Source organism: Microbacterium resistens NBRC 103078, from assembly GCF_001552355.1.
In the GTDB taxonomy this organism is placed as follows: Bacteria; Actinomycetota; Actinomycetes; order Actinomycetales; family Microbacteriaceae; genus Microbacterium; species Microbacterium resistens.
This window is the reverse complement of the sequence record NZ_BCRA01000002.1, coordinates 1-44,792: the sequence shown is the minus strand read 5'-3', so window position 1 is coordinate 44,792 and position 44,792 is coordinate 1. Positions and strand designations below refer to the sequence as shown.

The 44,792-nt window shown below is 71.3% G+C and carries 43 protein-coding genes and 1 pseudogene; 8 read left to right on the top strand and 36 right to left on the bottom strand.

The genetic code is table 11. The annotated features are described in order from the left end of the window. Window positions 1-10: 10 nt before the first annotated feature. The 4 genes from MR1_RS00380 to guaB form a co-directional block, all read right to left on the bottom strand. Window positions 11-1,507, bottom strand: coding sequence for a pyridoxal phosphate-dependent decarboxylase family protein (locus MR1_RS00380; protein WP_067242230.1), 1,497 nt, complete (start codon window positions 1,505-1,507; stop codon window positions 11-13). Continuing rightward, window positions 1,504-2,880 (bottom strand): MFS transporter, encoded by a 1,377-nt coding sequence (locus tag MR1_RS00375; RefSeq protein WP_067242227.1) that lies wholly within the window; start codon window positions 2,878-2,880, stop codon window positions 1,504-1,506. Before MR1_RS00375 ends, MR1_RS00380 begins: the two co-directional genes overlap by 4 nt. Before the next feature lie 58 nt (window positions 2,881-2,938). Then, window positions 2,939-3,217 (bottom strand): DUF2277 domain-containing protein, encoded by a 279-nt coding sequence (locus MR1_RS00370; RefSeq protein ID WP_067242223.1) that lies wholly within the window; start codon window positions 3,215-3,217, stop codon window positions 2,939-2,941. 99 nt (window positions 3,218-3,316) lie between these two features. Continuing rightward, a complete protein-coding gene (gene guaB, locus MR1_RS00365) occupies window positions 3,317-4,819 on the bottom strand; it encodes an IMP dehydrogenase (protein WP_067242219.1) in 1,503 nt (500 codons plus the stop codon). A 205-nt stretch (window positions 4,820-5,024) separates the two neighbouring features. Between guaB and MR1_RS00360 the strand changes: the two genes are divergently transcribed. Genes MR1_RS00360 through MR1_RS00345 form a run of 4 tightly spaced genes read left to right on the top strand, consistent with a single transcriptional unit; the run spans window position 5,025 to window position 9,126 of the window. Beyond that, a complete protein-coding gene (locus MR1_RS00360; protein ID WP_067242215.1) occupies window positions 5,025-6,368 on the top strand; it encodes a branched-chain amino acid ABC transporter permease in 1,344 nt (447 codons plus the stop codon). Between the two features lies 1 nt (window position 6,369). After that, window positions 6,370-7,347 carry a branched-chain amino acid ABC transporter permease gene (locus tag MR1_RS00355; RefSeq protein WP_067242212.1) on the top strand — a complete coding sequence of 326 codons (978 nt, stop codon included), beginning with the start codon at window positions 6,370-6,372 and terminating at the stop codon, window positions 7,345-7,347. Window positions 7,348-7,369: 22 nt separating this feature from the next. Next, window positions 7,370-8,395 (top strand): ABC transporter ATP-binding protein, encoded by a 1,026-nt coding sequence (locus tag MR1_RS00350; RefSeq protein WP_067242209.1) that lies wholly within the window; start codon window positions 7,370-7,372, stop codon window positions 8,393-8,395. Next, window positions 8,392-9,126, top strand: a complete 735-nt coding sequence (locus tag MR1_RS00345; protein ID WP_067242205.1) for an ABC transporter ATP-binding protein — start codon at window positions 8,392-8,394, stop codon at window positions 9,124-9,126. Before MR1_RS00350 ends, MR1_RS00345 begins: the two co-directional genes overlap by 4 nt. A gap of 61 nt (window positions 9,127-9,187) precedes the next feature. Here the strand turns inward: MR1_RS00345 and MR1_RS00340 are convergent, their stop codons facing one another. From MR1_RS00340 to groES, 3 genes are all read right to left on the bottom strand, one after another. Continuing rightward, window positions 9,188-10,474 (bottom strand): ABC transporter substrate-binding protein, encoded by a 1,287-nt coding sequence (locus MR1_RS00340; protein WP_067242202.1) that lies wholly within the window; start codon window positions 10,472-10,474, stop codon window positions 9,188-9,190. A 139-nt stretch (window positions 10,475-10,613) separates the two neighbouring features. Next, window positions 10,614-11,540 (bottom strand): EamA family transporter RarD, encoded by a 927-nt coding sequence (gene rarD / locus MR1_RS00335; RefSeq protein WP_067242199.1) that lies wholly within the window; start codon window positions 11,538-11,540, stop codon window positions 10,614-10,616. Between the two features lie 191 nt (window positions 11,541-11,731). After that, on the bottom strand, window positions 11,732-12,028 hold the full coding sequence (gene groES / locus MR1_RS00330; RefSeq protein ID WP_067242196.1) for a co-chaperone GroES: 297 nt from the start codon (window positions 12,026-12,028) through the stop codon (window positions 11,732-11,734). A gap of 140 nt (window positions 12,029-12,168) precedes the next feature. Between groES and MR1_RS00325 the strand changes: the two genes are divergently transcribed. After that, window positions 12,169-13,362: a class I SAM-dependent methyltransferase gene (locus tag MR1_RS00325; protein WP_067242193.1), complete on the top strand. Its 1,194-nt coding sequence runs from the start codon at window positions 12,169-12,171 to the stop codon at window positions 13,360-13,362. A 115-nt stretch (window positions 13,363-13,477) separates the two neighbouring features. On the opposite strand, the gene MR1_RS00320 is transcribed toward MR1_RS00325, so the two are convergent. The 16 genes and pseudogenes from MR1_RS00320 to MR1_RS00245 all read right to left on the bottom strand — a co-directional run bounded on the left by MR1_RS00320 (window position 13,478) and on the right by MR1_RS00245 (window position 31,347). Further along, window positions 13,478-14,707, bottom strand: coding sequence for a hypothetical protein (locus tag MR1_RS00320; protein ID WP_067242190.1), 1,230 nt, complete (start codon window positions 14,705-14,707; stop codon window positions 13,478-13,480). Window positions 14,708-14,719: 12 nt separating this feature from the next. Continuing rightward, the gene (locus MR1_RS00315; RefSeq protein ID WP_067242188.1) at window positions 14,720-15,124 is read right to left on the bottom strand and encodes a hypothetical protein; all 405 of its coding nucleotides are present in this window, start codon (window positions 15,122-15,124) and stop codon (window positions 14,720-14,722) included. Then, window positions 15,121-16,245, bottom strand: coding sequence for a tRNA (adenosine(37)-N6)-threonylcarbamoyltransferase complex transferase subunit TsaD (tsaD, locus tag MR1_RS00310; RefSeq protein WP_067242185.1), 1,125 nt, complete (start codon window positions 16,243-16,245; stop codon window positions 15,121-15,123). The genes MR1_RS00315 and tsaD overlap by 4 nt, the downstream gene beginning before the upstream one ends. Further along, the gene (gene rimI / locus MR1_RS00305; RefSeq protein WP_067242182.1) at window positions 16,242-16,757 is read right to left on the bottom strand and encodes a ribosomal protein S18-alanine N-acetyltransferase; all 516 of its coding nucleotides are present in this window, start codon (window positions 16,755-16,757) and stop codon (window positions 16,242-16,244) included. Before rimI ends, tsaD begins: the two co-directional genes overlap by 4 nt. After that, window positions 16,751-17,386 (bottom strand): tRNA (adenosine(37)-N6)-threonylcarbamoyltransferase complex dimerization subunit type 1 TsaB, encoded by a 636-nt coding sequence (gene tsaB, locus MR1_RS00300; RefSeq protein WP_067242179.1) that lies wholly within the window; start codon window positions 17,384-17,386, stop codon window positions 16,751-16,753. The genes rimI and tsaB overlap by 7 nt, the downstream gene beginning before the upstream one ends. 83 nt (window positions 17,387-17,469) lie before the next feature. Beyond that, a complete protein-coding gene (gene tsaE / locus MR1_RS00295; RefSeq protein ID WP_067242237.1) occupies window positions 17,470-17,910 on the bottom strand; it encodes a tRNA (adenosine(37)-N6)-threonylcarbamoyltransferase complex ATPase subunit type 1 TsaE in 441 nt (146 codons plus the stop codon). A 50-nt stretch (window positions 17,911-17,960) separates the two neighbouring features. Then, the gene (gene alr, locus MR1_RS00290; protein ID WP_067242176.1) at window positions 17,961-19,067 is read right to left on the bottom strand and encodes an alanine racemase; all 1,107 of its coding nucleotides are present in this window, start codon (window positions 19,065-19,067) and stop codon (window positions 17,961-17,963) included. Between the two features lie 110 nt (window positions 19,068-19,177). Continuing rightward, a pseudogene (locus tag MR1_RS00285) lies at window positions 19,178-19,534 on the bottom strand (holo-ACP synthase); the annotation flags it as partial. A 176-nt stretch (window positions 19,535-19,710) separates the two neighbouring features. Next, complete coding sequence (gene glmS / locus MR1_RS00280; RefSeq protein WP_067242173.1) at window positions 19,711-21,558, bottom strand: glutamine--fructose-6-phosphate transaminase (isomerizing); 1,848 nt, start codon at window positions 21,556-21,558, stop codon at window positions 19,711-19,713. 231 nt (window positions 21,559-21,789) lie between these two features. Continuing rightward, window positions 21,790-22,740, bottom strand: a complete 951-nt coding sequence (coaA, locus tag MR1_RS00275; RefSeq protein ID WP_067242233.1) for a type I pantothenate kinase — start codon at window positions 22,738-22,740, stop codon at window positions 21,790-21,792. An 80-nt stretch (window positions 22,741-22,820) separates the two neighbouring features. Next, the gene (locus tag MR1_RS00270) at window positions 22,821-24,302 is read right to left on the bottom strand and encodes an ABC transporter substrate-binding protein (protein ID WP_169797629.1); all 1,482 of its coding nucleotides are present in this window, start codon (window positions 24,300-24,302) and stop codon (window positions 22,821-22,823) included. Window positions 24,303-24,345: 43 nt separating this feature from the next. After that, window positions 24,346-25,242: an ATP-binding cassette domain-containing protein gene (locus tag MR1_RS19595; RefSeq protein ID WP_067242166.1), complete on the bottom strand. Its 897-nt coding sequence runs from the start codon at window positions 25,240-25,242 to the stop codon at window positions 24,346-24,348. Between the two features lies 1 nt (window position 25,243). After that, window positions 25,244-27,037, bottom strand: coding sequence for a dipeptide/oligopeptide/nickel ABC transporter permease/ATP-binding protein (locus MR1_RS19590; protein WP_067242163.1), 1,794 nt, complete (start codon window positions 27,035-27,037; stop codon window positions 25,244-25,246). Continuing rightward, a complete protein-coding gene (locus MR1_RS00255) occupies window positions 27,024-28,010 on the bottom strand; it encodes an ABC transporter permease (protein ID WP_067242159.1) in 987 nt (328 codons plus the stop codon). Before MR1_RS00255 ends, MR1_RS19590 begins: the two co-directional genes overlap by 14 nt. A 4-nt stretch (window positions 28,011-28,014) precedes the next feature. After that, the gene (locus MR1_RS00250) at window positions 28,015-29,526 is read right to left on the bottom strand and encodes an ABC transporter substrate-binding protein (protein WP_067242157.1); all 1,512 of its coding nucleotides are present in this window, start codon (window positions 29,524-29,526) and stop codon (window positions 28,015-28,017) included. 99 nt (window positions 29,527-29,625) lie between these two features. Further along, window positions 29,626-31,347: an ABC transporter family substrate-binding protein gene (locus MR1_RS00245; protein WP_067242154.1), complete on the bottom strand. Its 1,722-nt coding sequence runs from the start codon at window positions 31,345-31,347 to the stop codon at window positions 29,626-29,628. A 137-nt stretch (window positions 31,348-31,484) separates the two neighbouring features. Between MR1_RS00245 and MR1_RS00240 the strand changes: the two genes are divergently transcribed. Together MR1_RS00240 and MR1_RS00235 are read left to right on the top strand one after the other, a co-directional pair. Further along, on the top strand, window positions 31,485-32,825 hold the full coding sequence (locus MR1_RS00240; RefSeq protein ID WP_067242151.1) for an aminotransferase class I/II-fold pyridoxal phosphate-dependent enzyme: 1,341 nt from the start codon (window positions 31,485-31,487) through the stop codon (window positions 32,823-32,825). 24 nt (window positions 32,826-32,849) lie between these two features. After that, the gene (locus MR1_RS00235) at window positions 32,850-33,812 is read left to right on the top strand and encodes a Ppx/GppA phosphatase family protein (protein ID WP_067242147.1); all 963 of its coding nucleotides are present in this window, start codon (window positions 32,850-32,852) and stop codon (window positions 33,810-33,812) included. 128 nt (window positions 33,813-33,940) lie between these two features. Here MR1_RS00235 and glmM read toward each other — a convergent pair whose 3' ends face one another. The 6 genes from glmM to truA form a co-directional block, all read right to left on the bottom strand. Then, entirely contained in the window at window positions 33,941-35,296 is a 1,356-nt protein-coding gene (glmM, locus tag MR1_RS00230) for a phosphoglucosamine mutase (protein ID WP_067242144.1), read from the bottom strand. 17 nt (window positions 35,297-35,313) lie between these two features. Continuing rightward, a complete protein-coding gene (gene rpsI / locus MR1_RS00225) occupies window positions 35,314-35,799 on the bottom strand; it encodes a 30S ribosomal protein S9 (RefSeq protein WP_067242140.1) in 486 nt (161 codons plus the stop codon). Window positions 35,800-35,824: 25 nt separating this feature from the next. Then, window positions 35,825-36,271: a 50S ribosomal protein L13 gene (rplM, locus tag MR1_RS00220; RefSeq protein WP_067242136.1), complete on the bottom strand. Its 447-nt coding sequence runs from the start codon at window positions 36,269-36,271 to the stop codon at window positions 35,825-35,827. A gap of 209 nt (window positions 36,272-36,480) precedes the next feature. Further along, the gene (locus tag MR1_RS00215) at window positions 36,481-37,149 is read right to left on the bottom strand and encodes an endonuclease/exonuclease/phosphatase family protein (RefSeq protein ID WP_067242120.1); all 669 of its coding nucleotides are present in this window, start codon (window positions 37,147-37,149) and stop codon (window positions 36,481-36,483) included. A 40-nt stretch (window positions 37,150-37,189) separates the two neighbouring features. Continuing rightward, window positions 37,190-38,074 carry a hypothetical protein gene (locus MR1_RS00210; RefSeq protein WP_067242117.1) on the bottom strand — a complete coding sequence of 295 codons (885 nt, stop codon included), beginning with the start codon at window positions 38,072-38,074 and terminating at the stop codon, window positions 37,190-37,192. A gap of 188 nt (window positions 38,075-38,262) precedes the next feature. Continuing rightward, window positions 38,263-39,117, bottom strand: a complete 855-nt coding sequence (gene truA / locus MR1_RS00205; protein ID WP_067242114.1) for a tRNA pseudouridine(38-40) synthase TruA — start codon at window positions 39,115-39,117, stop codon at window positions 38,263-38,265. 185 nt (window positions 39,118-39,302) lie between these two features. On the opposite strand from truA, the gene MR1_RS00200 reads away from it, so the two are divergent. After that, window positions 39,303-40,874: an AMP-binding protein gene (locus tag MR1_RS00200; protein WP_067242111.1), complete on the top strand. Its 1,572-nt coding sequence runs from the start codon at window positions 39,303-39,305 to the stop codon at window positions 40,872-40,874. Window positions 40,875-40,946: 72 nt separating this feature from the next. Here the strand turns inward: MR1_RS00200 and rplQ are convergent, their stop codons facing one another. The 7 genes from rplQ to MR1_RS19950 all read right to left on the bottom strand — a co-directional run. Continuing rightward, window positions 40,947-41,636 (bottom strand): 50S ribosomal protein L17, sunset domain variant, encoded by a 690-nt coding sequence (rplQ, locus tag MR1_RS00195; RefSeq protein WP_067242108.1) that lies wholly within the window; start codon window positions 41,634-41,636, stop codon window positions 40,947-40,949. Window positions 41,637-41,671: 35 nt separating this feature from the next. Continuing rightward, window positions 41,672-42,661: a DNA-directed RNA polymerase subunit alpha gene (locus MR1_RS00190; protein ID WP_067242104.1), complete on the bottom strand. Its 990-nt coding sequence runs from the start codon at window positions 42,659-42,661 to the stop codon at window positions 41,672-41,674. A 128-nt stretch (window positions 42,662-42,789) separates the two neighbouring features. Beyond that, window positions 42,790-43,188 carry a 30S ribosomal protein S11 gene (gene rpsK, locus MR1_RS00185; RefSeq protein WP_017829189.1) on the bottom strand — a complete coding sequence of 133 codons (399 nt, stop codon included), beginning with the start codon at window positions 43,186-43,188 and terminating at the stop codon, window positions 42,790-42,792. Window positions 43,189-43,215: 27 nt separating this feature from the next. Further along, entirely contained in the window at window positions 43,216-43,590 is a 375-nt protein-coding gene (rpsM, locus tag MR1_RS00180) for a 30S ribosomal protein S13 (protein WP_067242101.1), read from the bottom strand. Window positions 43,591-43,909: 319 nt separating this feature from the next. Further along, the gene (gene rpmJ / locus MR1_RS00175) at window positions 43,910-44,026 is read right to left on the bottom strand and encodes a 50S ribosomal protein L36 (RefSeq protein ID WP_005050492.1); all 117 of its coding nucleotides are present in this window, start codon (window positions 44,024-44,026) and stop codon (window positions 43,910-43,912) included. A gap of 65 nt (window positions 44,027-44,091) precedes the next feature. After that, complete coding sequence (infA, locus tag MR1_RS00170) at window positions 44,092-44,313, bottom strand: translation initiation factor IF-1 (RefSeq protein WP_018171468.1); 222 nt, start codon at window positions 44,311-44,313, stop codon at window positions 44,092-44,094. A 240-nt stretch (window positions 44,314-44,553) separates the two neighbouring features. Beyond that, on the bottom strand, window positions 44,554-44,792 hold a 239-nt coding region (locus MR1_RS19950), incomplete at its 5' end, for a hypothetical protein (RefSeq protein WP_217996155.1).

Here is a 44,792-nt window from a genome sequence, read left to right as displayed (position 1 = left end):
GGGGCGGGGGTCAGGCGGGGGCGGAGAGACGGGCGATCAGCTCGGTGAGCAGGGCCTCGGCGACCGGGGCGGGAAGCTCCTCGATCAGTGCCATCAGCGTCGCCATCGGACGATCCGGACGCACCGTCCCCGCGCCGGCGAGCGTCAGCAGCGTCGAAGCGGCTCGGGGTCCGGGCACGCGCCCGCCGGGACCGTATCCGAGCGCCCGCATCGCACGCGCCAGTCCCCGGGCGTCCGCGGGCGGGCAGCCCCGGACGTCGTCGGCCGCCGCGTTGAGCGCGGACCGGAACTCGCCGATCCGCCGCTCCAGGACGGGCGTGAGGGTGAGGTGCGCGCTGCGCGGGAGCCGCGAGCCGTCCGTCTGCACGAACCCGGGCTGGTGCTGGATCCGCCATCCGCGCCCCGCGAGCGCGTCGGCGAGATGATGCGGATCCACCCGCACCGCCGCGGGGGCGTCGGGATCGGCCACCAGCGTGACCGCGGGGCCGACGGGATCCCCCCACACCTGCAGTCCCGCGATCGACTCGACCTCCGCGCGGACGCCTTCCGCCACGCGCGCGATCGACCGGGCGAGCTCCGCGAAGCCCGCGTCCCCGAGACGGTGGACGATGGCCCACGCCGCCGCCAGCGACGAGGCCGACCGGGAGCCGAGCAGCGTCGGGTTCACCACGGGGTAGCCCGGCCAGCGCGTCGTCGCGAAGAACTGCGCGCGGTGATCGCGGCGGTCCCGGTGCAGGAGCACGGAGACGCCCTTCGGCGCATACCCGAACTTGTGGAGGTCGGCGGAGATGCTCGTGACGCCGTCCACCCGGAAGTCCCACGGCGGCAGCCGGCGGTTCCCGCCGCCGTCCGGCCACCACGGCAGGACCAGACCGCCGAAGCAGGCGTCGACGTGACAGCGGATCCCGCGGGCGCGCGCGGCCTCGGCGACCTCGCGGACCGGATCCAGTGCTCCGCTCGGGTACGCCGGTGCGGACACCACGACCAGAGCCACGTCGGCGTCGAGCCGCGACACGACGTCCTGCGCGCGGACGCTGCCGTCCGCCCCGCACGGCACCGGATCCCACTCCAGGTCGAACAGGCGCGCCGCCTTCTGGAACGCGGCGTGCGCCGTGGCGGGGGCGACCAGCCGGGGCCGCACCGCGGGGATGGCCGCCGAGCGCTCCGACCGCCACCGGTCCCGTGCGGTCTTCACCGCCAGCAGACAGCTCTCGGTGCCGCCGCTCGTGACCGTCCCCACGGCGCCGCCGATCCCCCTCCCCGTCCGGGGACCGCCGCGCAGCGCACGGCGCACGAAGCCGAGCAGCTCCCGCTCCATCACGGCGACGGACGGGAAGACGGTGGGATCGAGCCCGTTCACCGGCCGCGACAGCCGCGCGGCCTCGTCGGCGAGCTCGTCGAGCTCCGGGAGGCCCGCGTCGTACACATAGGCCAGGACGCGGCCGCCGTGCGTGGGCGCGTCCCCGGCGCGCAGACGGCGCAGCCGGTCGAGGATCGCCTCGCTCATGCGGAGGTCCCGAGGATGTCGCGTTCGCGCAGCCGGTAGCGGGACACGGTCACGAGGCTCACCGCCATGAGCGCCGCCGGGAGCAGGCTGAACGAGACCGCGATGCCGACGAGGGCGGCCGCGGGCTGCTGCACCCCGCCCGCGGCCGAGACGGCGGCCGTCGACTCGACGTAGCCGGTGACCGCGAGCACGATCGACAGCACCGTCGCCCCGAGCGCCATGCCGGTGGTCTCGCCGGCGGTCCAGACGCCGCTGAAGACCCCCGACCGGTTCTCGCCCCCGGTCCGTCGGTCGTGCGCGATGACGTCGGGGAGCATCGCTATGGGCAGCGTCTGCATCCCCGCGTAGGCGGCGCCGGCCAGAGCCACGGGCCCGAGGATCCACCAGCCCGGCGCCCAGGCGGACACGGACAGGACCAGCGTGGCGCCCAGGAACACCACGCTGGCGAGGCGGAAGGCGCGCTCCTTCCCCACCCGGTCGGCGATCAGCTTCCACACCGGCGCCATGAGCAGTGCGGGGGCGATCAGAGCCGCGAACAACGGCGTCACGGCCCCCTCGTCGTGCAGCAGCCAGCGCGCCACGAACTGGGCGGCGGCCAGCATGAGGCCGGTGGCGAGCCCCTGCAGCATGAAGGTGACGAGCAGTGCCCGGAAGGGCGCACTCTCCCGGAGCACCGCGATCCCCGCCCGGTAGTGCCCGCCGAGTGCCACGCGGGGCGGGGCCGCGGAGGGCGCGCGACGGGGCGCCACAGTCGAGGCCACGAGCATCCCGATCCCGAGCACCACCCCGGCGACGGCCGCCATGACGAGGTAGCCGAGCAGCGGATCCTCGGGGAACATCCCGCGCAGCTCCGGACCGCCGGCCCCGAACAGCAGGATCGCGAGCGTCAGGACGACGACCCGCCAGCTCAGCAGGCGCGTGCGTTCGCGGTAGTCGTCGGTGAGCTCGGCCGGCAGGGCGATGTAGGGCACCTGGAACAGGCTGAAGCAGGTCGCCGCGGCGAGGAACGCCACGAGCACCCATGCCCCGGCGAGCGGCGGGGCGAGTCCCTCCGGCACGGCGAAGGTCAGCACGAAGGCGACGGGAAGGGCGATCCCGCCGAGCACCATGAACGCGCGACGGGTCCCCGCGCGGGCGAACGATCGATCGCTCAGGCCGCCGATCACCGGATCGATCAGGACGTCCCACACCTTGGCGGCGGTCACGATCGCGCCGGCCGCGAGCGCGGTCACGCCCAGCGAGTCGGTCAGGTAGTAGACGAGGACGAGACCCGGGAGCGTCGCGAATCCGCCGGTCCCCAGAGAGCCGATGGCATAGCGCGACACCTGCCCGCGGGTGAGGCGCACGGCCGCGGAATTCGTCGTCGAACCCATGCGGTCACTCTAGCGATCGGAGCCCCGCATGCCGTATGCGGCGGAGGGGACGACGGAGTCAGGCCGCCGCGTAGCGACCGGACGCGATCGCACGGGCGCGGGCCTTCTCGGCCTCCTCCTCGCGGTTCTTCGGCGGCCGGGTGGCGACGAGGTCGTTCAGCAGATGCTGGGTCGCGTGCGCGATCTCGGCGACGGCCCGGTCGAAGGCCTCCTGATTGGCCTTGGACGGCTTCGTCGTCCCGGCGATCTTGCGCACGTACTGGAGGGCGGCAGCGTGCACCTCCTCCGACGTCGCGGCCGGTTCGAAGTTGTGGAGGGTGTGGATGCTTCGGCACATGCCCGACACGCTACGCCGGGTCATGGACACGGACCAGGCCCGGGCGCCGCGCACCTCAACGACGACGGGGACGACGGACAGGCCGGACCCGGTGCCGTCTCACTTCTTGTAGTTCGGCGCCTCGACCACGATCTGCACGTCGTGCGGGTGGGACTCCTTGAGCCCCGCCGCGGTGATCCGCACGAAACGGCCGCGCTCCTTGAGCTCGCCGATCGTCCGGGCACCGACGTAGAACATCGACTGACGGAGCCCGCCGACGAGCTGATAGGCGACCGCCGAGACCGGCCCGCGATACGGCACCTGACCCTCGATCCCCTCGGGGATGAGCTTGTCGTCGCTGGGCACGTCGGCCTGGAAGTAGCGGTCCTTGGAGTACGAGGTCTGCTTGCCGCGGGTCTGCATCGCCCCGAGCGAGCCCATGCCGCGGTACTGCTTGAACTGCTTGCCGCCCTGGAAGACGATCTCGCCCGGCGACTCGTCCGTGCCGGCGAGGAGCGACCCGAGCATCACGGCGTCGGCACCCGCGACGAGCGCCTTGGCGATGTCGCCGGAGTACTGCAGGCCGCCGTCGGCGATGACCGGGATCCCGGCGGGCCGCGCGGCGAGGGAGGCCTCGTACACCGCGGTCACCTGCGGCACGCCCACGCCGGCGACGACGCGGGTGGTGCAGATCGAGCCGGGGCCGACGCCCACCTTGACCGCGTCCACGCCCGCGTCCACGAGCGCCTGCGCGCCCTCGCGGGTGGCGACGTTGCCGCCGATGACGTCGATGTGGGCGAACGACTCGTCGGCCTTCAGGCGCGTGACGAGGTCGATCACGCCCTGGGACTGCCCGTTCGCGGTGTCCACGACCAGGACGTCCACGCCCGCGTCGCGCAGCGCCTCGGCGCGCTCCCACGCGTCGCCGAAGAAGCCGATGGCCGCGCCGACGCGGAGGCGTCCCTGCTCGTCCTTGGTCGCGAGCGGGTACTTCTCGCTCTTGTCGAAGTCCTTGATCGTGATGAGCCCGGCGAGCCGGCCGTCCTCATCGATGAGCGGGAGCTTCTCCACGCGGTGCTTCGCGAACAGCGCGATGACCTCGCCCGCGGCCACGCCGACCTTCGCGGTGACGAGGTTCTCGCGGGTCATCACGTCCTTGACGAGGGTGGTCTGCCGCTCGAAGCCGGAGACGAAGCGCATGTCGCGGTTGGTGACGATGCCCACCAGCCGGCCGTCCGGGTCGACGACGGGCAGACCCGAGATGCGGTACTTGGCGCAGAGCGCGTCGACCTCCTCGATCGTCGCCTCGGGCGTGGTGGTGATCGGATCGGTGATCATGCCGGATTCGCTGCGCTTGACGCGGTCGACCTGCGCGGCCTGATCCGCGATCGAGAGGTTGCGGTGCAGGATGCCGAGGCCGCCCTCGCGTGCCATGGCGATCGCCATCCGGGCCTCGGTCACGGTGTCCATCGCACTGGAGAGCAGCGGGGTGGCCACCGAGATGCGGCGGGTCACGCGCGAGGACGTGTCCGCCTCGCTGGGGATCACGTCGGTGTGCCCGGGCAGCAGCAGCACGTCATCGTAGGTGAGTCCGACGAAACCGAACGGGTCGTGCTGCTCCATGGGGGTGTGCTCCTCTCGCGCCGTCTGACAATTCTAAGTCGCTGCGGCCTGTGGAAATTCCCGCCGGCCCGACGCGGCCAGGGTCACGGCTCGGGCGCATTCGGCGTCGGCGCATAGGCGATCCCGCGCTGTCGGGTTACGCTCTGTTCGTCAGACCGGCGGCGCAACGAGGCGGCGCCGCGGACGCACTCACCGTGGAGGTCGCGTGAGACAAGGGACAACGGCCATCGACCGAACCCGACGATGGCTCGTCGCGCTGCTGTGCGCACTCGCAGCGGCGGTCGTGCTGGTGCTGCAGACGCCGATCGGCGCCGCGGCGGCCACCGACGACCAGGAGAAGACGGACTTCTACTTCGCCGGGACGATCACGTTCGACGACCAACCGATCGAGGGCGTCACGATCTCCGTCGAGGGCGGCGGCTTCGACGCCGAGACCGAGACGGACGCCGAGGGCAAGTGGCGGCTGTACGTTCCGGAGAAGGAGGAGTACACCCTCGCGGTGGACGAGGACACCCTCCCCGACGGCGTGATCGTGGACGCCTCGAAGCTCCCCGAGGGCGTCGAGCCGGTCTCGGGGACCTCGGGGTCCTTCACCGCCGAGTTCGGCCTGACCGGGACGAAGATCGTCAACCTCTTCCTCGGCGAGGGCGAGCGCGTGACGGAGTCGGTCCTCGACCAGCTCCTGTCGCGCATGGTCGGCGGTCTCAACTTCGGGCTCCTCCTCGGGCTCGCCTCCATGGGGGCCGCGCTCATCTACGGCACGACCCGGCTGTCGAACTTCGCCCACGGCGAGATGGTGACCTGGGGCGGCGTCGTCGCCCTCCTGTTCACGTCGTTCTGGCACCTGCCGCTGTGGCTGGGGATCATCGGCGCCGTCGCGGGCGGCGCGCTCCTCGGATGGGCGATGGACGCGGGCCTGTGGCGGCCGCTGCGCCGACGGGGCCTGGGGGTCGTGCAGCTCATGATCGTCAGCATCGGCCTGTCGCTCGCCCTCCGCTACGCGCTGCAGTACGTCATCGGCGGCGGCACCTATCAGCTCCCCGGCGCCAGCCCCACCCCGATCCAGCTCGGCCCGATCTCCCTGTCCTACATCGACATGGTCAGCATGGCGGTGAGTCTCGTGGTGATCCTGGCGGTGGCGTTCTTCCTGACGCGGACCCGGATCGGCAAGGCGACGCGCGCGATCTCCGACAACCCCCAGCTCGCCGCCGCCTCCGGCATCGACGTGGACCGGGTGATCCGGATCGTCTGGATCCTCGCGGGCGTGCTGGCCGCGATCTCCGGCATCCTCTGGGCCTACTTCCGCCCGGGCGTGAAGTGGGACATGGGCATGCAGATGCTGCTGCTGATGTTCTGCGCGATCACGCTCGGCGGGCTGGGGTCGGCGATCGGCGCCCTCGTCGGCTCGATCATCGTCGGACTCGCCGTGGAGGTCTCGACGCTGTGGATCCCCTCGGACCTGAAGTACGCGAGCGCGCTGATCGCCCTGATCGTGATCCTGCTGGTGCGCCCGCAGGGCCTGCTCGGTCGCAAGGAGAGGTTGGGCTGACATGGACTTCGGAAGCATCTTCGGCAACACCGCCAGCTATCTGTTCAGCCCGGTCACGATCGCGTATGCGCTCGCGGCGACGGGCCTGGCCGTGCACTTCGGCTACGCGGGCCTGCTGAACTTCGGCATGGCCGCCTTCATGGCGGTCGGCGGCTACGGCTACGCGATCTCCGTGCTCTCGTTCGGCCTCCCGTGGTGGCTCGGCATGCTCATCGGCCTTCTCGGCGGCGCGGTGTTCGCGCTCATCCTCGGCATCCCGACCCTGCGGCTGCGCGCCGACTACCTCGCGATCGCGACGATCGCGGCCGGGGAGATCGTGCGCCTGCTGTTCACCACGCAGCTGTTCGATCAGTGGACCAACTCGGCCGACGGCCTCGCCGGCTACCACGGCGGTTTCCGCGGGGCCAACCCGATCCCGCCGGGGACCTATGGATTCGGGCCGTGGACCTACAACGAGACGGACCTGTGGAACCGCGTGTTCGGCGTCCTGATGCTCGCGCTGGCGATCCTGCTCGTGTGGGCGCTGATGCGCAGTCCCTGGGGGCGCGTGCTCAAGGGCATCCGCGAGGACGAGGACGCCGTGCGGTCCCTGGGGAAGAACGTGTTCGCCTACAAGATGCAGTCGCTCGTCATCGGCGGCATGATCGGCGCGATGGGCGGCATCGTCTTCGTGCTGCCGTCCGCGGTGGTGCCGGGGAGCTACTCCACGTCGCTGACGTTCTTCCTCTGGACGATCCTGCTCCTCGGCGGGGCCGCGACGGTCTTCGGTCCCACGCTCGGCGCGGTGATCTTCTGGCTGGTGTTCGCCTTCCTCGGCAATCTCCTCCCCGACCTCGCGAAGGCCGGCTTCCTGCCGATGTCGGACACCCAGGCCGGGACCCTGCGGTTCGTCCTGGTCGGCGTGGCGCTCATGCTCCTCGTGATCTTCCGCCCGCAGGGCATCCTCGGCGACAAGAGGGAGATGACCTTTGTCAAGTGAAACCCCCACCCCCGGCGTTCCCGTGCCCTCGACGACCACGGGGAACGTCCCGCGGGCCAAGACCACGGGCCTGGCCGCGGGTCCTGCCGCGCCCGGGGTCGCCAAGAACGACCCCATCCTCGTGGTCGACGCCGTCCAGCGCCGCTTCGGCGGGCTGACCGCGGTGGACGTCGATCATCTGGAGATCCCCCGGGGCGCGATCACGGCGCTCATCGGCCCGAACGGCGCCGGCAAGACGACGCTGTTCAACCTGTTGTGCGGGTTCGACCGCCCGAACTCCGGCTCGTGGGTCTACGACGGCACGAACCTCGCCGGGATCCCGTCCTTCAAGGTGGCGCGGATGGGCCAGGTCCGCACGTTCCAGCTCACCAAGTCCCTGTCCCTGCTGACCGTGCTGGAGAACATGAAGCTCGGGGCGACCGGTCAGCGCGGCGAACGCTTCTGGCCGAGCCTGTTCCCCTTCCTGTGGCGCGCTCAGGACCGGCAGATCGAGGACAAGGCCCGTGAGCTGCTGGCCCGGTTCAAGCTCGACGCCAAGGAGAAGGACTTCGCCGCGTCCCTCTCCGGAGGGCAGCGCAAGCTCCTGGAGATGGCGAGAGCCCTGATGACCGACCCGAACCTCGTCATGCTCGACGAGCCGATGGCGGGCGTGAACCCGGCCCTGACCCAGTCGCTGCTCGATCACATCCTGGATCTGAAGGACCTCGGGATGACGGTGCTCTTCGTCGAGCACGACATGCACATGGTCCGTCACATCGCGGACTGGGTCGTCGTCATGGCCGAGGGCCGGGTGGTCGCCGAGGGCCCGCCGGAGACGGTGATGGAGGACCCGGCGGTCGTCGACGCGTACCTCGGCGCCCACCAGGACGTGGACCTCGGCACCGTCACCGGCCGCATCTCCGTGGGCGACGTCGCCCAGGCGCAGGCCCTGCGCGCGGAGATCGAGGCGGAGGCGGTCGAGGAGCTGGACGCCGTGGAGGCGCAGCGCGAGGGGACGGAGCCCGGGTCGGGACCGGCCGGCGGCGAGAAGGACGGAGAGAACGCATGAGCGAGGACGTCGTCGTCGAGCTGACCGACGTGCACGCCGGGTACCTGCCGGGCGTGAACATCCTCAACGGAGCCAACCTCGTCGCCCGCCGCGGCGAGCTGATCGGGATCATCGGCCCGAACGGCGCCGGGAAGTCGACGCTGCTGAAGTCGATCTTCGGGCTCGTGAACGTGCGCTCCGGCGACATCACCGTCAACGGCGAGAGCATCGTCGGGCTGAAGGCGGACAAGCTGGTGCGTCGCGGCGTCGCCTTCGTGCCGCAGACGAACAACGTCTTCCCGTCCCTCACGATCGCCGAGAACCTGCAGATGGGCCTGTACCAGAACCCGCGGATCTACGCCGAGCGGCTCGAGTTCGTCACCGGCATCTTCGCGGAGCTCGGCAAGCGGTTGAACCAGCGCGCCGGGTCGCTGTCGGGCGGGGAGCGCCAGATGGTGGCCATGTCGCGGGCTCTCATGATGGACCCGTCCGTGCTGCTACTGGACGAGCCGTCCGCGGGCCTGTCCCCCGTCCGTCAGGACGACGCCTTCATCCGCGTCTCCGACATCAACAAGGCGGGCGTCACCACGATCATGGTCGAGCAGAACGCCCGCCGCTGCCTGCAGATCTGCGACCGCGGGTATGTCCTCGACCAGGGCCGGGACGCGTACGAAGGGGCGGGGCGCGACCTGCTGAACGACCCGAAGGTCATCGGGCTCTACCTGGGCACGCTGGGCACCGACGCGGCCTGACGGCGCAGGAGACGCCGAACGGCCCCGGATCCGAGGATCCGGGGCCGTTCCGTGACCGGTGTCAGTTGGTGCGCTCGTAGAGGTTGTCGGCACCGTACTTGAAGATGCCGATCGCGGCGCCCGTCGGGTCGCCGTTCTCGTCGAACGTGACGTCGCCGGAGTAGCCGTTGTAGTCGGCCACGCCGCCGTCGTTGATGATCTTCGCGCAGTCGGCGAAGCTCGTGCAGGCCTTGCCGTCGCCGGACCCGCCGGAGACCTCCTGCATCTTGGCGGCGATGTCCGCGCCCTTCGTCGACCCGGAGGCGAGCGACGCCAGAGCCATCAGCACGACGGCGTCGTACGCCTCGGCGGCGTAGGTGAAGTCCTGGATGGTGGAGTTGCCCTCACCCGTCCAGTACGTCTGCAGCCGCTCCGTGAAGTCGTCCGACAGGGCGGGCCCCGGACGCGTGCCCTGCGCGCCCTCCAGCGACACGGGGAGGTTCGTGGACGCCTCGGCACCGTAGTTCGAGGTGTTGCCGTCCACCATGTAGAACTTGTCGGCGGTGATGCCGGCGTTCACCAGAAGCGGGGCGATGGTGCGGAACTGGTCGAACGAGACGACGGCGACCGCATCCGGGTTCGCCGCCTTGATCGTCGCCACCTGGGCGTCGAACTGCGCGTCGCCGACGTTGAAGGACGCCTCCGCGACCACCTGGCCGCCCGCGCTCTCGAACGTCTCCTTGATCGCCGCGTCCAGACCCGTGCCGTACGCGTCGTTCTGGTAGATGATGCCGAGGGTCTTGCGCCCGTCCTCGGCGATCAGGTTCCCGAGGACCTCGCCCTGGAGCAGATCGCTCGGCGCGGTGCGGAAGTAGAGGCCGTCATCCTCGAACGTGGTGAAGTCCGGCGAGGTGTTGGAGGGCGAGATCGTGATGATGCCCTTCGCGACGTTGCCGTCCAGGATGAGCTTGGACACGCCGGAGGCGGCCGCGCCGACGATGCCGGCGACGCCGGCGCTCTGCAGCTTGCTGATCGAGGTCTCGTACGCCTTGGTGTCGGTGTCGCCCTCGTCCTCGCTGGTCATGTCGACCGTGATCCCGGCCTTGGCGTCGTTGATCTCCTGCACCGCCAGCCCCACGCCGGACTCCATCGGCGGGCCGAGGAACGACAGCGAGCCCGTCTGCGGCAGCAGCGACCCCAGCTTCAGTGTGATGTCGCCGGCGGGCTTCTCGCCACCGCCGCCGCCGGTGTCGCCGGACGGCGTGCCGGCGGGTGAGCCGCTGCAGCCGGCGATCACGAGGGCCGATACACCGACCAGGGCGATCCCGGTCAGGGTCTTCGCCACCCTCGAACCCTTCAGTGCGTTCATGATGCTCCTTTGCGTGACTGAACGTGGCGACACCATCGTCGGTGCCCGCCCGTCGGGTGTAACCACCCTAGATCCGGGCGCGGCGCATCCGCGTATCAGTGCGTTAACGATCGGATCCCGCGTCGCGCGGGACCGGGTGTCACACCAGCTCGGGGGCCGCCGTCCGCGGGCCCCGGCGCCCTTCCCGCAGCAGATCCACGAGGAACACCGCGATCGCGATCCACACGATCGTGAAGCCGATCCACCGCTCCAGCGGCATGGGCTCCCCACGGAAGACGGCGCCCACGATGAACTGCATCACCGGAGTGATGAACTGCAGCATGCCGATCACGGTGAGGCCGATCCGTCGCGCCCCGGCCGCGAACAGCAGCAGCGGCACGGCCGTGGCGACGCCGGCGAAGGCCAGCAGCGCCGCGTGCGTCGGGCCCGCCGCCCCGAGGGTCACGCCGGTGGTCTGCGCGACGGCGATGAGCTGCACGAGCGCGACCGGGATCAGCCAGAACGACTCCAGGGTGAGCCCGCTGACGGCGTCGACCGCCGCGCCGATCCGCTTCTTGACCAGTCCGTACACGCCGAACGAGGCGGTGAGCGAGAGCGCGATCCAGGGGAAGGACCCGTAGGCGAACACGATCACCAGCACGGCGAGCGAGGCGATCCCGATGGCGGCCCACTGCAGCGGGCGGATCCGCTCCCGCAGGACGAAGACGCCCAGCAGCACGGTCGTGATCGGGTTGATGAAGTACCCGAGGCTCGTCTCGACGATGTGGTCGGACAGCGTCGCGATGACGAAGACCTGCCAGTTGATGTAGATGAGCACGCCGGCCAGCGCGGTCCAGCCGAGCAGGCGCGGCTGCCGCACGATGGCGCCGAGCGCGCTCCAGCCGCGCATCACCGTGAGCAGGATCAGGCAGAACACGAACGACAGCAGCACCCGCCACGCGACCAGCTCCCACGGACCGGTGGGGACCAGCAGCAGGAAGTACAGCGGCAGCACGCCCCAGATCAGGTAGGCGCCGCCGGCGTACACCGCTCCGGCCGTCTGCGGGCTGCGCGGGGATGGGCTCACCGGTCAACCCTATGGCGCGCTCACGGCCCGGCGGCGCCTGTCCGGGTCCGGTTCGGGGCGGATTCCGGCCATTCGGGGCGTGATTCGCGCCAATCTCCGCCCGGAACGCGCCCCAAGACGCGGCGGACCGCCCCGACACGGCGAAGGGCCCGGATGCCGAGGCATCCGGGCCCTTCGCCAACGTCAGCGCGTCAGCGGACGACGACCGCGAGGACGTCGCGGGCCGAGAGCACCAGGTACTCGTCGGCGCCGAACTTGACCTCGGTCCCGCCGTACTTGCTGTAGAGCACGCGGTCGCCGACGGCGACGTCGAGCGGAACACGGTTGCCGTTGTCGTCGATGCGGCCGGGGCCCACGGCCACGACCTCGCCCTCCTGGGGCTTCTCCTTGGCGGTGTCGGGGATGACCAGGCCACTCGCGGTGGTCTGCTCGGCCTCGACCTGCTGGATGACGATGCGGTCCTCGAGCGGCTTGATGGAAACCGACACGGTCTACCTCTTTCTCGACGGTTCAAGACTCGTTAGCACCCTCAACCCGAGAGTGCTAATCACAGTGTAGGCGCAAGGCTGGCACTCGCGCAATGCGAGTGCCAGCCTCGGGGGATGCGGCAGGCCCCTAGGCTGGGCAGGTGGAGATGCCCGAGCTGACCGCCCTGCTCACCCCCGAGGGGCTGCGCCTGCTGGACGAGCTCGGCCCGGTGGAGACGACGGCCGAGGCCGCCGCCGCGGTGTCGCGGCTCCGCGGAGCCGGGCACGGTCCGGATCTCGTGGCCGCCGTCGTCGGCCAGGCGCATCTCCGCGCCAAAGCTCGGACGAAGTTCGGGCCGTTCGCGGACCGGATGCTGTTCACCCGCGCCGGGCTCGAACAGGCCACCCGGCTGTCCGTGGCGGCACGGCACGCCGGACGCCTGCGAACCGCAGGGATCGCCCACGTCACCGACCTCGGCTGCGGCATCGGCGGAGACGCGCTGGCCTTCGCCGCCGCGGGCCTGCGCGTGACCGCGATCGATGCCGACGAGATCACGGCGGCGCTGGCCGCCTTCAACCTGGCGCCCTTCGGCGCGGACGCCGAGGTGCGGCACGCACGCGCCGAGGAGATCCCGCTGAGCGGCGATCCGGGCGAGGCGGCGTGGCTCGACCCCGCCCGGCGCACGGCCGGGCACACCGAGACCCGGCGCGTGTCGGCCGCCGACTACTCCCCTCCCCTGGACTGGGTGTTCGCTCTCGCGGAGAGGATGCCGACCGGGGTCAAGCTCGGCCCCGGGCACGACCGCGACGCCCTGCCGCCCGAGGCCGAGGCGCAGTGGGTGAGCGTGGACGGCAGCGTCGTGGAGCTCGTGCTGTGGGCCGGCGGCCTGGAACGCGACGGGGTGCGCCGTGCGGCGATGGTCATCCGAGGGGAGAGCACGCACGAGCTCACCGCTCCCGCCGACTCCGCGGACGCGGAGGTGCGCCCGCTCGGCGCCTACCTCCACGAGCCGGACGGCGCTGTGATCCGCGCCCGTCTCATCGGGGATCTGGCGCGACGCACCGGGGCCGGGATGCTGGACGAGCACATCGCGTACCTCACGTCCGACGATCCCCTCTCCTCCCCCTTCGCGGCGAGCTTCCGGGTGCGCGAGGTGCTGCCCCTGCACGCGAAGACGATCTCGGCGGCGCTCAAGGCGGCCGGCGTCGGAACCCTGGAGATCAAGAAGCGGGGCGTCGACATCGATCCCGCAGCGTTCCGCCGGAAGCTGACGCTGCGCGGGAAGGGCTCGGCGACGCTCATCCTCGTCCGCATCGGCGACCGGCGCCACGCCGTCCTCGCCGACCGCGTCTGATCCTCCCTCGCTCCGCTCCCCTCGCTCCGTCGTTGAGTGGTCAGTTTTTGTGGGTTCCGCGCGCCTCAACCCACAGAAACTGACCACTCGACAGGAGGGGCGGGCGGGGAGGGGGTCAGAGGCGGGGGCCCCAGGCGGTCGAGGGATCGGCCTGCCGGGTGATCACGAGGTATTGGCCGTGCATGTTCGCGGTGCGCAGATCCAGGACGGCGGATCCACCCGCCCCCGCCGGGACCTCGAGCACGACCAACGATCGATCGCCGGCCACCTGCGATACCCCCGTGCGCGGGTCCGCGTCGCCGCACGCGCGGACGCGCGGACCGCCGAATTCGGTGATCAGGCACGACTCTCCGCCCTGTGACGTGACGAACCACACCGGGTCGTCGTCGAGGTAGCCGACGACCAACGGCATGCCCTGCAGATCCTCCTCGCGGACCAGTCGACGCGCTGTCTCCTTCTGTGCAGGGCTGTAGTCCGCGTTGTCCCACACGCTGCTGTCGTACTCCCACCGCTGCAGGAACCCCAACGGGTATCTGTCCTGGGCGAGCGTGATCCCCCCGCTGTACGAGACGCCGCGCTCGTCCTCGAGGGTGACGGTGCGATGCACGGACAGCACGTCCTGAGCCTCCCACTGCGTGCTCCGCAGGCACGTGACCTCCGGCTGTTCGTCGTCGATGTCGAGGATCCCGCAGTGGACCCGGCCGTCGCCGCGCGTCCCCCACCAGAGGCGCGAGTCGCCTTCCTCCGCCAGCAGCAGGAGCGAGCCCGGATCGATGTCGTCGAGTCCGTTCAGCGCCTCGAGCACGGCCTCCCGCCGCTCCTCGTGCGCCGCGGTCATCGGCAGCGCCACATCGGGCGCGCGGGGCACGGACCAGCCGATCGCGAGGCCCGCAGCCACGAGCGCCGCGGCGGCCGTGACGAGCACGCGAGGACGCCGCCACCGGCCGGCAATCGCGCGGTCCGCGAGCAGCGCCCGCCAGCGGGAGGGCGGAGCCGTCTCGCCGAGGACGTGCGGCGGACCGGAAGAGGATCCCGGATCCGCCGCCACCGTCACCGGATCGCTCCCGGGTTCCTTCGGCACGGCGAGGACGTGCGGCGGCCCCGTCGTCGCGGCGTCCTCCGCCACCGCGGACGCGAACCATGCCTCCGGTCCCGGTGCGGGTCCCTCGCCCGGCGCCGCGGTGTCCACGACCGCGCTGACCTCCGGCCCTGCCGGGGCCACGCGACGCCGCTGCAGGTCCCGAAGCCGGTCCGCCTCCGCGGGGCTCAACGGCGTCGGCCCCCGGCCGTAGGCGCGCTCCTGCAGCGCCCGCCGTTCGCGCTCCTCGTCGAGCCCGTCGCCCATCGGATCGCTCCGCTACCCGAGCAGCCCCGCCGCGAAGGCGGCCCAGAGGAGCCAGCCGGCGCTGTAGACGGTGGCGACAGAACCCAGCACGAGCGCCCAGACCGACATCGCCCGGCTCTCCACCGGGCGGCGCAGGCACATGATCGCCGAGACCACGGCGATGATCGCGACCGGGATCCCCCACCCCACGAACAGGGACGCGGCGAGCGCGACGATCGCCGCGAGCAAGGCCCAGGGCGCCAGGCGGGCATCGTCACCCCGGCGCACCGCGCCGGTCGCGGTCGAGGGCTCCCAGACGGCTCCGGTGGGGACGGCCCCCTCGTCGTGCAGATCCGGGCCGCTCTCCACCGTCACCGGCGACGGCGCCGTCGGCAGCTTGGAGAACCGTTCCGGGGCTCCGTCGCCCGGCGTCGTCATCCGCCCGCCCCGATGCCCGCCCCGATGTCGGCCCCGGCGGCGACCCCGGGTGCGGCGCCCGGCGCCGAGGACGCGACCTGGATCTCGGTCACGGGCAGGGTGGAGTCGGCGCCGAAGGCGAGCGTGGACGGCGCACGCCCGGACGCGATGAGCTCGGCGGCCAGCGCCGCGATCATGGCTCCGTTGTCGGTGCACAGGCTCAGCGGAGGGATCCGCACGGTCACACCCGCCGCCGCGGCGCGCTCGATCGTCTGCTCGCGCAGTCGCCGGTTCGCGATCACGCCGCCGCCGAGGAGCAGGCGGGGGACGCCGCGGTCCGCGCAGGCGGCGAGCGCCTTCGTCACGAGCACGTCGACGACCGCCTCACGGAAGCTCGCCGCCACATCCGCGACCGGGACCTCCACGCCGTCGGCGCTCGCGCGCTCGATCCAGCGGGCCACCGCCGTCTTCAGGCCCGAGAACGAGAAGTCGTAGCGGTGCCGCTCCAGGTCCGACGCCCGGGACAGGCCGCGGGGGAACGCGATGGCCCGCGGATCCCCGCCCGCGGCCGCGCGGTCGATCTCGGGTCCGCCGGGATACGGCAGTCCGAGCAGGCGCGCGACCTTGTCGAAGGCCTCGCCGGCGGCGTCGTCCACCGTCTCGCCGAGCAGCTCGACGTCGGTGGTGAGGTCGCGCACGTGCAGGAGCGACGTGTGACCGCCGCTCACCAGCAGGGCGATCGTGGGGTACTCCAGCGGCGGCGCATCGGCGTCGAGGATGTCCGCGGCGATGTGCCCGACGAGGTGGTTCACGGCGTAGAGCGGCGTGCCGAGCGAGACCGCCAGCCCCTTGGCGGCACCGATCCCGACCATGAGCGCGCCCGCCAGCCCCGGGCCGCTCGTGACGGCCACCGCGTCCAGGTCCGTCAACCGGACCTCGGCCTCGTCGAGGGCGCGTTCGATCGACGGCTGCAACGCCTCCAGGTGCGCGCGCGCCGCCACCTCCGGCACCACGCCGCCGTAGCGGGCGTGCTCGTCCATGCTGGAGGCGATCGTGTTCGACAGCAGGGTGCGTCCGCGGACGATGCCGATCCCGGTCTCGTCGCAGCTCGTCTCGATGCCGAGGACGAGGGGCTCGCTCATGCCGACTCCTTCCGGTCGCTCCGCGCGGCGTCCGCGGTCGTCTGGGCGGCGCGGGACCGGAGGTCCAGGCGCATCACCACGGCGTCCACGTCGTCGGGCTGGTAGTAGTGCGCGCGGCGTCCGATCTCGTCGAAGCCCTCCGACGCGTAGAGCGCGGCGGCCACGGGGTTGTCGGCGCGGACCTCGAGGAAGACCTCACTCGCCCCGCGCCCCTCGGCCTGCGCCAGGAGCGCACGCAGCAGCGCACGGCCCCGCCCCGCGCCCCGATGCCGTGCATCCAGGGCGATCGTCTGGATGTCGGCGTCCCGGGAGCCGCGCAGCGCCCGCACTCCCCCATAGCCGACGATCCGCTCGCCCGCCGCATCCGGCTCGACGACGACGAGGTAGCTGCCGTGCGGGGAGGCCAGCTCGGCGGCCATCGCCTCCGCGCTCCAGGCGTCGCGGGGGAACGAGGCCTGCTCGATCGCCATGATCGCGTCGAGGTCGTCCGGGGAGGCTGGCCGGATCATGATCCGACCCGTTTCGGCGCGCTCGGGATCCGGGCGTCCGGCGCCCGCAGGTACAGCGGCTCGGCGCCCGCGAGGGTGCGTCCGGCGGCGACGGCCCGGGCGCCGACACGGGCGAGGGAGACCGCGGACAGCTCGGTCGCGGTGATCTGGCGGAGCGCCCCCAGACGCGCGTCGACCTCCTCGCGGGGGACGAGCACGGTATCCACCACGACGTGCGGGATCCCGTCGACGTCGAGCCCCTCGAAGACCGTCACCGCGGACTCACGACGGCGCGCGTCGGTGAGGATCGCGAACGGCTCGCTCGGCTTCTCTTCGCGGATGACGGAGAGGGCGGCGGCGAGATGGCTGGGCACGGGGACCACGGGGACGCCTCGGCCGAGGGCGAACGCGCGGGCCGCGGCGATCCCGATCCGCAGCCCGGTGAACGGCCCCGGCCCCATGCCCGCGACCACGTGCGTGAGCGGGTCGTCGGGTGCCTCCGCCTGGGCGGCGGCGAGCGCGTCCTGCAGCATCGTTCCGATGACCTCGGCGTGCCCGAGGGCGTTTCGTTCCCCGAGCTCGGCCAGGGTCGATCCGTCACGGCCGAGGAGGGCGACGGCCGAGCCCAGGGACGTGTCGACGGCGAGGATCACCCCTCCAGGGTAGTCTCCGCCGCCGCCCGCCGACGCCGGGACGACCCGGTGCCGGCCGGATCCGCGCGCCCGGGTCGGCGGGGTCAGCGGCCGCCGCGGCGGATCGTCACGACCCTCGGGGCGTCCGCGTCCAGGTCCTCGTCCGCGACGTCCTCCCGTGCCCCGGCTCCGGCCCCGACCGGCCGCTCCAGCTCGATGTCCCACCAGGAGTCGGCCAGGTCCTCGGCGATCCCGCGCCCCCACTCCACGACGACCACCGAGCCGGCGGCGTCGACGTCGAGATCGTCGAGCTCCGCCGCGGACCCCAGACGGTACGCGTCCATGTGCACGAGCGGGGCGCGCCCGACCAGGGAGGGGTGCGTCCGGGCCAGCACGAACGTCGGGCTCTGCACGGGACCGCGCACTTCCAGCCCCTCGGCGAGGCCGCGCGTGAAGGTCGTCTTCCCCGCGCCGAGCGGACCGGTGAGGATCAGCACGTCCCCGGCTTCCAGACCGCCGCCGATCGCGCGCCCGAGCGCCTCCATGTCCTCGGCCGTCGCGATCTCGTGGCGTCCGAGCAGGGTGTCCGAGACGCTCACGAGACCGTCCGCCGCGGCACCCGGGGGCCGATCCGGGTGACGATCTCGTAGTTGATGGTGCCCGCCGCGTCCGCCCAGGTCGTGGCGGACGGATGACCGAGGGTGGGATCCCCGAACAGGATCGCCTCGTCGCCGACGGCGACGGCGTGGTCGCCGACGTCCACGACGAACTGGTCCATCGCGATCCGTCCGGCCACCGGGAAGCGCCGTCCGCCGATGAGGACCGGCCCGCGTCCCGACGCCTGCCTCGGGATCCCGTCGGCGTAGCCCAGCGGGATCAGGGCGAGGGTGGTCTCCTGGGCGGTGCGGTGGTCGTACCCGTAGGAGACGCCCTGCCCGGCGGGGACGCGGCGCACGGCCGCGACGGCGGCCCGAAGCGTCATCGCAGGGCGCAGGCCCAGGTCCGCGGACGAGCGGTCGTCGAACGGCGACAGCCCGTACAGGCCGATGCCGATGCGCACGGCGTCGAGGCGGGTCTCCGGCAGGTCGATCGCCGCCGCGGTGGCCGCGAGGTGGCGGATCTCCGGTCGCACGCCCGCGGCCTCGGCCTGCGCGCAGCCGCGCTCGAAGGCGGCGAGGGCGGCCAGGTCGTCCGCGGGCGACGTGTTGGAGACGTGGCTGAACAGGCCCACGATCCGGATCCGACCGATCCGCTCCAGCCGTGCGGCCTCCGCGAGCACGCGCTCCCAGGCGGCGGGCGCGACGCCGTTGCGGGACAGGCCGGTCTCGAGCTTCAGGTGGACTCCGACCGGGGTCCGCGCCGAGGCGGCGGCCGCGGCGGCCTCGAGCTGGTCGAAGGAGGAGATGCCGATCTCGATGCCCGCCTCGGCGGCGTCGTCGAAACGGCGCTGCGGGGCGTGCAGCCAGGCGAGCACGGGCGCGTTGACGCCCTCTCGGCGCAACGCCAGCGCCTCGTCGACCGTGGCCACGCCCAGCCGGGTCGCGCCGCCGGCGAGCGCCGCGACGGCTGCCGACGCGGCTCCGTGCCCGTAGGCGTTCGCCTTGATCACGCCGATGACGTCGGTGCTGGTCATCCGGCGCAGCTGACGGGTGTTGTCGCTGATCGCGTCCAGGTCGATCACGGCTTCGCGGAACAGGGTCATGGTCTGCCCTCCCTCGGCGGATCGTCCACAGTATCGGCGCGAGACCCCCTCTGCCCGCCGGGACCCCCTCCTGCAGGCGCTTCTCCCGGGGGGTGTGGGCGGCCGGAGGGGGTATCGGGCCCCTCCGCGACGACGAACGCGGCGGCCAGGCCCGCGTCGTGGCTGAGCGTGAGGTGCACCGTGGAGATGCCCCGTTCCCGGACGACCTCGGCGGTGGTGCCGGTGAGCACGAAGTAGGGGCGGCCGGACTCCTCCGAGGCGATCTCGATCTCCGTCCAGTGCACGCCGTCCGATCCGCCGAGGGCCTTGATCAGCGCTTCCTTCGCGGCGTAGCGCGCGGCGAGCGACGCCAGCCGCAGCGACCGCTCGGCCGGAGCGAAGAGCCGCTCGGACAACCGGGGGGTCCGCGTCATCGTCTGCTCGAACCGCGCGATGTCCACGATGTCGATGCCGGTACCGATGATCACCGGTTCAGCCTACTCGCGCCCGCCCCGCGCTCCCGTGGCTCCCGTCGCACCGCCGCCCCGGCCGAGTGGTCAGAAAGTGTGGGTTGGCGCGCCGTGAACCCACAGTTTCTGACCACTCGGCACCGCGCGCGAGTGTGGCGGCACCGCGCGCAGGTGCGGCGCTCGACGGGCCGGGGTCACTCGACCGTGACGGACTTGGCGAGGTTGCGCGGCTGATCCACGTCCAGCCCCTTCGCCGTGGCGAGCGCCATCGCGAAGATCTGCAGCGGCACGACGGCGAGGATCGGCTCGAACAGCGGCTCGGCCAGCGGGATCCGGATCACCTCGTCCGTGAAGGGCAGGACCGCCGCGTCCCCCTCCTCCGCGATGACGATCACCCGGGCGCCGCGCGCGCGGATCTCCTGGATGTTGGAGATCACCTTCGCATGCACGAGGGACGAGTGACGCGGCGAGGGGACGATCACGAACACCGGCTGCCCCGGCTCGATGAGAGCGATCGGGCCGTGCTTGAGCTCGCCCGCGGCGAAGCCCTCCGCGTGGATGTAGGAGATCTCCTTGAGCTTGAGCGCGCCCTCCAGGGCGATCGGATAGCCGACGTGACGGCCGAGGAACAGCACCGAACGGGTGTCGGCCATCCATCCCGCCAGCTGTGCCACGTGCGCCTGCTCCGACTCCAGGACGCGGGCGAGCTTGCCCGGGAGCGCCTCCAGCTCGGCGACGTCGCGCGCGGCGTCCGACGACAGCGTCCCGCGGACGCGCCCCATGTGCAGGCCCAGCAGCTCCAGGGCCGTGATCTGGGCGACGAAGGCCTTGGTCGACGCCACCGCCACCTCCGGTCCCGCGTGCGTGTAGACGACCGCGTCGGACTCCCGAGGGATCGTCGCCCCCTGGGTGTTGCAGATCGACAGGGTCCGCGCGCCGCGCTCCCGCGCGTACTTGACCGCCATCAGGGTGTCCATGGTCTCGCCGGACTGGCTGATCGAGACCACGAGCGTGCGGTCCCCGATCACCGGGTCCCGGTACCGGAACTCGTGCGCGAGCTCGACGTCCACGGGCACGCGCGCCCACTGCTCGATCGCGTACTTGCCGACCATCCCGGCGTACGAGGCCGTGCCGCACGCGGTGACGATGACCCTGTCGACGTCGCGCAGCAGGTCGTCCATGCCCTCGAGCTCCGGGATCACGACCTCTCCGTCGCGGACGCGCCCGCGGATCGTGTTCGCGACCGCCTCCGGCTCCTCCGAGACCTCCTTGGCCATGAAGCTGGGCCATCCGCCCTTCTCCGCGGCGGCCGCGTCCCACGACACCTCGAACGGCTCGGCCTCGACGACCGTGCCGTCGAAGTCGGTGACGGTCACCTGGCCGGGCGTGATCGCGACGATCTGGTCCTGCCCGATCGCGAGGGCGCGACGGGTGTGCTCCACGAAGGCGGCCACGTCGGAGCCGAGGAAGTTCTCCCCCTCGCCCAGGCCGATCACGAGCGGCGAGTTGCGGCGGGCGCCGACGACGAGGTCCGGCTCGTCCTGATGCACGGCCAGCAGGGTGAAGGCCCCCTCGAGGCGTCCGACGACGGCGCGGAACGCCTCCTGGAGGTCGCCCGTGCGGGCGTGCTCGCGCCCGAGCAGGGCCGCGGCGACCTCGGTGTCGGTCTCGCTGCGGAAGGTCACGCCCTCCGCGGCGAGCTCGGCGCGCAGCGCCGCGAAGTTCTCGATGATGCCGTTGTGGATGAGTGCGAGGCGCCCCTCGTCGGCCAGGTGCGGATGCGCGTTGACGTCCGTCGGGCCGCCGTGCGTCGCCCACCGGGTGTGCCCGATCCCGGTCGTCCCGGAAGGGAGCGGATGCGCGTCGAGCTCGTCGCGCAGCACGCCGAGCTTCCCGGCCTTCTTCGCGCTGGAGAGCGTCCCGTCCTCCGCGATCACGGCGATCCCGGCCGAGTCGTAACCGCGGTACTCCAGGCGAGCGAGCCCCGCGAGGAGGATGTCCTGGCTCGGACGCGAGCCGACGTAACCGACGATTCCACACATGCGGTCCAGAGTAAGCGGCGCATTTTGCGCAGGTTCTGAACGAATGGAGCGTGCTCGTGCGGGTCGGAGCCAACCGCTGAGGCGCTCACCCGATCTGCACACATCACCCCGATCCGCACACCGAATCGCACGAAACGAGTGCAGATCGGGACCGGGTGTGCAGATCGGGGCCGGACGGAGACAGGAGCCGGACGGAGACAGGAGCCGGGCGGGCACCGGCTCGGCCCGGGGTCAGAGCTTGCGGAGCAGGACGCTCTCGACGGAGTGGTCCGCCCCCTTGTTCAGCACGAGCGAGGCGCGATGGCGGGTGGGCTGGACGTTCTCGACGAGGTTCGGCAGGTTGATCTCGTTCCAGTAGCCCATGGCGGTGGTCACGGCCTCGTCGTCGGTGAGGTGCGCGAAGACGTTGAAGAACGAGCTCGGGTTCGCGAAGGCCCCCTTGCGCAGGGCGAGGAAGCGCTCGACGTACCACTGGGCGATGTGATCCGGATCCGCGTCGACGTAGACGGAGAAGTCGAACAGGTCGCTGACGGCCACGTCGTTGGGCGCGGGCGGCGGCTGCAGGACGTTGAGCCCCTCGACGATCACGACGTCGGGGCGGCGGACCACCACGTGAGCGTCGGGCACGATGTCGTAGCGGATGTGCGAGTAGAAGGGCGCGCGGGCCTCCTCGGCGCCGCTCTTCACCTTCGTGAGGAACTCGACCAGCGCCCGGCGATCGTACGACTCCGGGAAGCCCTTGCGGTCCATGAGCCCGCGCCGCTCGAGCTCGGCGTTCGGGTAGAGGAAGCCGTCCGTCGTGACGAGCTCCACCCGCGGCGTGCCGGGCCAGCGGCTCATGAGCTCCCGGAGCAGGCGGGCGATGGTGGACTTCCCGACCGCGACGGATCCGGCCACGCCGACGACGAAGGGCGTGGTGTCGTCCTCCTCCTGGAGGAAGGTGCTGGTCGCCGCGCCGAGCTTCTTGGTGGAGGTCGCGTAGAGGCTGAGCAGCCGGCTCAGCGGCAGATACACCTCGCGGACCTCGGTGAGATCCAGCCGATCGCCGATGCCCCGGATCTCCACGACCTCGGTCTCGGACAGGGGCTGGTCCAGGTCGGCCGCCAGGCGCGCCCAGTCCGCTCGGTCGATCCGGCGGTACGGCGACAGCGGCGCGAGGGTCTCGGGACTCACGTCCCCCATCGTAGCCACGCGCGCCGCCGCTCCCGTCCGGTGGTCGGCGGACGGGGACGGCACCATTCGTCCCCGCCCGCCCGTCTCGATCAGATCCGGCGCATCCGGCCCCAGTGCCACCAGGGGATGGAGAAGCCGATCTGGTCCGCCCAGCCGAAGAAGTGCTTGCTGCGCGGGTAGTACATGCCGTACCAGAACAGGGGCACCCACTCCGTGTCGCGGGCCCACACCTCCTGGAGCCGGCGGTAGTGCGCGCCGCGCTCCGCGAGCGTCGTGGCCTCGCGCGCGGCCTCGTAGGCGGCGTCGACGTCGGCGTTGGCGTGGCCGGCCATGTTGTTGCGCCCGGCGCTGGAGTACTTCGTCGCCGTGATCTCCGGATCCGGAGCCATCGAGCCGCCGACGATGATGAGGTCGAACTCCCCGCCCCGCCGGACGATCGAGGCCCAGTCCGGGGAGGACAGGCCGTCGTACGTCACCGCGAACCCGACCGCCTCGAGCTGTCGCGCGACGATCTCGGCGAGCGGCTTGTGCCCGAAGAACATGTCCATGTAGTACAGCCGGATGTCGCCGCGGCTGCCGTTCGCGTCCTTCGTCAGCCCGGCCTCGTCGAGGAGGCGCTCGGCGGCCTCGACGTCGTGCGCCGGCGCCTTGGCCTCGGGGTTGAACGCCCACTCGCTGCTGCCGAGGAGGTAGTGGTCCCACGCCTGCGAGACGCCGGGGTCGCCGAGCCGATCGATCTCGCTGCGGTCGACCGCGTGCGCGATCGCACGACGGGCGCGCTCGTCCTTCCACCGCTCCTGGCGGTGGTTGAAGTCCAGCAGGGCCATGCCCGGCCCTTGGCGGGTCATGATCTCGGCCTCGGAATCCTCCGGGACCAGGTGCAGGCGGTCGCGGGTGAGCGTGTCCTGCGGCACGATGTGCGCCTCGCCGCGCGCGACCATGCGCACGCACTCGTCCCGGTCCGGCACGATCTTCAGGATCAGCCGGTCGATCGCCGGCTGCGGACCCCAGTGGTCGGGGACCGCCTCCATGATCACGTGCTCCCCGGGCGTCCAGTCGACGAGCCGGAACGGTCCGGATCCGACCGGCTTCAGGTTGTGCGGGTTGGTCGACCAGTCGGTGCCCTCGTAGAGGTGCGCGGGCAGGATGTGGGCGAAGATGAAGTTCCCCAGCAGCACCAGGAACCCCGAGTTGGGCCGGGAAAGGTGGTAGTCGACGGTGTGCCGGTCGACCTCCTCGATGTGATCGACGTCCTGCAGGAACATCGCGCCGGTGTAGCCCATCTCCTTCGCATGGCTGTGGGTGTAGGCCACGTCGTGGGCCGTCAGGGGCGTCCCGTCCTGCCACCGCGCCGCCTTGTTCAGGTGGAACCGCCAGCGCCGCGCGCCGTCGAGGCACTCCCAGTGCGTCGCGAGGTCCGGGAACGGGTTGATCTCGTACCACTCGTTGAGCACGACGCGGTTGTAGATGTTGTTGCACGCCAGGTATCCGGCGCTGCCGGTGGTGTTGCGGTAGACGTCGTTGAACTCGAGGGCGTCGTGGGGTGTGGCCACGATGAAGTCGACGCTCATCATCCTCCTTCTCGGGGAACCCGCCGCGGCTGCGACGGGAGGTTCATGCCTCGGCCGGGCACGGGGCCGCGGGACTGTCCGGTGTCGGCCAGACCGGCAGCGGCGCGCGCATGCGTGCCCGCTGGAGAGCCGGGTCCGGGACGGGGACCGCGGCCAGCAGGGCGCGGGTGTACGGGTGTGCGGGATCCCCGATGACCTGCGCGGCAGGCCCCGCCTCGACCATCTGACCGCCGTGCATGACGCCGATCCGGTGGGCGAGCTCGGCGACCACGGCCATGTCATGCGACACGAAGAGGTACGAGACGCCGCGCTGGCGCTGGAGGTCCCGGAGCAGCTCCAGGATCTCCGCCTGCACCGACACGTCCAGGGCCGACACCGGCTCGTCCAGGATGATGAGGTCCGGGTCCACGGCGAGCGCTCTGGCGATCGCGATGCGCTGCCGCTGTCCTCCGGAGAACTCGTGCGGAAACCGGTCGACGGCGTCGGCGGGCAGGCGCACCTGGGCGAGGAGCTCGGCGATCTGGCCCGGCCGGTGCGCGAGCCGCTGGATCCGGCGCGGCTCGCGCAGGATGTCGGCGACCGTCATCCGCGGGTCCAGCGACGTGTACGGGTCCTGGAACACGACCGACACCGCCGCCCGGAACCGGCGCCCGGCGGCGCCGCGCACGCCGGTGACGTCCTCCCCGCGGAAGCGGACGCTCCCGGCCGTCGCGCGCTCGAGGCCGAGGATGGTGCGCAGCAACGTGGTCTTCCCCGATCCGGACTCCCCCACGACCGCGAAGGTCTCTCCGGGACGCAGATCCAGAGACACCCCGCAGAGCGCGTGGACGACCGCGCCCCGGCGCCGCGGCCGGAAGTGCGTGACGAGCTCGCGCACCTGCAGCAGGGGCTCGGCCGCCGACGCGGCGTCGGCGGCGGGAACGGGAGTGGGACGATCCATGTCAGGCCTCCTCGATCGCGCCGTGCCGGCTGAGATCGGGCGCGAGCGAGAGGAGCTTGCGCGTGTACTCGTGGGCCGGTGCCGTGAAGATGTCCTGCACGTCGCCGCTCTCGACGATCCGTCCCGCCTGCATCACGACGACGCGATCGGCGATGCCCGCGACCAGGGCGAGGTCGTGCGTGATGAACAGCATCGAGGCGCCGGTGCGCTCGCGCGCCGCGGCCAGGGTCTTCATCACCTGCGCCTGCACCGTCACGTCCAGCGCGGTCGTGGGCTCGTCGGCGATGATGAGGTCGGGATCCATCGCCATCGCCATCGCGATGACCACGCGCTGGCGCATGCCGCCCGAGAGCTGGTGCGGGTAGGAGGCCAGCACTCGTGCCGGGTCCTTGATCGAGACGCCGGTCAGCAGCGCCGTCGCCCGCTCGTCGAGCGCCGCCCCGGTGATCCCGGACATCCGGAGCTGGTCGGCGAACTGCCGCCCGATCGTGAGGACCGGGTTCAGCGAGGTGGAGGGATCCTGCAGCACCATGGCGATCCGTCTGCCCCGCAGGCGACGCCACTGCTCGAAACGCAGCTCCATGAGGTCGATGCCGTCGAACCGCAGCTCCCCGCTCGCGACCGCCGTCGGCGGGAGGAGTCCGACGAGCGACAGCGCGGTGAGGGTCTTCCCCGAGCCCGACTCCCCGACGAGCGCCGTCACGCTGCCCGGCGCCAGATCCAGGCTGATCCGGTCGACGACGGCGCGCCCGGAGAACTCGACCGAGAAGTCACGGATCTCGACGAGCCGGCCCGTCTCCGGCGGGGCGGACGCCCGCGGGGTCGCGCCGCGGCGGGTCCGGCGACGGGCGCCCCCCATCGGTCGTGCGTCGAGGGGGTTCACGGGGGCGGACTTCGGGTTCACGGCGTCCCGCAGCCCCTCGCCGATGTAGTTGACCGACAGCACGAGCAGGATGATGAGCAGCCCCGGGAAGTAGAACAGCCACGGCCGCGTCAGCACCGCCGACTGCGCGTCGGCCACGAGGCGGCCGAGCGAGGTGTCCGGAGGCTGGACCCCGAAGCCGAGGAAGGACAGCCCCGTCTCGGCGAGGATCGAGGCGCCGAACAGCAGCGTCGCCGCGACGATGATGTGGTCCGCGACGTTCGGGATGAGGTGGCGGAACATGACGCGGAGGGAGCCCGCTCCCATGGTGCGCGCGGCGTCCACGTACGGCAGCGCCCGGAGCCCGAGGACGACTCCGCGGACCAGGCGCGCCATGGACGTCCACATCAGGACGCCGAGCACGAGCGACAGGGCGAACCAGGACACGCCGCCGGCCGGCACCACGGATCCGAGGAAGGCCGCGATCGCGAGGGTCGGCAGGGTCAGGGTGAGATCGACCAGCCGCATGATCGCGGCGTCGACGGCGGCGCCGAGGTAGCCCGCCACGACGCCGAGGACGGTGCCGATGACGGTGGCCACCACGGTCACGCTGAAGGCGATGAGCAGCGACTGCTGCAGCCCGCGGAGCACCTGGGCGAACTGGTCGCGGCCGAGCTGATCGGTGCCCATCGGGTGCTGCAGGCTGGGGCTCGCCGACAGGTCGGGAGTGATCTGGCCCGCCGCGTACGGCCACAGCGGCGGCACGACGATCGCGACGACGACGAGCAGTGCGAGCACGCCGAGGGCGACGATCCCGGTCCGGTGGCGCAGGAACCGGCGCAGCACGACGCGGAACTGACCGCTGCCGTCCGCCGCGGCCGTCGCGACGAGCTCGGTCTTGGGCGAGCGGTTCGACGGCTCAGTGAGAGACATAGCGCACCCGGGGGTCGAGGACGAGGTAGAGCAGGTCGGCGATCAGGTTGAACAGCACGACGGCGGCCGCGGCGATGAGCAGCCAGGCCATCACCGCGTTCGTGTCCCGCAGCGTGATCGACTCCAGCAGGAAGACGCCCATCCCGCGCCACTGGAACACCGTCTCGGTGATCACGGCGCCGGAGAACAGGGCGGGAAGATCCAGCGCGACGATGGTGACGATGGGCACCAGCGCGGGCCGCACGACGTACGACCAGACCACGGTCCGCCGGGGCAGGCCCTTGAGCACGGCGAAGCGGACGTGGTCGCTGCCGAGGCTCTCCGCCACGGCCGTGCGCTGATAGCGGCTCCACACCGCGTAGTGCACGAGAGTGAGGACGATCGTGGGCAGGACGAGGTGGGCGGCGCTGTCCAGGAACGAGGCCAGCGGGTCGGTGGGCGCGGGGATGGAGGTCGCCCCGACCGTAGCGAAGACCTGGTATCCGGTCAGCTCGTTGAACCCGATCCCCCACTGCTTGAGCAGGACGGCCAGCCAGAACGAGGGCAGCGCCAGCAGGACGAACGCCGTCGGGGTGAGCACGACGTCGGGCCAGCGCCGCTGCCGCAGCGCCGAGACCGTGCCGGCGAGCACCGCCAATACGAGGGCGATGACGACGGCGACGCCGACGAGCTGAAGGCTCACGCCGATCCGGCTGCCCAGCTCCGCGCCGATGTCTCTGGCGGGCTGCACCGAGGGGCCGAAGTCCCCTCGGAGCAGTCCGCCGAGCCACAGGACGTAGCGCTGGGCGATCGGGAGATCCAGGCCGAGACGGTGCTCCTCCGCGGAGATCACGCTCTCCGACACGGGCGGCTGGCGATCGCGCAGCTCCGCCAGCGGGTCGCCGGAGACGCCGACGATCACGAAGATGAGCACCGTCGACAGCAGCAGCACCATGAGCGCGCTGCCGAATCGGCGCAGGATCATCCCGACCATCGCGTCAGCCCGCCGCCACGCGGTCCGCGGTCGCGACGGGCCGGATCCGGCCCCAGTGCCACCACGGGACCGTGTACGCCACCTGGTCCGACCAGCCGAAGAAGTCCGTGCTGCGGGCGAAGTAGGTGCCGTACCAGAACAGCGGGACGTACTCCACGTCCCGGGCGAGGACGGTCTGGAGCTCCCGGTAGTGCTCCCCGCGCTCGGGGATCGTCAGGGCCTCCCTGGCCCGCTGGAACGCCGCGTCGACCTCCGGGTTCGCGTGCCCGCCGACGTTGTTGTCGCCGCCGGTCGAGTACTTCGTCGACATGATCTCCGGGTCCGGGGTCATGGATCCGCCGATGATGATGAGGTCGAAGTCGCGGTCGCGCGTGATCGTGTTCGCCCAGTCGACAGAGCTCAGCCCCGACCACGTCACGTCGAAGCCGACCCGGTCGAGCTGGTCCGCCACGATCCGTGCGAGCGGACGGTGCCCGTCGAACGTGTCCATGTAGTACAGGCGCAGGTGGCCGCGGCGTCCGTCCGCGCCGCGCGTCATCCCGACCTCGTCCAGCAGTTCCTCGGCGCCGGCCGGATCGTGCGCGGGCGCCTTCGCCTCCGCGTTGAACGCCCAGTCCGTGCTGGCGAGCAGGTAGTGGTCCCAGGCCTGCGAGATGCCAGGGTCGCCGAGCGCGTCGATCTCCGAGCGGTCGACCGCCTGGGCGATCGCCCGGCGGGCGCGCACGTCCTTCCACCGGTCCTGCGCCTGGTTGAAGTCGAGGAGGGCCTGTCCCGGTCCGCGGTCGAGCATGAGCTCGATGCCGGCGGTCGCGCCCTCCAGCAGCGGCAGCCGGTCCTTCGTGAGCGTGTCCTGCGGGAAGTAGTGCGCCTCGCCGCGGGCGAGCATCCGCACGCACTCGTCGCGATCGGGGACGATCTTGAGGATCAGCCGGTCGATCTCGGGGCGCGGGCCCCAGTGGTCCTTCACCGCCTCCATGACGATCCGGTCGCCGGGGATCCACTCGGCGAAGCGGAAGGGCCCGGATCCGACCGGGTCGAGGTTGTGCGGGTTCGTCGCCCAGTCGGTCCCCTCGTACAGGTGCGCGGGGAGGATGTGGGTCCAGACGAAGTTCCCGAGCATCACGAGGAAGCCCGAGTTCGGGCCCTTCAGGTGGTAGTCGAGGGTGTGGTCGTTCACGATCTCGATCGCTGCGACGTCCTTGAGCATCCGCCCGCCGGTGTAGCCGTTCGCGATGGCGTGGGTGTGGGTGTAGTGGACGTCGTGCGCCGTGAGCGGGGTCCCGTCGTGCCAGCGCGCGGCCTGGTTCAGGTGGAAGCGCCAGCGACGGGCGCCGTCCAGGCACTCCCAGTGCGTCGCGAGGTCGGGATACGGGTGGATGTCGCTCCACTCGTTGAGCACCAGCCGGCTGTACAGGTTGTTGCACGCGATGTATCCGGCGCTTCCGGTCACGTTGCGATACACGTCGTTGAATTCGACGGCGTCGTCCGGGGTCACGACGATGAAATCGGTGGTCAAGGGGTCACCTTTCGTAGGGGTCGAGCACGCAGCGTCCGATGTCGTGCATCGGGAGGACCGCGCGGGCCGGGCTGCGTCGGCCGGCCCGCGCGGAGTGCGTCATTCGGCGATGCCCCACTGCTCGATGTTCATCGTCACGCCGTACTTGCTCGGGTCGACGTGGATGTTGCGGTACTTGTCCGCGTAGGCGGCCATGTTGCTGTAGGCGAAGAGCGGCATCACCACGCCGTCCTCGAGGAGGAGGAGGTCGAGCTCGTTCATCAGCTCCACCTGCTTCTCCTCGTCCAGCTCCGCCGAGGCCCGGGCGAGCAGGTCATCCACCTCGGGGTTGCTGTACCCGAAGGAGCGGGGCGCACCGGTGCCGTACCACTGCTGGATCGAGAGCGGTCCGAGATCGAGCGCGGTCCCGGTGGCCATGATGTCGAACGAGCCCTCCCGCAGCGCGGGCGAGTAGCGGGCGCCGTCGGCGGGGTCGATGACGATCGTGATCCCGATCTCCTTGAGCTGCTGCTGCGCGATCACGGCGATGTCCATGCGGGTCTGGTCGGCGGCGTAGGTGAGGAAGGTGAGGTCGCGCAGCGGCGAGCCGTCGGGGAGCAGGAGCTTTCCCCCCTCGATCGAGTAGCCGGCGTCCTCGAGGATCTTCGTGGCCTTCTCGACGTCCCCGATCCCCATGCCGACCTTCTCCGTGTTGGGACGGTAGGCCTCGACCCCGCCGATCCGCTGCCCGGGGACGTAGACGGCGCTCTGCATGAGCGGGACGTCGGGCGCCGCCTGCCCCGCGGTGCGGGCGTACATGTCGGAGAAGTTCATCGCCGTGTAGATCGCCTTGCGAAGCGCGGGGTCGCTCATCACGTCGCCCGTGGTCTTCATGCCGAGGTGGGCATAGGTCAGCGTCGCACCGATGCTGTACGTGGTGCTCGGCATCGTCTTGACCTGCTCGACCGTGTCGACGGTCGGGTTCATGTAGACCATCTGCACCTCGCCGCTCTGCAGGGCCGTGACCTGCTCGCCCTGGCCCTTGATGTAGCGGATGATGACCTCGTCCAGGTGCGCGGGCTCGCCGTACCACTTCGGGTTCTTGGCCAGGGTGAGGGAGATCCCCTCGGTGTACTCCTTCACGATGTACGGGCCGCCGGAGAACGCGGGGACGTTCTGGCTGAAGCCCTGGTTGAAGGAGGTCGCGAGGTCTCCGTGCCCCTCGGCGATGTGGGCCGGAAGGAGGTAGTTGAACAGCGCGCGCCACTGCGAGAACGGCTCGGAGTAGACCATGGTGACGGTCTTCCCGTCCTCGCTGCCGGTGACGCTCTCGATCGAGTCGTAGCCGTCGGTGAAGGCCGCGAGGCAGTCCGGGCAGCTCTCCGGGTCCTGGACCGCCTGGGTGTACGCGAAGTCGTCGGCCGTGATCGGAACGCCGTCGGACCAGACCGCGTCGTCCTGGATCCGGTACACGACCGTCATCGGGTCCGTCTCGGTGACCTCGGCGGACTCGAGCAGCGCCTCGTTGAGGACGACGGAGGTGTCCGGCTGGCTGAGGAAGGGGTGCGGGTACATCGGCCACTGCTGCTGGCGCTGGCCCGTGGTGTCCCCCGCGGCGGACAGCGGGTTCCAGTCCTCCATCGGCGACGTCGCGGCGAAGGTGAGGGAGCCTCCGTCGGCGACCGTCTCGACCGGGGCGTCGGTCGCCGCGCCCGTGTCGCCGGACGTCGAGGGAAGCGGTGCGCATCCGGTGAACGCCAGCGACAGGCCGGCGATCGAGGCGGCGACGGTCAGTGCGGCACGGCGGCGCCGGGAGGGGAAGGGGCTCCGGGACCTGGGCATGACATCCTCCTTTGGATTCGGGTCGCGATCAGGAGGGACACGGTCGGGTCGGCCCTTGGCAGATCACTTGGTCGGATCCTATGATCGGCCAAAGAGGAACTACAAGACCAATATGTCCCCGGACATAAAGGAGGACGATGGAGGATCCGACACCCCTGGATCTCCTGCGCAGCCGCATGACCCTGCGGACCACGGCGGCGCTCACGCAGACGGTCGCGGACATGATCACCGCGGGCCTTCTCGCGCCGGGCGACCGGCTGCCGACCGTGCGCGAGGTCGCCGAGGACTGCGGGATGAGCAGGTCCGCGGTGGGCGAGGCGTGGCGCGAGCTCGGCGCGAGAGGCCTCATCGAGACCCGCCGCCGCGGGGGGACCGTGGTCCTGGGCAAGCCGCCCACACCGCGGGCGCTGCGGTACGAGAGCATGATCCGGAGCACCGTCAGCGGCGTGCGCGACCTCGCGAACATCCGCACCGACGGGCTGACGTACCCCGACCTCTCCCGCGCCATGGCGTGGTCCGTGACCCAGCCGCGGCTCCACGAGCCGTTCGCGGAGCCGATCACCGCCGAGCTGGAGGATGCGGTGCGCCGGACCTGGCCGTTCGAGCCCGAGCGCTTCGTGACCATGCACGGGCTCATGGACGGCGTCGAGCTCGCGCTCTCCCTGCTCGTCAAGCCCGGGGACGCGGTGATCGTCGAGTCCCCCACGCACGGACGGATCCTCGACGTCCTCGAGGCGCTGGGCGCGCGGGCCGTCGCCGTCGAGTACGGCGTCGAGGGGCCGGACCTCGTCGCACTGCGCCGCGCCCTCGTCAGCAAGCCCGTGGCCTTCGTGTATCAGCCGACCGGCCAGATGCCCTCCGGCCGCTCCGTCACGGCGGGATGGGCGGAGGCCGCCGCCGAGTTCCTGCCGGACACCCTCCCGATCCTCGAGCTCTCGCAGTTGTCGCTGCTGCATCCGGAGCACGTGTCGCTGGGGAGATTCCGGCCGCGACAGGTCACGCAGATCCGCTCCTACAACCTCTTCTTCGGCGCCGACATGCGCGTCTCGGTCGTCGGCGGGACCTCGGAGCTCATCGACGCGATGTGGATGCGGCTGACGTACTCCACGCGCTTCGTCAGCCGCCTCGTGCAGGGCGCGCTCGCCTTCCTGCTCACCGACGACGCGTCGCGGCGAGAGCTCGACGCCCTGTGCGACGGCGTGCGCGACCGGTTCCGCCTCCTCGCCGACGCCCTGCGGGCGCGCGGAATCGAGGTCGAGCCGTCCGCGGGCCCGTGCATCTGGCTGCCGGTCCCGGACGACCACTCGGTCTGCACCCGGCTCAGTCAGCAGGGGATCGCGGTGCACCCGGGCCGCTTCTTCCAGGCCGCGCCGTTCCCCGAGGAGCGCGTGCACGTGAACAGCGCCGCCGTGGACGGGGACCACGAGGAGGTGGCGGAGCTCATCGCGGCGGCGTGCCGGCCGTTCCCCGTCCGGTGAGCGCGCGGCGAGTAGTCTCGTCACGTGCGACTGGGAGTGCTCGACATCGGATCCAACACCGTGCACCTGCTCGCGGCGGACGTCCACCCCGGTGGCCGCCCGCTCGCGACCACGAGCGACCGGTCGATCCTCCGCCTCATGCGGTTCCTGACGCCGTCCGGCGCGATCAGCGAGGAGGGCGTCGTCGCGCTGGAGACCGCCGTCACGCAGGCCCGGCGCGTCGCCGAGGCGGAACGGGTCGACGCGCTGCTGGCGACGGCGACGAGCGCCGTGCGGTCCGCGTCCAACGGACCGGAGGTGATCGCCCGGATCGAGGCGGCGCTGGGGCAGCCGCTGCAGGTCCTCGCCGGCGAGACCGAGGCGGAGCTCACCTACCTCGCCGTCCGGCGCTGGTTCGGGTGGTCGGCGGGGAACATCCTGCTCTTCGACATCGGCGGCGGATCCCTGGAGCTGGCCGCCGGATCCGAGGAGCTGCCCGACCTCGCCGTCTCGGCGCCTCTCGGGGCCGGGCGCATGACGATCGGGTTCCTCCCCGACGACCCGCCGGGCGAGGACGCGGCCGAGCACCTGCGCGCGCATGCGTCCGAGGTGATCGCCCCGATCGCGGAGCGCTTCGCCGCCCTCCCCTCCCCCGACCACGCCGTGGGCTCCTCGAAGGCGATCCGCTCCCTGGCCCGGCTCGTCGGCTACCAGGCGGTCGGGTGGTCCGGATCGGAGCGGCTGCTGCTGCCGCGCACCGCCCTGGGATCCTGGATCCCGCGACTCGCGCGCCTTCCCGCCTCCGCACGGCAGGAGCTTCCCGGGATCACGCCGGACCGGACCTTCCAGATCGTCGCCGCCGCCGTCGTGCTGCACACCGCGATGACCGCCCTCGACGTGGACGAGCTGGAGGTGTCGCCCTGGGCGCTGCGCGAGGGCGTGCTGCTGCGCTACATCGAGCAGCTCGCCTGGAGTCCCGCTCCCGCCCCGCACGCCGCGCACGCCTGATCTGGCGCCCCGCGGGAGCGCGCGAAATCAGGCAGACGCGCGAGCTCAGGCGACATCTGCTGCCATCTGCCTGATCCCGCGCGTCTGCCTGATTCGGTGCAACCCGATGACGCTGGGCGAGGCGTACGCTAAAGGGCCAGGCGCGCGCGGACGACGTCCGCGAGGCGCTCGGCGAAGGCGTGGGCGGACTCCGCATCCGCGGCCTCCACCATCACGCGCACGAGCTGCTCGGTGCCGGAGGCCCGAAGGAGCACGCGGCCGGACTCGCCGAGCTCGGCCTCGACCTCGCGCACCGCCGCGGTCACGACCTCGTCGTCCGTGCGGGTGCGATCCACGTCCGTGACGTTGACGAGCACCTGCGGGTAGACGGTCATGACGGACGCGAGCTCCGCCAGCGTCTTGCGCTGACGGGCCATCTCGGCCACGAGATGCAGGCCCGTGAGGAGCCCGTCGCCCGTGGTGGCGAAGTCGCTGAGGATCACGTGCCCGGACTGCTCGCCGCCGAGCGAGAACCCGCCGGCGTTCATGTCCTCCAGAACGTAGCGGTCGCCCACGCCGGTCGTGCGCACGGTGATGCCGTGCTCGCGCATCGCGACGTGCAGCCCGAGGTTGCTCATCACGGTCGCGACGAGCGTGTCCTGGGCGAGCTTGCCCCGCTGCTTCATCGCGACGGCCAGGATCGCCATGATCCGGTCGCCGTCGACGACGTTGCCCTCGGAGTCCACGGCGAGACAGCGGTCGGCGTCTCCGTCGTGGGCGATCCCGACGTCCGCCCCGACGCGCACGACCTCGGCCGCCAGCTTGTCCAGATGCGTGGAGCCGACGCCGTCGTTGATGTTGATGCCGTCCGGGTCCGCGCCGATCACGGTCACCTTCGCCCCGGCGTTGCGGAACGCCTCGGGCGAGGCGCCGGAGGCGGCGCCGTGCGCGCAGTCCAGCACGACGTGGATGCCGTCGAGGCGGTGCGGCAGCGACGCCAGCAGGTGCATGACGTACCGGTCCTCCGCGTCCGAGAAGCGCTGGATGCGCCCCACGTCCGCGCCGGTCGGCTGGAGCTTCGGGCCCGCCATCGCGGCCTCGATCCGCTGCTCGACGACGTCGGGGAGCTTGACCCCTCCGCGAGCGAAGATCTTGATGCCATTGTCGGGCGCCGGGTTGTGCGACGCCGAGATCATGACCCCGAAGTCCGCGTCCACGTCCGCGATGAGGAACGCCGCCGCCGGCGTGGGCAGGGTGCCGGCGTCCAGGACGTCGACGCCCGAGGAGGCGAGCCCCGCCTCCACGGCGGCGCTGAGGAAGTGTCCCGAGATCCGCGGGTCGCGGGCGACGACGGCGGTGAGCCGCTTGCCGGCGGCCCTGCGCGCCTCGGCGATACGGCCCTGGCCCAGGACGACGGCAGTCGCCTGGGCCAGGGTGAGCGCGAGATCGGCGGTGAGGGGGCCGTTGGCCAGCCCACGCACGCCGTCCGTACCGAACAGTGCCATAGAAGGGACTGTGAGGATCAGCGCTTCGAGTACTGAGGAGCCTTGCGGGCCTTCTTGAGACCGGCCTTCTTGCGCTCGATGACGCGGGCGTCGCGCGAGAGGAAGCCGGCCTTCTTCAGGACCGGGCGGTTGTTCTCGGCGTCGATGTTGTTGAGCGCACGGGCGATGCCGAGACGCAGGGCGCCGGCCTGGCCCGAGTCGCCGCCACCCGAGATGCGCGCGATGACGTCGTACGCACCCTGCAGGTTCAGCACCGTGAACGGGTCGTTGATCAGCTGCTGGTGCAGCTTGTTCGGGAAGTAGTCCTCGAGCGTGCGGCCGTTGACCGTGATGGTGCCCGAGCCGGGGACGAGGCGCACGCGGGCGATGGCCTGCTTGCGGCGGCCCACGGCGGCGCCGGGGACGCTCAGCACGGGGCGGGGCGCGCTCTCGACGGCCTCGGCCTCAGGGGTCGAGGTGGTGAAGTTCTGCGGGAATTCGGTGGTGTCCTGGATGTCAGCCACGAGTATGTCCTTATCTGGGCGGCGCTTACTGGGCGACCTGGTCGAGGGTGTACGTCTTCGGCTGCTGCGCGGCGTGCGGGTGCTCGGCACCCGTGTACACCTTCAGCTTCGCCAGCTGCTGGCGGCCGAGGCTGTTCTTCGGGAGCATGCCGCGGACGGCCTTCTCCACGGCGCGGACCGGGTTCTTCTCGAGCAGCTCGGAGTAGGCGACGGCCTTGAGCCCGCCCGGGTGGCCCGAGTGGCGGTAGGCGATCTTCTTCTGGAGCTTCTGGCCCGTGAGCGCGACCTTGTCCGCGTTCACGATGATGACGAAGTCGCCGGAGTCGATGTGGTTGGCGAAGGTCGGCTTGTGCTTGCCGCGCAGGAGCGCTGCGGCGTGCGAAGCCAGACGGCCGAGGACGACGTCGGTGGCGTCGATGACGACCCAGTCACGCTGGACCTGCCCGGCCTTCGGGGTGTAAGTGCGCGTCACGATAGTGCTGCTTTCTTGATTCGAACGGAGAGGTTCGTGAATCCCGCTCCGGGGCGCTTCGACCGTCGGGACCGTTTCCGGTCCTGCACCTGCCGAAGGGCGCCAGTGGAGGGCTCACGTTCGTGCGCCCCGCCCCTCGGACACGCCGAGGCATGGGGCACCAAAGGGATAGCTTACGGCATCCGACCGTCTTCCCCAAATGCCCCGGTTCAGCCCGGCTCGGCGACGACGAGGATCGGACGGTGGTCGCTGGACCCCTGAGCGAGGGTCCGGATCTCCCGGATGTCGAAGCCGATGGACGTCGCGAAGTCGTAGTGCCCGCGGAACACCCGGTACCGCGTGTACGTGCGCTCGTCGCTCAGGGTCAGGGTGTAGCCGTGGTCGCGGACGGCCTGGCCGAGGTTCTCCTTGAACACGGGGTAGTTGTAGTCGCCCACCATCAGGATGGGAAGGCCGTCGCCGAGCTCCGTGAGGGCGTCCAGCGCCGCCCGGATCTGATGGCGGCGCAGCGAGTTCAACGCCGTGAGGGGCGCCGCGTGGAAGGACGCGATCACGAAGTCGCCGCCGCTGTCGATGTCGCGCAGCCGCACGCCGAGCACCCGTTCGTGCGCGGGGCGCAGGACGCGGTCGTGCAGGGACTTCTTCAGTTCGAACGCGCGCACCTCCCCCACGCGGAAGGTGTTCTCCCGGTGGTAGACGGCGAGCCCGAGGCGGTTCCCCTGGGTGGCGCGGGCGAGGACGAGCCCGCCCAGCCGCTCCGGGAGCGCCTGGGTGTCGGCCTCCTGCAGGCAGAGGAGATCCGCCGCGTGCACGTCGGCCAGGTCGTGCAGCTCGCCGGCGGCGCGGTGCTTGCGCAGGTTGTACGAGATCACCCTCATCGGCACCCACGCTACTCCGGACTCCCGGACGTCCGGTGGGTCAGCCCCACCGGAGGCCGAGGACGCCGGGTCCGAAGCCGTGCCGGAAGGCGTGCGCGGTCCGCCCCAGCAGGAGCGCCGGCGAGGAGGTCTCCGGCGCGCCGTCCCGCTCGACGTACTCCTCGCACCAGTCGGGTTCGGCGCCCTCGGGGAAGATCACCCAGATCAGCGTCTCCCGGGAGGGCCGCGCGGTGCCGTGCCAGGCGCTTCGGCGGGGCGGATACCCCGGCGGGAGGCGTTCGGTGAACTCGATGAGGGCGGTCTCGCCGGCGACGACCGGCTCGTCGAAGGCGATCACGATGCCCGACAGCAGTCCGCCGGGGTGCCGCCACTCGCGCGCCATCCTCCCGCCGCGCACGTCCTCGATCACCGGGGTGACCTCGGTCTCCTCGGGTGCGACGTCGATCAGCGGCAGCTCCTCGACGACGCCGCGGGTCACCTGGATCAGGGCACGCGTCGTCGTCCGTTCGACCGCGCCGTCCGCACCGACGTGCACCGTCATGTGCGTCGACAGGTCTCGGATGGCGGCCTGGGGCGCCGCTCCCAGCGCGGCGAACGTCTCCTCGGTCTCGCGCCGCTCCCGCTCGGCGTCGAAGGGCACCTGCGGCGCGGGGACCGCCCCCAGCCGGGCGAACGGAGACACCAGACGCGAGAGCGACCCCGGATCCAGCCCGAGGATGCGCTCGAGGTCCTCGATCGCGCTCAGCGACGTCGCGCTCTCGGGGTGACGGGCCCCGGAGCGCCAGTAGCTGAGCGTCGTGACCGACACCGGGTTGCCGTTGTCCCGGAGACGGGCGTGGAGGCTGCTCAGGGACAGCCCGCTGGCGGCGATCGCCTCGCTGAGCGCACCGGCGAAGCCCGTGTCGGCGTCGTCGCGTTCGTCCATCACAGTCCCCCGGCGTCGTGTGAAGAGGCTTCGAGTAGCTTCACCCTACGGCCACCGCCCGCCTGGGACGGGCAGGTCGTCTCCGGCGACGCGAGCACTGGGGCCGTCGCCGGGGCACCTCCCCCGCCCCGGTGGCCGGTCGGGGGACCGGCCGCCGGGGACCGCCGTTCCGAGCCGGATGCCGGGGGTCAGTCGATCGGGTCGTCCCGATCTCGACGGTTCCTGGTCTGCGCGGCACGCGCCGCGAGCAGCTCGTCCGCGGGGTACCCGACCTCCGCGAGGGTGAGCCCGCGCGCCGCGAGCACCTTGAACGCGCTCGTCCTGGTGAGCTCGTCGCGCAGCCGCACGAGGTCGCCCGGGCCCAGACGTCCCTCCCCCACCGCGGCGCAGGCTCCGACCAGCGCGCGCACCATGCTGTGACAGAACGCGTCCGCCTTGACCTCCGCGACCAGGACCCCGGCGTCGTCGCGCCGCCAGCGGTAGTCCAGGAGCGTGCGGATCGTCGTGGCCTCCTCGCGCGCCTTGCAGTACGCCGCGAAGTCGTGCAGGCCGATCAGCCCGCGGGCGGCCTCGTCCATGGCGGCGACGTCGAGCTCTCCGCGGATCGAGGTCGTGTCGTGCCGGGCCAGCGGGTCGTACCCGCTCACGTCATCCGCGAGCCGGTAGCGGTATCGGCGCCAGACCGCGGAGAACCGGGCGTCGAAGCCCTCCGGAGCGATCGAGGTCCGCGTCACGGTGGCATCGGCGTACGCCCCGAGCACCCCGCGCAGCCGGCGGGCGAGCGATCCCGCGGGATCCTCCGCGTCAGGCCCCCGGCGCGCACGGACGCGGGCCCACTGCGTCTCGTCGAGATCCACGTGGGCGACCTGGCCGCTCGCGTGCACCCCGGCGTCCGTGCGCCCCGCGACCACGAGCTGCGCCTCCGATCCGACGATCCGCGCGAGGGCCTGCTCGATCGTGCCCTGCACGGTGCGGAGCCCCGGCTGCCGCGCCCACCCGCGGAAGTGGGTGCCGTCGTAGGAGATGTCGAGGCGGATGCGCACGAGTCCAGGGTATCGAGCGGCGGGACGACGGCGTCTCCGCGTCGGCCGACCGCGCTCCGGCGGATCCTCGCCGCGAAGATCACCCTGGGACTGCGTGTCAGGTTGTGCGAGACTGAATCGCACGAAGCCGGTCTCGGGCGACCGCGCGAATCCCGAACGCAGTGTTGCGATCCGAAGGAGATCCCATGATCCGCAGTCCCCACCCCGACATCGAGATCCCGAACGTCTCGATCCACGAGTTCCTCTTCGGAACCCTCGACGACGCGCGCCTCGACACGACGGCGATCGTCGACGGCACCTCCGGCGCCGAGACCACCTATCGTCAGCTCCTCGCGCAGATCGACCTCTTCGCCGGGGCCCTCGCCGCCCGCGGGGTCGGCGTCGGAACCGTCGTCGGCGTGCTCTGCCCGAACATCCCGGCGTTCGGGACCGTCTTCCACGGCCTGCTTCGCGCCGGCGCCACCGCGACCACCATCAACTCCCTCTACACGGCCGAGGAGATCGCCGCGCAGCTCACGGACGCCGGCGCCGAATGGATCGTCACCGTGAGCCCGCTGCTGCCGGGCGCGAAGGCCGCCGCCGAGAAGCTCGGCATCGCCGACGACCACGTCATCGTGCTCGACGGCGCCGAGGGCCATCCGTCCCTTCCCGCGCTGCTCGGCGAGGGGCACGCCGCGCCGGACGTCTCGTTCGACCCGGCGACGCACCTGGCCGTCCTGCCTTACTCCTCCGGCACCACCGGCCGACCCAAGGGCGTGATGCTCACCCACCGGAACCTCGTCGCCAACGTCGCCCAGAGCAGCACCACGATCAGCCTCGGCGAGGACGATCGGGTCCTCGCCGTGCTGCCGTTCTTCCACATCTACGGGATGACCGTGCTGCTGAACTTCGCGCTTCGCCAGCGCGCCACGCTCGTGACGATGCCGAAGTTCGACCTCGCCGAGTTCCTCCGCGTCGCCTCCGAGCACCGCACGTCGTGGGTGTTCATCGCCCCGCCGATCGCGGTCGCGCTCGCGAAGCACCCGCTCGTCGACCAGTTCGATCTCTCGGCGGTGAAGGTCGTGTTCTCCGGTGCGGCGCCGCTCGACGGCGCCCTCGCCCGCGCCGTCGCGGAGCGGCTGGACTGCACCGTCTGCCAGGGATACGGGATGACGGAGACGAGTCCCGTCGTCCACGCGATCCCCGTCGACCGACCCGACATCGACCGCTCCAGCATCGGCGTCCTGCTGGCGAACACCGAGGCGCGCATCGTCGCGGAGGACGGCGGCGACGTCGTGGTCCCCGCCTCCGGGACGAGCGATCCCGGCGAGCTCCTCCTCCGCGGGCCGCAGATCATGGTCGGCTACCTGAACCGCCCCGAGGCCACCGCCGAGATGCTGGACGAGGACGGCTGGCTGCACACGGGCGATGTGGCCACGGTGACCGCGGACGGCGTGTTCCGCATCGTCGACCGCCTGAAGGAGCTCATCAAGTACAAGGGCTACCAGGTCGCCCCGGCGGTGCTGGAGGCGGTGCTGCTCGAGCACCCCGCCATCGCCGACGCCGCGGTCGTGGGGACTCTCGACGAGGACGGCCAGGAGGTGCCGAAGGCGTTCGTCGTCCTCCAGCAGGGGGCGCAGCTCGACGCGGACGGCGTCATAGCCCATGTCGCCGCGCACGTCGCCCCGCATGAGAAGGTGCGGGTCGTGGAGTTCATCGAGCAGATCCCGAAGTCGAGCTCGGGCAAGATCCTGCGCAAGGACCTCCGCGTGCGCTGATCCCGCCCGGACGAGCAGGAGACGCAGAAGGGCCCCGCCGTACGGCGGGGCCCTTCTGTCGGAGGGAGCGGCTTACTTGCCGGCCTCGGTGAAGCCGGCGGCCTCGGCGGCCTCCGCGGTGCGGAACCACACCTCGGCGACGGTCGCGTCGTACCACTGGCCGTCGGGGCGGTGGTACTTCATCGAGTCCTTGTTGCCCTTGATGTCGAAGCCCTCGGGAGCCGAGCCGTCCTCGAGCGGAGCGGCGGAGTCCTCGCCGAAGCCGCCGTCGACGAGCGCGGCGGGAGCGGCGGTCTCCTCGGCCTCGGTCGCCTCCTCGACGACCTCAGCGGGGGCCTCCTCGGCCTTGGCGGACTTGTCCGCCTTGGCCGCGGGCTTGGCGGCAGCCTTCTTCTTGGGCGCGACCGGCTCGAGGACGAGCTCGATCACGGCCATCGGGGCGTTGTCGCCCTTGCGGTTGCCGACCTTCGTGATGCGGGTGTAGCCGCCCTCTCGCTCGGCGACGAGCGGCGCGATCTCGGCGAACAGGACGTGCGTGGCGTCCTTGTCGCGCAGGATCGACAGCACGCGGCGACGGGCGTGCAGGTCACCGCGCTTGGCGAACGTGACCAGTCGCTCGGCGAGCGGACGCAGGCGCTTGGCCTTGGTCTCGGTCGTCTTGATCGACTTGTGCGTGAACAGCGCCGCGGCGAGGTTCGCAAGCAGCAGACGCTCGTGGGCGGGGCCTCCTCCGAGGCGGGGACCCTTGGTGGGCTTGGGCATTGTCGTCTATCTCCTGGATCGGAAAGGGTCGGGTATCAGAAGGACTCGTCTTCGGAGCCGCCGTAGAAGTGGGCGCCGTCGAAACCGGGCACCGAGTCCTTCAGCGACAGGCCGAGCGAGACGAGCTTGTCGCGCACCTCGTCCACCGACTTCTGTCCGAAATTGCGGATGTTCATGAGCTGCGTCTCCGAGAGGGCGACGAGCTCGGACACCGTGTTGATGCCTTCGCGCTTGAGGCAGTTGTACGAGCGGACCGACAGATCGAGGTCCTCGATCGGCATCGACAGCTCGTTCGAGAGGACGGCCTCGACCGGCGCCGGGCCGATCTCGATGCCCTCGGCCTCGACGTTCAGCTCGCGGGCGAGGCCGAACAGCTCGGTCAGGGTCCGGCCGGCCGACGCGACGGCGTCGCGCGGGGCGATCGAGTTCTTCGTCTCGACGTCCAGCACGAGCTTGTCGAAGTCGGTGCGCTCCCCGGCACGGGTGGCGTCGACGCGGTAGCTGACCTTGAGCACCGGCGAGTAGATCGAGTCGATCGGCACCTGACCGGCCTCGGCGTACTCGCTCCGGTTCTGCGCCGCCGACACGTAGCCGCGGCCGCGCTCAATCGTGAGCTCCAGCTCGAAGCGCGCGGTCTCGTTGAGGGTCGCGATGACGAGCTCGGGGTTGTGCACCTCGACGCCCGCCGGAGCGGAGATGTCCGCCGCGGTGACCTCGCCCGCGCCGGTCTTGCGCAGGTAGGCGGTGATGGGCTCGTCGCGCTCCGAGGAGACGACGAGCTGCTTGATGTTGAGGATGATCTCGGTGACATCCTCCTTCACCCCGGGGATGGTGCTGAACTCGTGGAGGACGCCGTCGATGCGGATGCTGGTGACCGCGGCGCCGGGGATCGAGGAGAGAAGGCTGCGACGCAGCGCGTTTCCGATCGTGTAGCCGAAGCCGGGCTCGAGCGGCTCGATGATGAACCGGCTGCGGTTCTCGGAGATCTTTTCCTCGGTGAGAGTGGGACGCTGTGCGATGAGCACTATGTGTTCCTTTCGATCACGTGCCCGCTATATGACACGTGTTGGGTGAGGTGTTGAGTTGTGTGAAGACGGTGCTGACACCCCGGTGCGCCTCCGGTCCGCGGAGGGATCGGAGGCGCACAAGGCGATCAGACGCGGCGGCGCTTCGGCGGGCGGCAGCCGTTGTGCGCCTGCGGCGTGACGTCCTGGATCGAACCCACCTCGAGGCCGGCGGCCTGCAGCGAGCGGATCGCGGTCTCGCGGCCCGAGCCCGGGCCCTTGACGAGGACGTCGACCTTCTTCACACCGTGCTCAGCGGCCTGACGGGCGGCCGACTCGGCAGCCATGCCCGCGGCGTACGGGGTGGACTTGCGCGAGCCCTTGAAGCCCACGCCGCCCGACGAGGCCCAGGCGATGACGGCGCCGGACGGGTCGGTGATCGAGACGATCGTGTTGTTGAACGTCGACTTGATGTGGGCCTGGCCCAGCGCGATGTTCTTCTTCTCCTTGCGGCGCGGCTTGCGCGCGGCGGCCTTGGGTGCAGCCATGAAAGTGTTCTCCTATTCCCTGGCCGCTTAGCGGGCCTTCTTCTTGCCGGCGACGGTGCGCTTCGGGCCCTTGCGGGTGCGCGCGTTGGTCTTGGTGCGCTGACCGCGGACCGGCAGGCCACGGCGGTGACGGAGGCCCTCGTAGGAGCCGATCTCGACCTTGCGGCGGATGTCGGCGGCGACCTCGCGGCGCAGGTCACCCTCCACCTTGTAGGTGCCTTCGATGTGGTCGCGGAGGGCGACGAGCTGGTCGTCGGTGAGGTCCTTGACGCGGATCGACTCGTCGATCTCGGTGGCCTTGAGGATCTCGACCGAGCGGGTACGGCCGATGCCGTAGATGTACGTGAGGGCGATCACCACGCGCTTGTCGCGCGGGATGTCGACGCCGGCAAGACGTGCCATGCGGAATCTCCTGGATGTTGTGGAGGTGTGGAGCAGGATCGGTGCCCGGGCCTCCGCCCCGAGGTGTCCCCCTTGCGGGTTCTGATCCTGCCGTGTGGTCCCGGTCGTTGAGCGAGCGAAGCGAGACGAAACGCCCGCCGCGGACCGGTGGTCCCGGTCGTTGAGCGAGCGAAGCGAGACGAAACGCCCGCCGCGGACCGGATGTTGAGTTGTCAGTTTCTTGCGTGAGAGGTTTCGGCTCGCTCGCGCTGCGCGCGTGCTCGCTCACCCTTGATCCGTCGCGGCTCAACGCTCCTTCGTCGCAGTGAGCCGCACCGCATCAACCCTGGCGCTGCTTGTGGCGCGGGTTGCTCTTGCAGATCACCATGACGCGCCCGTGACGGCGGATCACCTTGCAGTGATCGCAGATGGGCTTGACGCTGGGGTTGACCTTCATGATGTTTCCTGTTCGCTGTCTTCACCGGGCAGGCGCGGACGCCTGGGGTGTTACTTCTCGACCGATCAGCGGTAGCGGTAGACGATGCGCCCGCGGGTCAGGTCGTAGGGGCTGAGCTCCACGACCACGCGGTCCTCGGGGATGATGCGGATGTAGTTCTGCCGCATCTTTCCGGAGATCGTTGCCAGAACCTTGTGGCCGTTGCTGAGCTCAACGCGGAACATCGCGTTGGGCAGAGCCTCGGACACGACGCCCTCGATCTCGATGACACCGTCTTTCTTAGCCATAGCCTCGCTGACGCTTCTGCAGACCGGTCGATCTGCGGTGGATGGATGGGATGGCGCAGGGCCCGCCGGACACGTCCATGGACACGCCGGACCGAGGCGCAAAGCACCAAAGATCTATGGTAGACGCGTTTCCCGCTACGGGCAAATGCGCGATCGCTCCCGCCCCGGGTCGACGACCGGGGCCACGACGACGGCGCCGCCGGGTCGCCCCGACGGCGCCGTCGCGCACGGCGAGGAGGATCAGTCCGCGTCGACCGCACCGGCCTCGTGACGCCGCACGAGGGTGCGCAGCACCAGCACGATCCCGCCGAGGATCGCGGCCCCGCCGAGGAGGAGCGGCCACCCGGAGACGACCCCGCCCGTGACCGCCAGATCGGCGCCGGGGCCGCTCGCAGCCGTGCCGCCCGCGGAGGACCCCGCGGCCGAGGATGCCGACGTGGCGCCGGACGTCGAGGCCGTCGACGACGCGCTCGCGACGG

Bases quoted from the DNA above. Each gene is read 5' to 3' on its own strand.
- MR1_RS00380 (WP_067242230.1), bottom strand. From the start codon at position 1,507: ATGAGCGAGGCGATCCTCGACCGGCTGCGCCGTCTGCGCGCCGGGGAC.
- MR1_RS00375 (WP_067242227.1), bottom strand. From the start codon at position 2,880: ATGGGTTCGACGACGAATTCCGCGGCCGTGCGCCTCACCCGCGGGCAG.
- MR1_RS00370 (WP_067242223.1), bottom strand. From the start codon at position 3,217: ATGTGCCGAAGCATCCACACCCTCCACAACTTCGAACCGGCCGCGACG.
- guaB (WP_067242219.1), bottom strand. From the start codon at position 4,819: ATGGAGCAGCACGACCCGTTCGGTTTCGTCGGACTCACCTACGATGAC.
- MR1_RS00355 (WP_067242212.1), top strand. From the start codon at position 6,370: ATGGACTTCGGAAGCATCTTCGGCAACACCGCCAGCTATCTGTTCAGC.
- MR1_RS00345 (WP_067242205.1), top strand. From the start codon at position 8,392: ATGAGCGAGGACGTCGTCGTCGAGCTGACCGACGTGCACGCCGGGTAC.
- MR1_RS00340 (WP_067242202.1), bottom strand. From the start codon at position 10,474: ATGAACGCACTGAAGGGTTCGAGGGTGGCGAAGACCCTGACCGGGATC.
- MR1_RS00320 (WP_067242190.1), bottom strand. From the start codon at position 14,707: ATGGGCGACGGGCTCGACGAGGAGCGCGAACGGCGGGCGCTGCAGGAG.
- MR1_RS00315 (WP_067242188.1), bottom strand. From the start codon at position 15,124: ATGACGACGCCGGGCGACGGAGCCCCGGAACGGTTCTCCAAGCTGCCG.
- tsaD (WP_067242185.1), bottom strand. From the start codon at position 16,245: ATGAGCGAGCCCCTCGTCCTCGGCATCGAGACGAGCTGCGACGAGACC.
- tsaE (WP_067242237.1), bottom strand. From the start codon at position 17,910: ATGGAGGCGCTCGGGCGCGCGATCGGCGGCGGTCTGGAAGCCGGGGAC.
- alr (WP_067242176.1), bottom strand. From the start codon at position 19,067: ATGACCCTGTTCCGCGAAGCCGTGATCGACCTGGACGCGATCAGCGAC.
- glmS (WP_067242173.1), bottom strand. From the start codon at position 21,558: ATGTGTGGAATCGTCGGTTACGTCGGCTCGCGTCCGAGCCAGGACATC.
- coaA (WP_067242233.1), bottom strand. From the start codon at position 22,740: ATGGGGGACGTGAGTCCCGAGACCCTCGCGCCGCTGTCGCCGTACCGC.
- MR1_RS00270 (WP_169797629.1), bottom strand. From the start codon at position 24,302: ATGAGCGTCGACTTCATCGTGGCCACACCCCACGACGCCCTCGAGTTC.
- MR1_RS19595 (WP_067242166.1), bottom strand. From the start codon at position 25,242: ATGGATCGTCCCACTCCCGTTCCCGCCGCCGACGCCGCGTCGGCGGCC.
- MR1_RS19590 (WP_067242163.1), bottom strand. From the start codon at position 27,037: ATGTCTCTCACTGAGCCGTCGAACCGCTCGCCCAAGACCGAGCTCGTC.
- MR1_RS00255 (WP_067242159.1), bottom strand. From the start codon at position 28,010: ATGGTCGGGATGATCCTGCGCCGATTCGGCAGCGCGCTCATGGTGCTG.
- MR1_RS00245 (WP_067242154.1), bottom strand. From the start codon at position 31,347: ATGCCCAGGTCCCGGAGCCCCTTCCCCTCCCGGCGCCGCCGTGCCGCA.
- MR1_RS00240 (WP_067242151.1), top strand. From the start codon at position 31,485: ATGGAGGATCCGACACCCCTGGATCTCCTGCGCAGCCGCATGACCCTG.
- glmM (WP_067242144.1), bottom strand. From the start codon at position 35,296: ATGGCACTGTTCGGTACGGACGGCGTGCGTGGGCTGGCCAACGGCCCC.
- MR1_RS00215 (WP_067242120.1), bottom strand. From the start codon at position 37,149: ATGAGGGTGATCTCGTACAACCTGCGCAAGCACCGCGCCGCCGGCGAG.
- MR1_RS00210 (WP_067242117.1), bottom strand. From the start codon at position 38,074: ATGGACGAACGCGACGACGCCGACACGGGCTTCGCCGGTGCGCTCAGC.
- MR1_RS00200 (WP_067242111.1), top strand. From the start codon at position 39,303: ATGATCCGCAGTCCCCACCCCGACATCGAGATCCCGAACGTCTCGATC.
- rplQ (WP_067242108.1), bottom strand. From the start codon at position 41,636: ATGCCCAAGCCCACCAAGGGTCCCCGCCTCGGAGGAGGCCCCGCCCAC.
- rpsK (WP_017829189.1), bottom strand. From the start codon at position 43,188: ATGGCTGCACCCAAGGCCGCCGCGCGCAAGCCGCGCCGCAAGGAGAAG.
- rpsM (WP_067242101.1), bottom strand. From the start codon at position 43,590: ATGGCACGTCTTGCCGGCGTCGACATCCCGCGCGACAAGCGCGTGGTG.
- rpmJ (WP_005050492.1), bottom strand. From the start codon at position 44,026: ATGAAGGTCAACCCCAGCGTCAAGCCCATCTGCGATCACTGCAAGGTG.
- infA (WP_018171468.1), bottom strand. From the start codon at position 44,313: ATGGCTAAGAAAGACGGTGTCATCGAGATCGAGGGCGTCGTGTCCGAG.